The sequence below is a fragment of the Halopseudomonas sp. genome (genome assembly GCF_036961105.1).
Classification (GTDB): Bacteria; Pseudomonadota; Gammaproteobacteria; order Pseudomonadales; family Pseudomonadaceae; genus Halopseudomonas.
Map to the genome: position 1 here is coordinate 1 of NZ_JBALWW010000023.1, position 53,993 is coordinate 53,993.

Here is a 53,993-nt window from a genome sequence, read left to right on the forward strand (position 1 = left end):
AGCATAGCCATGCCAACCTACAACTCTATTCACACCGCCTACGGTCTCCAGGCCATGGCGGCTGCCGAGGCGGCGGGTATTCCGATCAACATCACGCAGATGGCGGTGGGTGACGGCAATGGCAACTTTGTGGATCTCGCCGACACCATGACTACGCTGGTGAATGAGCGGTTTCGAGATCCAATTAACCGCGTGTACCAGGATCCGGAGCGCAATAATAAATACACCGCCGAGCTCGTGATTCCCGCCAGCGTGGGCGGATTCACAATCCGTGAGATGGGTCTCTTCGACGTGAACGGCAACCTGTTCGCCATAGGAAACGTGCCGGCGTCAGTCAAGCCGGCCCAGGGCGAAAGAGCGTTTGCAGATACCATCGTGCGATTCGAGTTTCTCGTCACCAATGCCACTATGGTCACCCTGCAGGTGGACCCGAACGTCGCGGTGGCCACCCAGTCGTGGATCCTCAACAACGTCACCAGATCCACGTTGATACCTGGCGGCACGACAGGTCAGACACTACGCAAGTTATCGAATGCCGACGGCGATACTGAGTGGGCAGATCCGGACCAGGCCAACATCACCGTTGATACGATCGAAGAGAAACAGGAACTCGTCGACGGGCAAACCGTGGTCACCCTGGCGATCTGCACCACGCGTGGGCTGGCGGTGTATGTGGACGGTGAGCGGGTACCCAATGACGAGTGGACCAAGAACGTCAGCGACCCCACCGAGTTCAGCTTCAACACGCCGATCACTGGCACGCACGAGCTGATCTGCGCGCAGAACGAACCAACCGGCAACGCCCCCGCCCCGCTGGAGCGCAGTAAGAACCTGGCAGACGTCGAGAGCAAAGCCACCTCGCGGGATAACCTGGACGTTTTCAGCCGCGCTGAAACCCGGCAGATGTCACCAGCCGGCATGCTCGCTCACTTCGCACGCACCACCGCCCCCACTGGCTGGCTCAAGGCCAATGGTGCAGCAGTTGGTCGGGTGGCCTATGCGGATCTGTTCGCGGCCATCGGCACCACGTTCGGCGCCGGCGACGGATTCAATACTTTCAACCTTCCTGATCTGCGCGGCGAATTCATCCGAGGCTGGGACGACGGCAAGGGCGTGGATGTCGGCCGTGCTCTGGGCAGCTGGCAGAACGGGGCCACCCCACCGATACCTTCGGATGGCTGGGGCGGTGCCGGTGGGGCGCTGGGTACCGCGACCGAAGGCACACTGATAGTTGGGTCCGGCGTGCGGGAACACGCAGAGATCCTGGAGAGCGTCAAGCAGGCCGGCGGTGCTCGGATCATCACCGGCAGCAACCACCCACGCAACCGCGCATTCCTCGCCTGCATCAAATACTGAGGGCCAACCCATGCAAGCCTACCAACTCAACGCCGCCGGCCTGTTCCTGGGTATCACCGAGGCAGACGAGAGCCCGCTCGAACCGGGCGTGTACCACATGCCGGCTGGCTGCATCGCCACACCGCCGCCAGAGACCTGGCCGGATGACAAGTGGCCGCGCTGGAACGGTTCAGCCTGGCAGCTGGTGAACAAACCCACCGCCCCGGTCGAGCCCAGCGCGGTGGAAAAGCTCGCCGCCTTCCTCGAGGCGAATCCAGATGTGGCAGAGCTGGTCGCCCCGCCGGAGCCGGTGTAGCATCGGCAATGCTTAGGTCGAAGTAAGCGCCCCCGTTTCGGCGGGGTTCTTCGCCCTGCCCCGTGTAACGCCCCCCGCACCACCGCCACCCGCTGGCTCCCCTCTCGCACGCGCGTCAACCTCAAGGCTCACAGGTCAACGCACTGCAGGAGCCAACCATGCCAGGCGATTATCATCACGGCGTGCGCGTCGTAGAGATCAACGAGGGCACGCGCCCCATCCGCACTATTAGCACCGCCGTCGTCGGTATGGTTTGCACCGCAGAAGATGCAGACGCAGCCGCCTTTCCACTCAACACCCCCGTGCTGCTCACTGATGTGCTCACCGCCATTGGTAGCGCCGGCACCGAGGGCACGCTCGCCAAGAGCCTGGCCGCCATCGCCGCAAACGCCAGCCCCTTCACCGTCGTTGTGCGCGTAGCCGAAGGCGCAGACGAGGCAGAGACCACCACCAACATCATTGGCACCGTCACCGCTGGCGGGCAGTACACCGGCCTCAAGGCCCTGCTGGCAGCCAAGGCCCAGCTGGGCGTCACCCCGCGCATCATTGGCGTACCAGGGCTGGACACGCTGGCCGTAACCACCGAGCTGGTCAGCATCGCTCAGCAACTGCGCGCCATGGCCTATGCCAGCTGCTGGGATTGCGAAACCAAAGAAGATGCCGTCACCTACCGCGAAAACTTCAGCGCCCGCGAGCTGATGCTCATCTGGCCGGACTTCCTCAGCTGGGACACGGTAGCCAGTGCCACAACCGAGGCCTCTGCCGTGGCCCGAGCCCTCGGCCTGCGCGCCAAGATCGATCAGCAGACCGGCTGGCACAAAACCCTCTCCAACGTGGGCGTCAACGGCGTAACCGGCATCAGCCGCGATGTGTACTGGAATCTGCAAAACCCCGCGACGGATGCGGGCTACCTCAACGCCGCAGACATCACCACGCTGGTGCGCGCTGATGGCTTCCGCTTCTGGGGCTCACGCACCTGCAGCGATGACCCCCTGTTCGCGTTCGAGTCCGCCACCCGCACCGCACAGGTACTGGCCGACACCATCGCCGAGGCGCACATGTGGGCGGTCGACAAGCCCATGCACCCCAGCCTTATCCGCGACATTTTGGAGGGCATCAACGCCAAGTTCCGCGAGATGAAAGCCGGCGGGTACATCATCGACGCCAACGCCTGGTACGACGAGGCCGCCAACAGCGCAACCACACTCAAGAACGGTCAGCTGTTCATCGATTACGACTACACCCCCGTGCCGCCGCTTGAGGATCTCACCCTGCGCCAGCGAATCACCGACCGCTACCTGGCCGACTTCGCCAGCCGCATCAACGCCTGATCACTCGCCCCGGTAGTACCGGGGCCACTGGCTAACACTCACGGAGAACACAGCCATGGCAATGCCGCGCAAACTCAAAAACATGAACGTCTTCAACGATGGCGGAAGCTACCAGGGCATCGCCAAAGCCATGACCCTACCGCCACTCAGCCGCAAAATGGAAGGCTACCGGGGCGGCGGAATGAACGGCCCGGTCAAGGTCGATATGGGCCTCTCAGACGACGGCATTGCAGTCAGCTGGAAGCTCGGCGGCTGGGATCTGCTCGCCATCCGCCAGTGGGGCGCTACCAGTGCCAGCGCTGTCGCCCTGCGCTTTGCTGGTGCCGTACAGCGTGACGACACCGGCGACGTCAGCGCCGTTGAGGTGGTCATGCGTGGCCGGCATGAAGAGATCAACTTTGGTGACAGCGAGCCCGGTGCAGACACCGAGCACGAGATCACCACCACCTGCACGTACTACAAGCTGACCGTAGACGGCGAAGTCCTGGTCGAGATCGACATTCTCAACATGATCGAGATCGTCGACGGCGTAGACATTCTGGCGGAGCAGCGCAAAGCCGTAGGCCTGTAATTGCTCGGCAACTTCACATCCCGGCGCGTATGCCGGGTCCACCAAAAAAGGAACCCACCATGGCAACTGAAGAAAAACCCAAAGCAGCAGCGGCAACGGCCGCACCTGCCGACGACAACACCAACGTCATCGAGCTGGATGCACCCATCAAGCGCGGCACCACCGAGATCACCGAAGTGACCCTGCGCAAGCCGGTCTCCGGCGAGCTGCGCGGCGTAAGCCTGATGGATCTGGCCCAGATGGACGTGCTCGCCCTGCGCAAAGTGCTGCCACGCATCAGCAACCCCAGCCTTACCGACGTAGAGGTCGGCAACCTGGACCCGGCAGATCTGATGCAATGCGGGGTCGCCGTGGCCGGTTTTTTGTTGACCAAGAAAATGAAACAGAACTCCCTCGAAGCGTAGAGGACGCCATGGGCGATATCGCCCTGGTGTATCACTGGGGGCCGAGCGAGATGGACCGCCTCGGCCTGCCAGAGCTGATGGACTGGCGCAACCGCGCAATCAAGCAATGGAACCAGGTGCATGGCGCAAAAGCTGAAACTTGAGGTAGTGCTGCAGGCGCTGGATCGCGCCACCAAGCCCATCCGCGCTGTCACCAAGGGCAGCGTAGGCCTGGGGCGTGAACTCAAGTCCACGCGCGAGCAGCTCAAGCAACTGGAGCGTCAGCAGTCCGACATCAGCGGCTGGCGAGCGCTCAACAACGCCACCAAGCAAACCACCCAGGCCATCAGCGCCAACCGTGACCGGGTGCGCGAGTTGTCGCGCCAAATGGCGCAAACCAGCAACCCCACCAAGGCGCTCACCAACGATTTTCGGCGTGCCGTGCGTGAGGCGCACGCGCTCAAGCAAAAGCACCAGGAGCAACAACGCGAACTGCAAGGTTTGCGCGGCAGGCTTAACAGTGCCGGCATCAGCACCCGCAACCTTGGCGAGCACGAGCGCACCCTGCGCCAACGCATCGACAGCACCAACAACCAGCTGCAAGAGCAAGAGCGCCGGCTCAGAGCAGTCACCGCGCAACAGCGAAGGCTCGCGGCAGCGCGGCAACAGTACCAACGTGCCCAGGGCATGACAGGCGCCATGGCCGGCACCGGCGCGGCAGGCTTGGCCACCGGCAGTGCGATACTGTATTCCGGCGCGCGGTTAATGGCCCCCGGCGTAGAGTTTGACGAGGCTGTCAGCCGCATTCAGGCGTTAGGCCGGCTTGATCGTGGAAGCTCCGAGCTGGCCGCGCTACGAGCGCAAGCGCGGGCGCTGGGTTCTGCAACTCAGTTCAGCGCCACCGAGGCTGCGCAAGGTCAAGGCTTTCTGGCTATGGCCGGTTTTAGTCCACAGGCAATCAAAGACGCCATGCCCGCCATGCTGGATGTTGCCAAAGCCGGCGCCATGGATCTTGCTTCAACCGCAGACGTCGCATCCAACATCCTCACAGGCTTCAACCTGCAAGCACGCGACATGACGCGCGTGGGCGACGTGCTCACCGGCGCGTTCACCCGCTCCAACACATCGCTGGAAATGCTCGGCGAAACCATGAAGTACGCCGCACCCAACGCTGCAGCCTACGGGCAAGACATCGAGATCATGGCCGCAGCCGCAGGCAAACTCGGTGACGCCGGCATTCAGGGCAGCATGGCCGGTACTGCCATGCGCGCCATTCTCAGCAGGCTGGCAGCACCACCCAAGAAAGCTGCAGCAGCGCTTGATCAACTTGGCATCAAGGTCGCAGACGCAGAAGGCAACATGCGCCCCCTGCCCGACCTGCTCAAAGAGATTTACGACCGCACCAAAGCACTCGGAGACACCGAGCGCGGCGGGCTGCTCAAAGCCATTGCCGGCGAAGAGGCAGGCAGTGCTCTCACCGTGCTCACCCAGCAAGCTGGCAGCGGTGGCCTGCAAGCATTGATCGAGCAGCTGCGAAACGTCCAGGGTGAAGCCGCCAGAACAGCGCAGGTAATGGGCGACAATCTCGGCGGCGATATCGCAGCGCTCAAGAGCGTGTGGGCCGACCTTGGTATCCAGATGCAAGACACCGCAAATGGCGACCTTCGCGGCATGGCCCAGGCGCTAGCTAAGATAGTGCTTGGGCTCAAGGAGTGGATGGTCGAAAACCCCGAACTAACCCGCGCAATTATCAAAATTGCCATTGGACTGGGCGCTTTGATCGCCGTGTTCGGCGCGTTAACCATTGCGCTGGCATCTATCCTCGGCCCCTTCGTGATGATCCGCTTTGGCCTGGCCATGTTTGGCATCCGAGCTCTGGCACTGCTGCCCATCCTCAAAGCGGTCGGCACCGCGTTCATGTGGCTGGGCCGGCTGCTGCTGCTCAACCCAATCGGCCTGGCCATCACCCTGCTGGTGACCGCCGGCTGGCTGCTGTACAAAAACTGGGATGGCGTGATCGGTGGGCTCAAAGCGCTCTGGCAGGATCTCACCCGCGCCGCCAAGGCCGTGTGGGGCGAAGTCACCAGCGCCTTTGATGGCGGCTTGGTCGGCGTGGGCAAGCTGATCGTCAACTGGTCGCCGCTAGGCCTGTTCTACAAAGCCTTCGCCGCCGTCATGAGCTGGTTTGGAGTAGACCTCCCCAGTAAATTCACTGATTTCGGCGCCATGCTCATGCAAGGCCTGGTCAACGGCATAAAAAATAGCCTGGGCGCAGTAAAAGGGGCCATCACCGGCGCAGGCGCTGCCACCGTCAACTGGTTTAAAGACAAGCTCGGTATCCGCAGCCCCAGCCGCGTATTCGCCGAGCTCGGCGGTTACACCATGCAAGGGCTTGCCCAAGGCATCAACAAGCAACAGCGCGAGCCCCTGCGCGCCGTCGCCAGCGTCAGCGAGCGCATGGCAGGCGCCACCAGCGGTATCAGCTTCGATTCCCGCCAACCGTTAGCAGCGCGCAGCGCCGCAGCCAGCAGCCCCGCAGGCGGAACCTATGAAATTCATGTACACGCCGCCCCCGGTATGGATCCGCACAGCATCGCCCGCGCCGTCGCCGCAGAGCTCGACCGCCGCGAACGTGAGCGCGCCGCCAGTGCCCGTGGCAGTCTGTATGACCAGGAGTAAACCAAGATGATGATGGCCCTGGGGCTGTACGTATTCAGCCTAAGCACCGCCGCCTACCAGCAACTGCAGCGCCAAACCAACTGGCGTCACCCCAGCAACTCACGCATAGGCGCCCTGCCCGCACGGCAGTTTGTCGGCAAAGGCGAAGACACCATCACCCTCAGCGGCCTCATCATGCCCGAGCTCACCGGCGAGCGCGTGTCGCTCAATGCCCTGCGCCTAATGGCAGACGCCGGCAAAGCCTGGCCCCTGGTAGAAGGCACCGGCCGCATCTATGGGCTCTGGATTATCGAAAGCATCAGCGAGACCAACACCCTGTTTTTTAGAGATGGGGCCCCACGCCGTATCGAGTTCACCCTCACGCTGCAGCGCGCAGACGATAGCCAGATCGAGCTGCTCGGCGACATCCTCAGCACCGTCGGCGACATACTGCGATGATTACCCGCCACCCTGCCCCCGCCTATCGCCTGGTGGTCAACGGGCAAGACATCACCCCCAAAATCAACAACCGGCTCATCAGCCTGGCCCTGACCGACAACCGGGGGCTAGAGGCAGACCAGCTCAGCATCAGCCTCACCGATCACGACGGCCTGCTCAGCATTCCCCCGCGCGGCGCCGAGGTGCAACTCTGGCTCGGCTGGGCCGATACCGCGCTGGTGTTCAAAGGCAGCTACACCGTCGACGAGACCGAACACAGCGGCGCGCCAGACGTGCTCAGCATCCGCGCCCGCAGTGCAGACCTGCGCGCAGGCCTCAGCCGCAAGCGTGAGCGCAGCTGGCACAGCATCACCCTGGCAGACATCATCAACACCATCGCCACGGCCTACAGCCTCACACCGGTGATAGATCTGGTGCTCGGAGCACTCCCGGTACCGCACATAGACCAGGCCGACGAATCAGACGCCAACCTGCTCAGCCGCCTCGCGCAAGATCACGACGCCATCGCCACCGTCAAAGCCGGCCACCTGCTGCTGATGCCCGTAGGCGCGAGCAAAACCGCCAGCGGCATTGTCCTGCCCCACGTCCACTACACCCGCGAAGATGGCGACAGCCACCGCTTCATGCAGGCAGACCGCGACGCCTACACCGGCGTGCGCGCCCACTACTACAACCCCAACAGCGCACAGCGGCAGGAAGCACTCATCGGCACGGATGACAACATCAAAACCCTGCGCCACGTGTACGCAGACCAAGCCAGCGCCCTGCAGGCCGTGCGCAGCGAATGGCAGCGCCTGCAACGCGGCGTGGCCACGCTCAGCTACACCCTCGCCCTTGGCCGGGCCGATCTCATACCCGAAATGACCTACAGCCTCAGCGGCGTCAAACAGCCAATCACAGACGTGGTGTGGCTCTGCAGTCGCGTGATGCACAGCCTGAATGACAGCGGCTACACCGTCGCCCTGGAGCTCGAAAACCAGCTGGCCGAAGATGAAGACCTGGCCGCACTGGTAGATGCGCAATACACCGGCGTAATGGCCTGGTACCGCGCAGAAGATGGCACCCAGAAGAAGGTGACCGAGGGAGATCAAGCCAGCCCCAAACGGCTGACACACCTCTACGCCAGCAAGGCTGGCGCAGAGCGTGCGGTAAAGCGGGAGTTTGAGCAGTTGTCATGAGGCACTGCCAAAAGGCAGTGCCGTTTGCATGCAGCTATTCAGGGGCCCCGAGCAACGCATAAGCGAACCGCAGCAAGTCAGCTTTGCCCTGCTCATCAAGCTGGCGGAAAACGTCCTGTATCTCCTGTTCACGCTCTGTGGTGAGGTTAGTAGCAGGCACACTGCCTGTTTCCTGATATGTCATCCCGTATCTCCTATCAGGGGTCTCGGCACCACCTTGGCACCGACTTCATTCCCTCACCATATATGTACGGTCTTGGTACCCGGTTTTCACAAGCTAGACGAAAAAAAAGTGGCCATGAGCCACCCGATTCCTGAAATTTATAAAGCTAAATAAATTAAATTTATAACCCCTCGGGAACGACCGATTTGATCAGTACTTCTCTATGCCCCAATCAACCAAATTTGCGGTAGCACGCTTTACCCAGCAAATATTGGCAACCAGGCCATCGGCTTCTTCTTTGCTAAACTTTGACCTAATGACGTCGTTCCTCACCATCAAGTTCAGCAGTTCGCGTGCCGCAGGCTCGTCAGCTTCAATGCGCCGAATTTTGTGCCAAATGTACGCAACAAGTTTTTCAGAGGGCGGCCGCGCATCGAGCTCACCAGCCAACTCAAGAAATCGCTTTCGTAAATCATTGTGCTGCCAGGCATGTTGCCCGGTACCCACTACCAGATCGAACGCAGATGCCACGGTAATAATCAGTGCGCTGTAAATGGCCACCGCGTCTGGCACTTGCTCAATGAAGGTAGTGAGCGCTGCTGAACCAAAAACCACTCCCACGAATGAAGTAATACGCTGCCACTTCACAAAGAACGACGCACGGCGCATGTGATACCGCACCGAGCGTTGCAAGTAGAAGCGTAAGTCGTAGATCTCATCGTCGAGAGTGGATTCAGTCATTTTTTTGGCCGTGGCGTGGGTCTACTTTCCATGATTGTAGTGTCTTGGTTGGTATGTGGCCCCCTGTTGGAATCATCGCGCCATACATGTTTCGAGCTCTCGCCTTTATCACGTGAAGGCGATGGGCGGTTTGAATCGTTGGGTTTCTTGTTGTCAGTCATCTAAATACTCCGTTCATCTGGTGCAGCGTGGGGGGATTAGGGTTATTCGCTGGCTTGGCTGAGCTGCTCTTCCATTTCATCGCATGAAGTCGCCGCGCCAGGCAGGCAGGAAACACAACGATTCGCCATGCTCGCAGCGGTGAGCAGGTTCATAGGCAAACCGGGGGTAGCCGCGATCTCGGCGCGCAGTTCTTGCGCCTCGGCTTGAGCCACGCGCATGGCATCACCGCAGGCCTGCACCGCGTGAACATCGTTTGATTGGCGTTGTTCTTCCATGGCCCACCCAGTCGAAACTAGCTCAGAAAGTCGCTCAACCGATCGCTCTTCGCTGATCGCGTGGGCGGGCATGGCAATAAAGGTCAGCGCTAGGACAGCAGCGCCAGTAGTGAAGGTAATGCAGCGTCGAAAATCCATTTCCACTCTCTCTGTCTCATCGAATGATGCTCATCCAAAATCACTGAGCGGCTTTTTTTGTGGCCTCATATCGCGCAGCTGACTCGGCTAAGGCTGTGGTCAACCGCTCTACCGCTGCTTGATCCGCCTCAGGCAAAGCCCGGTAACTGTCAATCACGCCGGATTCTTTAGCCGTCAATGAGGTTTCAGGCGCAGGGGTGCGCTCACCGCAAACCACATAAAGCACATCCACGCCAAGAGAACGGGCAACGTCCAAAATAGACGCTCCTATGTCGCTATTTCCGCCCTCATAGCCAGCCAGTGTGCGCTTGGCGATGCCCAGTTTTTCAGCAAATTCGCCCTGCGTAAGGCCCACCCGCTGCCGCTCTAGTTGTAGCCGGGCACCTACCTGCGCTCTCAAATGATGCAAATATTTTCATCCTATCTATTGACTGATGCAGATTCGTGCATCATTCTTGCGGTGTCATCACATGAAATCACACGAATTTACACTATGCCTAACGCCTACCCTACAGAGCAAGCCCGTCAAGCAGCCCGCGAACGGCTGATTGCCCAGGGTCTCTCATCGAAAGAATGGGCTGAGCTGCACGAGCTGAGCCCGTCCACCGTGTACGCCGTCCTTAATGGGCAGCACAAGTGCTTGCGCGGTGACGCACATCGCGCCGCCGTGCTGCTGGGCATCAAGCCGACCGTAGCTGCACCCTATACCGCCGCCATGGCGCAGGGGTAACAGAACATGACCCGTGAAATTCTTGAAACTCGCCGGCAGGTCATCAGCGCCATCATCCGTGTTTACCCCGGTGGCCGCGAAGGCGCAGCCGGGCTGCTGGGCTTATCGCTCAAACAGTTTGATAACCATGCTTACGAAAACAACGGCCACCGCCCGCTGGATGATTCGCAAATCATTGCCCTTGAAGCTGTGACCAACACCACCTTTCTGGCGGATTACATCTGCCATCAGTACGGCGGCTTTTTCGTGCCCATGCCAGCCACTGAGATGCTCGACAACATCGAGCTACACCAACGCGGCCTGCGCACCTCCAGCAAGCGCGGTTTGGTTGATCAGTACATTGCCAAGGCGTTGGACGATGGAGAGATCAGCAGCAGCGAGAAGCGCGAGATCCTCGCCCTGCACGCCAAGCATCTGTCAGAGCGCCACGGCCAGGTGCTGGCCACCATCACATTGCACAGCAGGGAGAAGCCATGACCGCCCCCAATCATGGCGGCTACCGCTGCCTTTGCCCCGCCTGCGGAGAACCTATGTTCATCCGCAAGAGCGAGAAGCAAACCCCCACGTTTCAGACCATGTACGCCCGCTGCAACAACCTGGTGTGCAATGCCAGTTATGTGGGCTCGCTCACCTGGGATTACACCCTGAGCCCGTCCGGTTTGCCGCAGCCGCAGGTCACGCTGCCGCTCTCGCCCACTAAACAGCGGCTGCAGGCCATGCAGGATATGGCGCCCAGCGCCAACAAAGACCAACTCACATTCCTTGAACAGCTCGACCAGGAGGCCCACGCATGAACGCCATACCGCAGGATTACCAGGACGACATGCAAGCCGCAGCCCTGGCCTACATGCAGCGCCACCAGGCCGAGCACTTGGGTTCAAGCCAGGCACTGATCAACCGCGCGGCGGACCACCTCGAATGCGCGCTCAGCCTCGACCGCGCTCTAGCAGAGAAGCTGGTACTGCGCGCCTATGGCGAGTTGCACAGCGCAGAGCAGCCCTACCGGGTGGATGTAGACAGCACCAGCGCCCACACCGTCGCGCTGGTTGATACCCGCACCGGCCTCACGCATGCGGTACCGGCAGAGCTGATCGCCCGCTATCTGATCGCCACGCCAAAGCGTAAACGGCTTACCGCCGTCAACTGACCCCCCAACACCCCAGCCCTTGCCCGCTTTGCGTGGGTAAGGGGGAGCTGCACCCAGAGCACGGTGAACCACATGCAAAACCACACGCACCAAGCCCAAGCGGTATCAGAACCCAAGCCCCAGCCGCTGCGCTGTGGCGTCACGCTTAGCGAGCACCTGAGCACTCTGCCCGCCCTGCAGCACGCCGCCGGCAACCACCCCATGCTGCACGATTGGTTGCAGCACATGCTTGCCGAGGCCGTAGTGCACAACGATGTGATGCTCAACTGGTACACCTCGCGGGCCGATGGCTATTTGCTGGGTGTGGGTATTGCCGCAAAAAAACGCGTCACCAGCGAGATGCTAGAGCTCGGGCAACTGTGCCGCCGCCTGAAAGCGGGGCCAACGCAGTGAGAGAGATGCCTGCAGAGCTGTACAAAGAGGTCCTTGAAAACCTTGAGCGCGACTATAAATTGGTGCCCATCAAAGGCACCAACTGGCTGCGCAAGGGCGTGTGCCCCAAATGCCACGGCGGAAAATCGAAAGAAACCTCACTGTTTGCGCACGCGCAGGCACCCTGGGTGGTCATGTGCGGCCGGGGCAAGTGCAACGAGCAATTGCACATCAAAGAGATTTACAAAGATCTGTTCGAAGACGTCAGCAGCCGACACCCCGCAACGGCTGAAAACCCCACCGCAAGTGCAGAGGCGTACCTCAGTTTTAACCGCGGCTTTGATCCTCAGCTGATTCGCGGCTGGTACACGCAAGAAAGCCACTTTGACCGCCGCTTGAACGAGGGCAGCGCCACCGTCCGCTTTGATATGCCAGAGGGTGGCTACTGGGAACGCCTGATCGATAAACCCAGCCGCTTTGGCAACATGAAAGCGCGCTTCAAGCCGGGCTGGAGCTACAAGGGAAAATGCTGGGTGCCGCCCTGCGTGGATCTGCTGCAGGTGAAGGAGCTGTGGATCGTTGAGGGCATCTTCGACGCCATCGCCCTGCTGCACCACGGTATTGCGGCCGTCTCGATGATGAGCTCGGCGCCCTTCCCCGATAAGTTCCTGCAGGAGCTGGCCGCACTGCGAATAGGCCAGGTAGATAAAGACGGCAAGACCGGCAAGCTGCCCCGCCTGGTATGGGCACTGGACAACGAGCCATCAGCGCATGCCGGCATCATCAAGTATGTGCCGCGAGCGGCTGAGCTGGGTTATCGCAGCACTGCCGCGCAGATCCCGCAAGCCGGTCGCAAGCTGGACTGGAACGAGCTGCACCAGCTGCGCTGGGCCACCATCGACGATGAAGCCAAGCGCAAAGAGAAGCTCGACAAAGACCTGCGCGAAGCCCGTCACCACGGTGATCTACTCCTGGCAAAGAATGCCAGCGACTACGCCATGCTCATTTACAGCTGGGATGAGCTGCAAGGCTACCCCCGCAAAGAGTTCCCCTTTGTTTTCAGCAACTGCCTGTACTGGTTCAAGCTCGATCTGGAGAAGTACGCCTCTGCCCGTGGCGCACTGAACGACAGCGAGCGCCCAGAAGATCGCTTGCTCAGTGAGGATCAAAAGCGCGACCGCGCCCTGCGGCTCGCCGGCGGTGTGGTCGAGCTGGCCAACTGTGCGTTTCAGGCCCTGTACTACCAGCGCAACTTGGTCACCGATGAAGCCTGGTATTACCTGCGGATCGACTTCCCCCACGATGGCGGTACCGTCAAGGCCACGTTCACCAGCGGCCAGCTGGCAGCAGCTGCAGAGTTCAAAAAGCGCCTGCTGCACGTGGCCACCGGCGCCATGTATACCGGCAGCGGCGGCCAGCTCGATCACCTCATGCGCAAGCAGCTGTACGGCCTCAAAGTAGTCGAGACCATCGATTACATGGGCTACAGCAAAGAGCACAAAGCCTATGTATTTGCCGACGTGGCCGTGCGCAACGGGCAGGTGTATCAGGCCAACGACGAAGACTTCTTCGACATGGGCAACACCCGCCTCAAGACGCTGCAGCGCTCTATCAAGCTGCACATCGAGACGCGCCCCACGCATTACAGCGAGGCCTGGCTAGAGCGCGTATGGCTGTGCTTTGGGGCCAAGGGCCTGATCTCGCTGGCCTTCTGGCTGGGTTCAACACTGGCCGAGCAAATCCGTGGCGTGCACAAGTCATATCCGTTTCTGGAGCTCACCGGTGAGGCCGGCGCGGGTAAGTCCACGCTGATCAACTTGATCTGGAAAATGTTTGGCCGCCCAGATGATGAAGGCAAAGACCCATCAAAAGGCAGCGCGGCCGGTCGCCGCCGTTGGATGGGGCAAGTATCTAACCAGCCCGTGGTACTGCTAGAGGCAGACCGCAACGATCCCAACGCCGCCAGCAATGGCCGCCCGAAAAAGGCCTACGACTGGGACGAGCTAAAACCCCTCTACAACGGCGGCAGCCTGGGCGTCACCGGCGTAAAGACCGCCGGTAACGAAACCTATGAACCGCCCTTTCGCGGCAGCATCGTCATCAGCCAGAACGCCGCTGTAAGCGCGCACGAGGCGATTCTCACCCGGCTGGTAAAAGTGCTACTGCTGCGCCCGGAAGCCACCGCAGCAAGCCGTAAGGCAGCAGCAGAGCTGGAGCAAATGCAGGTAGAGCAGCTCAGCCACTTCATGGTCAAGGTGATGACGCAGGAACAAGCGCTGATGGAGTGCTTCACCAAGGCATTCCGTGGGCATGAAACCGTGTTGCGTGGCGTGAAAGAGATCCGCGTCGAACGCATCATCAAAAACCACGCCCAGCTGATGGCGCTGGTCGACTGCCTGGCATTGGTCTGCCCGCTCACCCAGCAACAGATCAACGACTGCCACGCCGAGTGCATCAGCATGGCCATCGAGCGCCAGTTCGCCATCAGCGCAGACCACCCCGGCGTGGCTCAATTCTGGGATGTGTACGACTACCTCGAATCAGAGCGCGAAGACGGTGTGGTCAACCACCACCGCGACGACGGCCTCATCGCCATTCATATCAACGAGTTTGTGCGCCTGGCCGCAGAACACCGCCAGGAGCTGCCCAGCGCGAGCGACTTGCGCAACTGGTTACCTGATAGCAGCAGCCACAAGTATCTGGGCCAGCGCTCAGTCAATAGCCGGATCCGCGAGCGGCAGAACCAGCACCGCTCAGGCTTCGACAACCTCAAGCCCGTCACCGTCCGGTGCTGGGTATTTGAAAACCCCCATCGGCGCGGCAACGCCGAGACCCACTGAAAGGAGAGCACCATGCAACACGATCACCGCAATCAGAACATAGCCAGCTTGGCCGGCAGCGCACTGCTGATGGCCCTGCTGATCACCCTCGGCTACTACGTCCCCGACGGCCTGATCGCCCTCGCCCACAAGTGATACACGCCCCAGCGCGGCAACGCTGGGGCAACCCAAAGGAGAGCACCATGCAAGCAACCCCAAGCGTCATCCAGCAGCTGGACCAACTGCGCACAGCGCAAGATCTCTACCAAAAAATGCAGGTCATGCAGCACCAGCGCGCCGCCGTGCAGGCATCCGGCCTGCCGGCGCTGCGCCGTCTGGCCAGCACCGCCCAAGGCAACAGCGGCCAAAGCGCCGTGGTCGGCCGCTTCCTGCTGGGCCTGTACAACGGCCCCGCCTATCCCTTCACCCTCACCGAGCTGCGCGCCCTCGACCAGGAGCTGCACAGCGACTGCATGGCCGTGCTGATGATGGACTGGTCACCCGAGCGCGAAGTGCACGAGATGATCCAGGGTGGCCACCACATTTTTCAGAGTTTGATCGCGCGCTGGGGGGATCGGCCATGAACCTGCACTTGATATCCGGCCCGGCCGGTTCCGGCAAAACCACGATGCTGCGCAATCTGATGCGTGAGTCCACCGGAGAGGTCAGGCAAAGCGACCCCGGCCACTGCACGATGGCCGGGCTGGCAAGGCTGGTGCGCCTGAGCTTCACAGATCCAAAGATCAAACTGGTGGTTTTCGATGGCGTGAATTCAGAGCAGCTGTTCGAGCTGACGAGACTGAGCCGGAGCCTTAACGGCCGCAAGGATCTGACCATCGCCGCCGCGCTGTGCTGCTACGTACAGGCGCCTGACTACAAGTTCGAGAACCTGCAAATAACACACCTGCCGGCCCGGCAATCACAGCCAGCCTGAGCAAAAAAAAAGCCCCGGTGAGCGGCAACTCACCAGGGCCAACCACAGAAAGGAGAGCACCATGCAAGCAACTCAACCCAACAGCGGTACCGCCAAGGCTACCACTGACAGCAATATCAAGCGATACCGCGTAGCCGACGACTTCCGCGACTACTCAGTGATGTTCGAGGTCGACCACAACATCCTGACCCCCGAACTCGGCCTGCAGATAAATCAGTTCTGGACCAACCACGAATCCCGCGCAGACGAAGAGGACGACGACCACGTCCGGGCCGTGATTCGGATGGCCGGCGAACTGGTGATTGGCCTGATGCTGGAAAGCGGCTGGGACGTCGACTTCGCAATCAGCCAACTTGACCAGGGCAAGAACTGGTCCGAGAAATTCCGCGACGAGGAAGGCTGGGGCGCAGAAGACGGTAGCCCATACGGCCGCTGCGGGATCCGCGTAATTGCCGCCACTGTAGAGCGCCCGGGCTTCGACTCGCTTTCGCTCGAGGAGCTGCAGGAGGTGCCCAATGCATAAACTCGACCTGAACGAATTCAGCGCCGGCGAACTGCGGCTGATGTACGCCAATGCACAGGAGCAGCTCGAAGCGGTTAAGGGGCTGCTGGCCGAAGAGCCCAAGCCCGTCAATCTGATGATCGGTGGCCGCGCCACCGGCAAAACCACCAAGATGCTGCATGGGCTTCTGCGCGAAAACCTGGCGCACCAGGTGCGGCTGGACGAGATCCGCAAGGCGCTGGGCTGCAGCACCCCAAAGCAAAAAACCACCATCCCACCGCGTACCACACCACCCTTTCCCTTTCCCAAGTACAACGGCCTGACTGTGATGCTCAACGACATTCTGCCGCCGATGACCATGATGGTCGGGCAGGATGTTTACACCATGCTGCATGATGGTTCACAGCAGGAGACTCCCAATGCTTAAGCGCACCTTCAAGCATTTTCACTTCTGCTGCGGCCTGGGCGGCGGCGCCAAGGGCTTCAATGCTTCCAAGCCTATCGTTGGCAATGTTCAGGCTGAATGGCAATGCGTCGGCGGGGTCGACGTCGACCCGGCTGGCCTGCGCGACTTCAAGCGCCTGTCTGGTGTCGAGGGCACGCTGCTGGACCTGTTCAGCCGCGACCAGTACATCCGGTTTCATGGCAAGGAACCGCCGGCTGGCTGGAAGGAAGCATCAGCGGCTGACATCCAGCGAGCTGCCAGCAATCAGGATCCAGACGCCGTATTCATCAGCAGCCCCTGCAAGGGCGCCAGCGGCTTGCTGTCAGAAACCCTGAGCCTTACCCCTAAGTACCAGGCGCTCAACGAGCTGACGCTGCGCTGTGTGTGGCTGATGTGCGAAGCGTGGAAGCACAACCCGGTCAGCCTGATTGTGTTCGAGAACGTGCCCCGCCTGGCCACTCGCGGCCGGCACCTGCTGGATCAGATCGGCCAGGTACTTGCCCATTACGGTTACGCCGTGGCCGAGACTACCCACGACTGCGGTGTGATCGGTGGCCTGGCCCAATCCCGCAAACGCTTTCTGCTGGTGGCCCGTCATATCGAGAAGGTGCCGCCGTTCCTGTATGAGCCGGAAAAGAAGAACCTACGCTCAGTGGGTGACGTGCTGGGCCGCATGCCATTGGCAGGCGACATCGAAGCGGCCGGCCCTATGCACCGCGTCCCAGCGTTGCAGTGGAAAACATGGGTGCGTCTTGCCCTGGTCGAAGCAGGCAAGGACTGGCGCAGCCTGAACAACCTGGCCGTCGAAGATGGCTACCTGAGAGACCTGATCATTGTTCCGGAGTATCGCAGCGGTTATCTAGGCGTGCATGGTTGGAACGAAAGCGCCGGGACTGTCGCCGGACGCAGCTCCCCCACCAATGGCGCTTTCTCCGTTGCGGATCCGCGAGCCCGACCAGGTGCGCCGGAATATCAGCAATACGGCGTCCGTCGCTGGACCGACACTAGCGGTGCAGTTATCGGCGTTAAAAGCCCTGGGCAGGGCACGTTCAGTGTCGCGGATCCACGCGACCCGGGTATCGGGCACGGCAAATACAACGTGGTGAACTGGGACGGCGCGTCTCGGACTGTCATCTCTGGCAGCACCACCGGCCAGGGCGCTTTTGCAGTTCAGGATCCGCGCCATACCGGCAAGGCCAAGCACTCTAACGAGCTGCGCATCGCGCCTTTCGAGAGCCATGCCCAGACGGTCACCAGCGCGCACGGCACCGGCCAATGCGTTGCAGATCCTCGCTACCATAACTGGCACCCGGGCGCGTCAAGCAGAAAGCTGGGTGTAACCCGCTGGGACCAGACCGCAGGCACCGTCACCGGATCGCAACAGGTGGCCAGCGGCGCGTTGTCGATCGCTGACCCGCGCGTGCTCAATCGCGGCAAGGGTGATGCCTACCTGACGGGTGGCCATTACGGCGTGGTGAACTGGGACGGCCAGGCCGGCGCAGTCTCGGCCAGCGCCCGCCAGGACAACGGCCGGTGGTCTGTTGCCGATCCTCGCATGCCTGAACCATCCGAGCGGCTGACCTGCGTGATCGAATCTCTCGACGGTACATGGCACCGCCCATTCACCACCCTGGAGCTGGCCGCGCTGCAATCCCTGGTGGATCCAGAAGAGCAGCTGATACTGGATGGCCTGTCTGACCAGGCTTGGCGCGAACGCATCGGCAACGCGGTACCACCGGCCGCTGCTCAGGCCATTGCTGATGTGATGGGTACCACCCTACTGCTGGCCGAAGCCGGCGAAACCTTCATGCTCAATGCCATGCCGATCTGGGTACAGCAGATCGCGGTAGGCCTGAGCGTGTCGCAACAGGAGGTTGCACTGTGATCACTCAATTCGGCTTGACCGTATTCAGCCTGCTGGCCATCTGGCTCACCCAGGACACGCGCCTGCAGCGCCGCCGCTGGGCCAGCATCTTCGGCCTGGCTAGCCAGCCGTTCTGGTTCTACGCAGCCATCAGCACACAGCAATGGGGCGTCTTCATCCTGTCGCTGCTGTACACCGCCGTGTGGGCCAAGGGCTTTTACACACACTGGATTGCAATACCGGAGGTGAGCTGATGCCTGACCATATCTCATTCCAACCCGGCAACCCCGACTCCAAGCCCGTCAAGCAGCAGCTGCTCGAAGCTGAGGCCCGTTCGTGGATCCGCCGCGGCTACCGCACCCCCGAGCGCGTCGAACAGCTGAAAACGCTACTGAGAGACAAAAAGCGGCCAGAAACCAACATCAACACGCTGGTAGAAGAAATGCGCCGGCAGTGGCTGCGGCGCGCGGAGTGGCTGAGGTAAGAACCATAGCCCTTTGATTCTCGGCCCTTGAGTGGGCCGTTTTTTTGCCAGACAGGTATTCTGGCTGCGATAAATCAGCGTGGGGACGCTAAATGGCAGACGGTGTAGAGGTACGCGGCAACCGCGTGCGCGTGTACTTTCGGTACCAGGGAGAGTTGTGCCGCGAGTCAATCAGCGGCGAAGCAACGCCGGCCAACATTGCCAACGCTCAGCGCCTGGTGGGCACCATCAACTATGAAATTCAGCAAGGCAGCTTCGACTATGCCCGGCACTTTCCCAACTCGCCCAAGGTAAAAACCAGCACCCTTGGCCATTACCTGACTCTGCTGCTCGACATCAAGCGCAACGAGATGTCCGCATCAGGGTACCGGGGCCATGCTTCCAAGGTGAAAAACCACATCCGGCCGCAGTGGGGCGACAGGCAGGCAGAGAGCATCGAGCACATCGAGGTCACCGCCTGGGTACAGCAGATCCTGATGCCCAAGCTGCACAACAAGACGATCCGCGACATCCTCAACATCATGCACCAGACCTACACGCTTTACCGCTCGCGCAACCGGTCTGCGCACGACCCGACCACAGGCATCACGATAAAGCTGCCCGATACCGAAGAGGTGGATCCGTTCACCCGGGAAGAGATCGAGAAGATCCTCACCCCGGACCCGGATCTGCACCAGGAGATCAACCTCGCCCAGTTCATGCTGTGGAGCGGCCCCCGCGTATCTGAGGCCATATCGCTGGCATGGGAAGACGTGATCGATCTGGAAGCCGGCATCATCCGCTTTCGGCGCGGTCAGGTGCGTGGGCATTACAAGGTGACCAAAACGCGCAGATCCAACCGCGAGCTCAAGCTGCTAAAACCAGCCCACGACGCCCTGCTCGCTCAGTGGAAACTGACCGGGCACCTGCCGCCGGTAGAAGTGGCCGTGACCGACAGGGACAACCGCACCGTGCGCAAGCACCGGCTACGCTTTGTGTTCCACAAGACGACCACGCGCGCAGCCTGGACCAGCTCAGACGTGCTGCTAAAGAATTGGTGGGTAGGTCACCTGGAGAAGCACGGCGTGCGGTACCGCAGCCCGAAAAACTGTCGGCACACCTTCGCAAGCCAGATCCTCAGCACCGGGGCAGCGCCGGTGGAATGGATCGCCGAGTACATGGGCCACACCACCACCGCGATGATCCACCGCCACTACGGCACCTGGATCCCAAAGCGCGCCCACGACCAGCTCGACAAAATCGCACAAGCCCTGAATTACTGAGCCCCAGCAACGACAAAAGCCGCCCTAGAGGCGGCTTTTTCGTGCTCGTCATTCCCAAAGTGTTCCCAGCCTGTTCCCTTTTCAGGGTCTTCCGCTTTCGTGAACCAATGAAAACAACAACTTATATGGTGCGGACGGGGAGACTCGAACTCCCACACCTCGCGGCGCCAGAACCTAAATCTGGTGTGTCTACCAATTTCACCACGTCCGCATAACGCTGGAACAAAAATGCCAGACAGAAAGCCTGGCATTTTCGAAGAATAATGGGGTGGACGATGGGGATCGAACCCACGACAACAGGAGTCACAATCCTGTGCTCTACCAACTGAGCTACGCCCACCACTACTCACTTCACTGCAACACTCCACACCTTCGCGCAATGGCGCACCCGGCAGGACTCGAACCTGCGACCATCCGCTTAGAAGGCGGATGCTCTATCCAGCTGAGCTACGGGCGCCTGTTGCACATACTAGATGATGAAGCATCATCGGCATGTCCGACTGACCTTTTGTGACGATCATTCGGGGGAGCCTGGTCGCCTTCCAAACCGGTATCGCTGTGTTTGTGAAGCGGGGCGAATAATACTTAGCGCGCTGTCCCACGTCAACGCCGGAAGCGGTTTTTTTAATCAGAAGAGGAGCTTAACGCGCATCTGCTTTCTTGTCTGCTTATTGCGACACGGCTTCTATCGCATTTGGCTACCTGAATGGTGATCGCCCTTTTGCCTGCAGCCCCCGCCGTGCGACAATGCCGCCAATTTATTCTGCGTCAGGAACCCCATGAACGCCCAGCTCATTGATGGCAAGCAGATTGCTGCCAACCTCCGCAAGGAAATCGCCGCCAAAGTCGCCGACCGTAGAGAGCGCAACCTGCGCCTGCCTGGCCTGGCTGTGATTCTGGTCGGTAGCGATCCGGCCTCTCAGGTCTACGTTTCGCACAAGCGCAAGGATTGCGAAGAAGTCGGCTTTATCTCGCGCTCGCATGACCTGCCTGCCAGCACCCAGCAGGCCGAACTGCTGGAGCTGATCGACACCCTGAACGACGACCCGGAGATAGACGGCATTCTGGTACAGCTACCGCTGCCGGCTCACCTGGAGGCGTCCCAACTGCTGGAGCGCATCCGCCCGGACAAAGACGTCGACGGCTTCCACCCCTATAACATCGGCCGCCTGGCCCAGCGCATGCCGCTGCTGCGTCCCTGCACGCCGATGGGCATCATTCGTCTGCTCAACAGTACCGGTGTTGATCTCTACGGGCTGGACGCTACCGTGGTGGGGGCCTCCAATATCGTCGGCCGCCCCATGGCACTTGAGCTGTTGCTTGCTGGCTGCACCACCACCGTTACCCACCGCTTCACCAAGAGCCTGGAAGACCACGTGCGTCGCTCGGATCTGGTCGTGGTCGCCGCCGGCAAGCCGGGCTTGGTCAAGGGTGAATGGATCAAGCCCGGCGCTATCGTGGTGGATGTAGGCATCAACCGCATGGAAGACGGACGCTTGGTCGGTGATGTCGAGTTTGCAGCCGCGGCAGAGCGCGCCAGCTGGATTACGCCGGTACCCGGCGGTGTAGGCCCGATGACCCGCGCCTGCCTGCTGGAAAACACCCTGCACGCCTGCGCGCACCTGCACGACTAAGCACTACAGTGCCAACCTGAAACGCCCAGCCATCAAGCTGGGCGTTTTGCGTTAAAGGCTACCGATCTTGCCACCGTCAACCGGCAGGTTGATACCGGTGATGTAGGCCGCCGCCGGCGAGGCCAGAAAGCCAACCGCATTGGCGAACTCTTCCGGCTCGGCAAAGCGCTGCGCCGGAATGCTGGCTACCATGCTCTCGGTTACCTGCTCGATGCTTTTGCCGCTGGCCCGCGCGCCGTGCGCAATCAGGCTGTCCAGGCGGGGCGTGCGTGTGAGGCCGGGCAACACGTTGTTGACGGTAATGCCGTCTGCCGCCAGCTCGCCGGCCAGGGTCTTGGCCCAATTGCCCATGGCTGCACGCACGGTATTGGAGACACCCAGATTGGGGATCACCTGTTTGACCGAGGTCGACAGCACATTGAGAATGCGCCCGTAGCCCGCTGCGCGCATACCGGGGAGCAACAACTGCAACAGCACCTGAGCGCTGACCATATGCTGCATGAAGGCATCGGCAAAGTCCTGCGGATCGGCGGCGTGGGCCGGACCCGGCGCCGGGCCGCCGGTATTGTTGACCCATATGTGCAGGTCACCGCCCTGCTCCAGCTCATAACCCACCACTTCGGTGAGGGTAGCGCGATCCTGCGCATCCACAGCGAGAAATCCGTGCTCCTGGCCATGCTCTGCCGGCAAGCGCGAGCAAAGCGCCTGCAGCTTGTCTGCCGAGCGCGCCAACAGCACTACTTCGGCGCCCTGTAGCGCCAGTTGCAGCGCGCAAGCTTCACCCAACCCCTGACTGGCGCCACAAACCAGCGCCCGCTTGCCTGACAAATCCAGATTCATGACGAATTCCCTATCGATGGAGTAAGCGCCAAGACTAGCACGGCGGCGGGGCGTAGCCATATTTGCTCAGTGCTATTTGACGCAGTGAAGGGCTATTCGGGGCGCGCTTCACCGTGCAATAAGCGCTACGCACAAAAATAACCGGCGCAAGATCGCAATATTGCTCACTCAAGCGCAGCAACTCCATTGCCACCGGCCACCAGACTCTTGAACTTTCATCTTTTGGATGGAAGTCATCGTCTCGAAAATAGCTGGGAGCGCATGGGATGGCCGGGGTTCATCCCGGCCGCGGAACCTGACTAGGCACGAGAGGGGGTGATACCCACCGAGGGAATGGCGGCGTGGTTTCTGTGACGGCCGAGCACTGAGTTAACTTAGCGATGGGCGGCTGCGCCGCTGGACGAGATGGAACTCGTCCTTCCCAGGGAGGCAGCTGCTTGGATGCGTTCTTTCGCGCATGCGACCAGTTGGGCGCGGGTTTTCCTGGGATGGCCGGGTTCCATCCCGGCCGCGGAGCCTGACTTGGCGCGAGAGGGGGTGATACCCACCGAGGGAATGGCGGCGTGGTTTCTGTGACGGCCGAGCACTGAGTTAACTCAGCGATGGGCGGCTGCGCCGCTGGACTAGATGAAGCTCGTCCTTCCCAGTAGCAGTGCAGAACACTTATTGGAAAGCGTCGCCCGGCACCCGCACCCAACCCTCCATGAGGATGCGCGCGCTGCGGCTCATTATCGCCTTGGTCACCCCCCATTCGCCGCCGACCTGACGCGCTTCGGCGCCCACCCGCAACGAGCCGGATGGGTGGCCAAAAGTCACGGCTGTGCGCTCACCGCCGCCGGCTGCCAGATTGACCAGCGTACCGGGGATCGCCGCAGCGGTACCAATGGCCACCGCGCAGGTACCCATCATGGCGTGATGCAGCTTGCCCATCGATAATGCACGCACCAGCAGGTCGACATCAGCCGCGTTGATCTGCTTGCCGCTGGATGCCTTGTAGCTCTTGGCTACAGACACAAAGGCGACCTTGGGCGTGTGCTGACGCTTGAGCGCTTCTTCCGGCGTTGTGATCAGCCCCATGCGCAAGGCGCCAGCCACACGAATGGTTTCCAGACGCGCCAACGCCGCCGCATCGCTGTTGATATCCTCACGAAGCTCGGTGCCCTCATAGCCGATGTCTTCGGCGTTGACGAACACCGTGGGGATACCGGCGGTGATCATGGTCGCTTTGAAGGTGCCAATACCCGGCACCTCCAGATCATCGACCAGGTTGCCGGTGGGAAACATGGAGCCGCCCTCCTCGCCATCATCGGAGGGGTCGATAAATTCCAGCACGATTTCGGCGGCCGGAAAGGTGACGCCATCCAGTTCAAAGTCGCCGGTCTCCTGCACCTGGCCGTTGGTGATGGGCACGTGAGCGATAATGGTTTTCTGGATATTGGCCTGCCAGATGCGCACTACGCATACACCATTTTCCGGAATACGCGACTGCTCGACCAGCCCGGCATGGATGGCGAAAGCGCCGGCACCGGTGGAAAGGTTGCCGCAATTGCCGCTCCAGTCGACAAAGGCGCTGTCGATCGAGACCTGGCCGTATAGATAGTCGACATCGTGATCCGGCTGGCTGCTGGCCGACAGGATCACGCATTTGCTGGTGCTTGAGGTGGCGCCGCCCATGCCGTCGGTGTGAGCGCTGTAGGGGTCGGGGCTGCCGATGATGCGCATGAAGAGCTTGTCGCGTGCTTCGCCCGGGACCTGGCAGGAGTCGGGCAGGTCTTGCAGGCGGAAGAAGACGCCCTTGCTGGTGCCGCCGCGCATGTAGGTGGCGGGGATGCGGATCTGGGGGGCGGTGGACATTTGCTTACTCCTGAAACAGGTGGATATCACTTCGAATGCTAGACCAGACGCCACCGAGCGCATGCTGCAGGGCATCTCGCAGGTGGCTGATTATTCATTTCGCCTTTATGGCGAGTTGGGGGAAATGCTTGTCCATTTCCCCCAACACCCCCTAGGACACCCCAACTACGCGGCCCTGCGGGTTCGCTGCGTTGCTCGATCCATCGGGGGCACCTGGAAACTCGCTTCGCTCAAACAGTCCAGGCACCTTAATCCCGATGGCTCTGCGCTACTCGCCCGCGTAGACGGGGACTTGGGGTCCGTGCATAACGTTTGAGCGCTTTGCTCGTTTACCTAGAATCAAACCTGGAATTTAAAAAAGCCCCGGCTTTGCCGGGGCTTTTGTTTACACTGCTTCGGCCATCAGGTCCTTGGCGAATTTTTGCAGGATGCCGCCGCTGGAATAGACCGAGAGTTCTTCGGCGGTATCCAGGCGGCAGAGTACCGGTACGCGGTCGACCTTGCCGTTGTGGTGGTGGATGACCAGGGTCAGCGGGGTGCGCGGTGCCGGGGTGCCTTCGACGTCGAAGATCTCGGTGCCGGTCAGACCCAGGGTCTTGCGCGTGGTACCTTCCTCGAACTGCAGAGGCATAACGCCCATGCCGATCAGGTTGGTGCGGTGAATGCGCTCGAAGCCTTCGGCAACGATCACTTCAACCCCTGCCAACGCCACGCCCTTGGCCGCCCAATCACGGGATGAACCCTGACCGTAATCGGCGCCAGCGATGATGATCAGCGGTTGCTTGCGCTCCATGTAGGTTTCAATGGCTTCCCACATGCGCATCACCTGGCCTTCCGGCTCGACCCGCGCCAGCGAACCCTGCACCGGCTTGCCCAGCTCATCGGTGACCATCTCGTTCCACAGCTTGGGATTGGCCAGGGTGGCGCGCTGCGCGGTGAGGTGATCGCCGCGGTGGGTGGCGTAGGAATTGAAGTCCTCCTCCGGCAGGCCCATCTTGTGCAGGTATTCACCCGCAGCGCTGTCCAGCAGAATGGCGTTGGAGGGCGACAGGTGATCGGTGGTGATGTTGTCCGGCAGGATCGCCAGCGGGCGCATGTTCTTCATGGCGCGCTGCCCGGCCATGTTGCCTTCCCAGTACGGCGGGCGGCGGATGTAGGTGCTCTGCGGGCGCCAATCATACAGCGGCGGCGTCTTGGCCTCGGCATCACGGGTGATATCGAACATGGGAATGTAGACCTCGCGGAACTGCGAGGGCTTGACCGCTAATTTGACGATGGCGTCGATCTCTTCATCCGCCGGCCAGATGTCTTTCAGGGTAATGGGGTTGCCCTGCTGGTCGTGCCCCAGTACGTCCTTTTCGATATCGAAGCGGATGGTGCCGGCAATCGCATAAGCCACCACCAGCGGCGGCGAAGCCAGGAAGGCCTGCTTAGCGTAGGGATGAATGCGACCATCGAAGTTGCGGTTACCCGAGAGCACCGCTGTGGCGTACAGATCGCGCTCTATCACTTCCTTCTGGATTACCGGGTCCAACGCGCCGGACATGCCATTGCAGGTGGTGCAGGCAAAGGCCACCACGTCAAAACCAAGCTGCTGCAGCTCGGGCAGCAGGCCGGACTCTTCCAGATACATCTTCACCGTCTTGGAACCCGGCGCCAGCGAACTCTTCACCCAGGGCTTGCGAATCAGACCCAGGCGATTGGCGTTGCGCGCAAGCAAACCCGCACCAATGATATTGCGCGGGTTGGAGGTGTTGGTGCAGCTGGTGATGGCCGCGATGATCACCGCACCATCGGGCATCAGCCCTTCTTCGCTGTCCCACTGACGGGCGATGCCGCGATTGCCCAACTCGGAAACCGGCAGCAAGGCGTGCGGGTTGGACGGGCCAGCCATGTTGCGGGTAACGGTAGACAGATCAAAGCGCAGCACGCGCTCGTAATCGACCTCGGTCAGGGTGTCTGCCCACAGGCCTGCCTGTTTGGCGTACTGCTCGACCAGCGCGACCTGATCGTCTTCACGGCCAGTCAGCTTGAGATACTCGATGGTCTGCTCGTCGATAAAGAACATGCCCGCCGTGGCGCCGTATTCGGGCGTCATGTTGGCGATGGTCGCCCGATCGCCCAGCGACAGGCTGTTGGCGCCTTCGCCGTAGAATTCCAGGTAGGCTCCCACCACGCGCTCGCGGCGCAAAAACTCGGTCAGCGCCAGCACCAGATCGGTACCGGTGATACCGGGCTTGAGCTTGCCGCTCAGCTCCACGCCGACGATATCGGGCAAGCGCATCATCGACGGGTTACCGAGCATCACGTTCTCGGCTTCCAGCCCGCCCACGCCCACGGAGATCACGCCCAGCGCGTCGACCATGGGGGTGTGGCTGTCGGTGCCGACGCAGGTATCGGGAAAGGCCACGCCGTCACGCACCTGCACCACCGGCGACATCTTCTCCAGGTTGATCTGGTGCATGATGCCGTTGCCCGGCGGGATCACATCAACGTTATCGAACGCCGTCTTGGTCCAGTTGATGAAATGAAAGCGGTCTTCGTTGCGGCGATCTTCCACCGCGCGATTTTTCTCGAAGGCGCCCGGCTCGAAACCGGCGTGCTCCACGGCCAGCGAGTGGTCGACGATCAACTGGGTCGGCACCACCGGGTTGACCTTGCTCGGATCACCACCCTGCTCGGCGATGGTGTCGCGCAGACCGGCCAGATCGACCAAAGCGGTCTGGCCCAGAATGTCGTGACAGACCACGCGCGCCGGGTACCAGGGGAAGTCCAGCGTGCGCTGTCGCTCAATCAGCTGCTTGAGCGAAGCGGTCAGATCGTCCGGCGCGCAGCGGCGCACCAGCTGCTCGGCCAGCACGCGCGAGGTATAGGGCAGTTTGGCCCAGGCGCCCTGCTCGATGGCATCGACCGCTTCGCGCGTATCAAAGTAGTCCAGCGCCGTACCCGGCAGTGGCTTGCGGTATTGGCTGTTCATTACTTGCGATCCTTGAGCGGCACGAATGCCACATCTTCAGGGCCCACATAGTTGGCGCTGGGGCGAATGATCTTGCCGTCGATGCGCTGTTCGATCACATGGCTGGACCAGCCTGCGGTACGCGCGATGACAAACAGCGGCGTGAACATGGCCGTGGGAATGCCCATCATGTGGTAGCTCACGGCGCTGAACCAGTCGAGATTGGGGAACATCTTCTTGGCTTCCCACATCACGCTTTCCAGGCGCTCGGCAATGTCGTACATCTTGGTGTTGCTCTGCTCCGCCGAGAGCTCACGCGCCACATCCTTGATCACCTTGTTGCGCGGATCAGACACGGTGTAAACCGGGTGACCAAAGCCGATGACCACTTCCTTCTTCTCGACGCGGGCGCGGATGTCGGCCTCGGCCTCATCCGGGTTGTCGTAGCGTTTCTGAATCTCGAAGGCCACCTCGTTGGCGCCGCCGTGCTTGGGCCCGCGCAGCGCGCCGATGCCACCGGCGATGCACGAGTGCATATCCGACCCCGTGCCGGCAATCACCCGGCTGGTGAAGGTAGAGGCGTTGAATTCGTGCTCGGCGTAGAGAATCAGGCTGGTGTGCATGGCGCGCACCCAGGAGTCGCGCGGCTTTTCGCCGTGCAGCAGATGCAAAAAGTGACCACCGATGGAGTCATCGTCGGTTTCCACGTCGATGCGCTTGCCGTTGTGGCTGAAGTGGTACCAGTACAGCAGCATGGAACCAAAGGAAGCCATCAACTTGTCGGCAATGTCGCGCGCGCCGGGATGGTCGTGGTCGTCCTTCTCGGGCGACACGCAGCCCAGAACCGATACCCCGGTGCGCATCACGTCCATCGGGTGGGCCGATGGCGGCAGCTGCTCCAGTGACGCCTTGAGCGCTGCGGGCAGACCGCGCAGTGCACGCAACTTGGCCTTGTAGGAGGTCAGCTCTGCGACAGTCGGCAGCTTGCCGTGCACCAGCAGGTGAGCAATCTCTTCAAATTCGCAGGTATTGGCTATATCCAGAATATCGTAGCCGCGGTAGTGCAGGTCGTTGCCGCTGCGGCCCACAGTGCAGAGCGCGGTGTTGCCGGCAGCAGTGCCGCTCAGGGCAACGGATTTTTTCGGCTTGAATGCAGGTGTCGGGTTCTCGGGGGTGGCGCTCATTATCAGGTCTCCTCTCGGATCATTCTTGTCTTGTTGCGCAGACTCCATGGCCTACGCCTGCATAACAACGCCGCGAGAGCGGCGCTGCCAGATGAATTACTTCTTGCCGGCGGCGAAGAGCGCGTCCAGCTTCTGTTCGAAATCGTGGTAGCCAATACGGTCATAGAGTTCGGCGCGCGTCTGCATGCTGTCGACCACGGCTTTCTGATGACCTTCATTGCGGATGCTGGTGTAAACATTTTCCGCTGCCTTATTGGCCGCACGGAAGGCTGAGAGCGGATACAGCTGAATCGCCACGCCAACCGAGGCCAGTTCCTCGCGGGTGAACAGCGGGGTTGCACCAAATTCAGTGATGTTGGCCAGTACCGGCACGCTTAGCTCCTTGACGAAGCGTTCATAGGTCGGCAGGTCATAGGCCGCCTCGGCAAAGATGCCATCGGCACCAGCTTCGACATAAGCCTTGCAACGCTCGATGGCGGCATCCACACCTTCAGCCTGAATGGCGTCGGTACGTGCAATCAGAAAAAAGTCAGGGTCGGTCCGGGCATCCACCGCCGCCTTGATGCGATTGACCATCTCTTCGGTCGAGACAATCTCTTTGCCCGGGCGGTGGCCGCAACGCTTGGCGCCGACCTGATCTTCGATGTGCGCGGCAGCGGCGCCAGCCTTGATCAAGCTCTTGACCGTACGCTCGATATTGAAGGCGCTGGGGCCAAAGCCGGTGTCGATGTCCACCAGTAGCGGCAAGTCGCACACATCGGTAATGCGGCGCACATCAATCAGCACATCTTCCAGGGTGTTGATGCCCAGATCCGGCAAACCCAGCGAACCGGCAGCTACGCCACCGCCAGAGAGGTAGATCGCCTTGAAGCCGGCGCGCTTGGCCAGCAGCGCGTGGTTGGCATTGATCGCACCTATCACCTGCAACGGACTTTCGGCAGCGAGCGCTTCGCGGAAACGTTTACCCGGGGTATTGGACATCAGACTTTCCCTCCTGAGGAAGTGGTGGCCTCGCCCTGCTCCTGCAGGCGACGCTCGATATTGCGGCGTGAGGCACTGATATGGCGGCGCATCAGCATTTCCGCCAACTCGCCATCGCGATCGGCAATGGCTTGAATAAGATTGTGATGTTCGGCAAAGGCCTGTTGCGGCCGTTTTGGCGTGGTCGAGAAACGATAGCGATACATGCGCACCAGATGGTAGAGCTCATCACAGAGCATGTTGCTGAGCGTGCGATTCTTGCTGCCCTGCACGATCAGATAGTGAATATCCAGATCGCCTTCCTGCTGATAGTAGGATTTGTTGGCCTTCAGGCCGCTGTGCTGTTCATGCATGGCCAGCACGTCACGCAATCCCTGTATCTCTTCCTCGGTCATGTTCTGCGCGGCCAGGCGGCAGGCCATTCCTTCAAGCGCCTCGCGTACGTGGTACAGCTCGATCAGCTCTTCGTAGCTGAGCGAGACCACGCGCACGCCGGCATGCGGGATGCGCACCACCAGGCGGCGCCCCTCCAGCCGCCGAATTGCCTCGCGTAGCGGGCCACGGCCGATGCCGAAGGTAGTGGAAAGGTACTGCTCACTGATACGCGTGCCGGGGGCGATGTCGCCCTTGACGATAGCTGCCTGAATCTGGCGAAAGGCGCCGTCAGACAGGGTCTTGGTAGGTTCTTCCAGCTCGATATCGGACAATTGTAGACAATTCCTGATTGAGATTCGGAAAACGCCTGCATTTTGCTCGCCACCGCCGATCATTGTCAACAATGCAGGGTTAAATTCCTGAGCTATGCTACAGATTACCCCGAAGCGCCATGGCTCAAAGGCACCCACAGCAAACGGATTGTCGACAATCTACACAGACCACACTCGCACCCTTTGCTGAACAGAACCTGTACCGAGCCTCTACGAGCCAGCGCGAGGGCATGCTAAGATGCCGCCAGCGTGCCGCGCCTACTGCCAGCTTTTCAGGGCAACGCCGACTTAAAATAGACGTTGAGAAAACTATGCAATCAATAAATCTGCACCTGAAAATCCTGATCGCTGTTCTCGTAAGCCTGGGTGTGCTTATCACCGGATACCAAATCTATTTTCTGGACATCCCGGTCGCCGAAGATGAAACCGACGACATCTGGAGCCTCGACGCCAAGGTCGAGTTCAGAGCCGCACCCGGCACGCCGATCAAGGCGCAGTTTTACATCCCCCCGCTGAATCAGGAATACGTCAGCCTCAACGAAAGCTTCATTTCCAACAACTATGGCGTCAGCGTCAACAGCCAGAACGGCAACCGCCGGGTTACCTGGTCATCACGTCGCGCCAGCGGCACCCAGACACTGTATTACCGCCTGGTACTGACCCAGCGCTACAGCGAGGAGCAGGCAGCTGCAGCGCCACCACCACCCCGCCAGCCGATCCCGCTGGAAGGCCCTGAACAAATCGCCGCCGATGCCCTGATCAATCCTATCCGCCAGCACTCGGCAGACATCGAAACCTTCATCAGCGAAACCATTCGCCGCGTCAACGACATCACCGATGACAACGTCAAGCTGCTGCTCAACGGCGGCACCAGCGCAATGGACAAGGCGCGGGTGATTGACCTGCTGCTGTCCAATGCGCGTATTCCGCTGGAAATGGTCCATACCATTCGCCTGGAAAATACCGAAGCGCAAAGCCCCGAGCTTTGGCTGCGCAGCTACAACGGCGAGCGCTGGTTGTACTTCCACCCCGAGACCGGGCAACAGGGCATGCCGGATAATCGCCTGGTGTGGTGGACCGGTGTGGAACCGCTGCTGGCCGTCGAGGGCGGTCGCCAGACCAACGTAGCCGTCTCTGTGACCAACAGCGAAATGAACGCACTGCGCCTGGCCAAACTGACCACCGAGAACCGCGCCTCGGCGCTGCTCGACTATTCCCTGTACGGCCTGCCGCTGCAGGCACAGCGGGTCTATCAGGTGATGATCATGATCCCCATCGGGGTACTGGTCATTCTCATTTTGCGCAACCTGATCGGCATGCAGACACTGGGCACCTTTACCCCGGTACTGATCGCACTGGCGTTCCGCGAAACGGAGATTGGCTGGGGTATCGCCCTGTTTACCATTATTACCGCGCTGGGCCTGTCACTGCGCTCTTACCTGGAACACCTGAAGCTGCAGATGCTGCCGCGCCTGTCGGTGGTACTGACCTTCGTGGTACTGGTGATTGCCGCCATCAGCCTGTTCAGCCACAAGCTGGGCATGGAAAAGGCGCTCGCGGTCTCGCTGTTCCCGATGGTGATTCTGACCATGACCATTGAACGCCTCTCTATTACCTGGGAGGAGCGCGGCGGCATCCAGTCGCTGAAAACCGCTCTGGGCACGCTGATTGCTGCCACCCTGGCGCATCTGCTGATGACGATTCCGGAGCTGACCTACTTCGTCTTCACCTTCCCTGCCGTGCTGCTGATTCTGGTTGGCTTCATGCTTGCCATGGGTCGCTACCGTGGCTACCGCCTGACCGAACTGATGCGCTTCAAGGCGCTGGCCAAGGGCTGAGGAGTCGACATGTTTTTGTGGAAGACCTGGAAAGCACTGGCCGCCAATGGCGTCATGGGCATCAACCGCCGCAACGCGGACTACGTGCTCAAGTACAACAAGCGCCATTTGTACCCGGTGGTGGATGACAAGATCCTGACCAAGGAACGCGCCATGGCCGCCGGCATTCACGTGCCGGAGATGTACGGCATCATCGAGACCGAAAAGGACTTTGATACCTTCGACAGCATAGTCGCCAATCACCGCGACTTTGTGATCAAGCCGGCGCAGGGCGCCGGTGGTGACGGCATTATCGTGATCGCAGACCGCTTCGAGGGCATGTTCAAGACCGTTTCCGGCAAGATCATCAGCCGCGATGAGATCGGCCACCATATTTCCAGCATTCTGTCGGGGCTCTACTCACTCGGCGGCCACCGTGACCGCGTACTCATCGAGTACCGCGTCAGCCCCGACCAGATATTCAAAAGCATCAGCTACGAAGGCGTGCCGGATATCCGCATCATCTGCCTGATGGGCTACCCGGTAATGGCCATGCTGCGTCTGCCTACCCGTCAGTCCGGCGGCAAGGCCAACCTGCACCAGGGCGCCATCGGCGTGGGTGTAGACCTGGCTACCGGCCTGACGCTCAAGGGCACCTGGCTGAACAAGATCATCAACAAGCACCCGGACACCACCAACCCGGTGGATGGCGTGCAGTTGCCCGACTGGAACGGTTTCATGCATCTGGCCGCCTCCTGCTATGAGCTGTCGGGACTGGGTTATATCGGTGTGGATCTGGTGCTGGACCAGGACCAGGGCCCGCTGATTCTGGAACTCAACGCGCGTCCTGGCCTGAATATCCAGATCGCCAACGATGCGGGGCTGACCGCACGCTGCCACAAGGTGGAACATCACCTGGCCGCGCTGAAGAAAGCTGGCAAGACAGAAACCGCCGAAGAGCGCGTGGCCTTTTCGCAACTGCACTTCGCCTCCCCGCTTAGCCCACAACCCACCGAACCAGAGCCCAGTCCGGAATCGGTGTGAGCTCGGGTCCGCGCGCCCATGCCTGAATATCAGTTAACCGAAGTTGCCTATCATGCTGACCCGCTGCCACGGCTGTACAGCCTGCGCGGGCTTGGCCATGTGGTGCTGCTGGATTCGGCCGACAATCGCAGCCATCTTGGCCGCTACAGTATTCTTGCCGCTGCGCCGAGCGAGATCATCGTCAGCAGCGGCGATGCCGCAGCGGCCTTCGACCAGGTGCGCCATCAAGTGCAGCACCTCGGCCCGGCCACCTGGCCAGCGGGGCAGGCGCTACCCTTTGGCGCCGGCGCCCTGGGCTACCTCAGCTACGATCTGGCCCGCGAGCTGGAAAACCTGCCCAGCCTGGCTACCGACGACATCGGCCTGCCCAGCCTGCATCTCGGTCTCTATCTGTGGAGTCTGGTCAGCGATCATCTGCAGCAGCGCTGCTGGTTGGTGTGCCACCCCAGCCTGCAGGACGCCCAGCGCCAAGCAGTGCTGGACGCGCTGCACCAGACACCATTGCAGCAGCCGGACTTCAGCTTGCTGGCGCCCTTCCTCGCGGAGCAGAGCAAGGCCGAGTACGCCGTCGCCTTTGCGCGCATTCAGCACTATATTCAGGCCGGTGATTGCTACCAGATCAATCTGGCGCAGCGCTTTTCCACATCGTATCAAGGTGACCCGCTTGCAGCTTACCGGTTGCTGCGCAGCGCCAGCCCTACGCCCTTCTCTGCCTACATGGAGACGCCGCACGCCAGCCTGCTGAGCTTGTCGCCAGAGCGCTTTCTGCAGGTGCACAACGGTCAAGTGGAAACCCGTCCCATCAAGGGCACGCGCGCCCGTGGCAAAACACTGGATGAAGATCAGGCGCTGGCCACCGAGTTGCAGCACTGCCTGAAGGATCGCGCGGAAAACCTGATGATCGTCGATCTGCTGCGCAATGACCTGGGCCGCACTTGCGTGCCCGGCAGCATTCGCGTGCCCGAGTTGTTCAGCCTGGAGAGCTACCCCAACGTGCATCACCTGGTCAGCAGTGTAACCGGCACTCTGCGTACGGATTGCGATGCCCTGGAATTGCTGCGCACCGCCTTCCCCGGCGGCTCCATTACCGGCGCACCCAAGATACGCGCCATGGAGATCATCGAAGAACTCGAGCCGGTACGCCGCAGCCTATACTGCGGCGGCGTAGGTTATATCGGCTGTGAGGGCCAGATGGATTTCAATATCGCCATCCGCAGCCTGGTGTGCGCCAACCAGCAGATCTATTGCTGGGGCGGCGGCGGCATAGTGGCAGACTCCGATCTGGACGCTGAGTATCAGGAGACCCTGACCAAGATCGACAATCTGTTACGCGCGCTGCCGATCGCTCGAGCAGACAACCAGTAAGCAGTCCACTCTGACATTCCACCGCGTTGCCCGGGCAGCATAGCGGCGCTGCCCGGGCAATGCACTCAGGCTGACACGCCGGCGCCAAGCGCGGCGGCTTCATCATCATCCAGCTGTTGCGCATCGCTGGCCATGGTGGCTTCCATCTTCTGCCGATCCGCGACAAAGCTGCGCGAGGCGACTATCAGCGCCGCCATGGCCAACAGCAAGGCCACCGGAATCAACAGCATGGCATCATGCAGGCCCTGCGCCTTGAAGGCTTCACTCATCTCGGCTGCGCCTGCGGTCACGCGCGCCGCCTCGGCAAAGTGATCTGACAGCAGACCCACCACCAGCGGCCCCATGCCGCCGCCGAAGAGATAGAGACCGGCAAAGAACAGCGCTACCGCGGTCGCCCGCAAACGCGGCTCGATCACATCCTGAATCGCGGTGTAAACACTGGTGAAGTAGTTGTAGGAGAACAGCCAGCCAAAGGCGAAAACAGCCACAAATACCCCGATGGCAATTTCACCCGCCAGCAGCGCGTAGCCGGTCGCCAGCGCGGAAATCAGCATGCTGATGGCACCAAACCACAAACGACCAGTCGCCCAACGCTGATGCACCTTGTCGGCTACCCAACCGCCCAGCGTGAGCCCGAAGAGCCCGGTCACCCCGACGATTACACCGGTCGCCACGGCAGCCTGCTGCAACGGCATGTCGAAGTAGCGCTGCAGCATGGGCACCATGAAGGTGTTGCACGCGTAGGACGCAAAGTTGTAAGCCAGCCCCGCCATGGTCAGCCACCAGAAGGTGCGTACGGCAAAAATCTTGCGGATCGGATTGGCCACCGGCACCGTGCTGGTCCGCACAGTTTCCGCAGCACCGCGCGCCGGCTCCTTGATGAAAAAGATGAACACCGCCAGCACCAGCCCCGGTACCGCCGCGATATAGAACGGCGCGCGCCAGCTATCGAACGCCTCGACCATGGCCCCCACTGTAAAGAAAGCCAGCAAGAGGCCCAGCGGCAAACCGAGCATGAAGATGCCCATGGCTCGCGCCCGCTTATGCGCCGGGAACAGGTCACCCAGTAGCGAGTTGGCCGCTGGTGCATAGCTCGCTTCGCCAATGCCCACGCCCATGCGAATCAGCAGGAAGCTCCAGAAGTTCCAGGCCGCGCCAGTCATCGCGGTAAAGCCGCTCCAGGCCACCAGCCCCCAGCCCATGATCTTGCGCCGAGAGCCGATATCGGCCATGCGCCCCAACTGAATACCAGCCAGTGCGTACACCACGGTAAACACGGTCCCGCCCAGGCCCAGCTGAAAGTCGCTGAGATCCCACTCCAGGCGCAGTGGCTCGATAATGATGGCTGGAATGGTGCGATCGAAGAAATTGAACATATTCGCGAGAAAAAGCAGGAAAAGAACCCGCCAGGCATTCTTGGCTTGCTGGGACTGCTGCATGGAAGCCCACCTAGTTTGTTGTTGTGACAAAACGCAGTCGATTACCGAGGGCAGAGCCCAGAACGGCGCCTACCGCGCACCCAAAGCCTGGAAGGCAGTCTGGACTATTGCTGCCAACCTCGAAAGCATCTTCCAGCCGAGTGATCCATCGGCTATCAGGTTGATGAATAACAGCAACCGGACAAACCGCACGTTCCCCAGGCAGCCAGTTCTGACAGCCTTGATTGCGGGTACTGCCAACTCGGCTAGGCTTAACGAAAAGGTGCACGGCAGAGTATGGCCCGCCGACCAGGACATCACGTCTGAAAGGAACACAGCATGAACAGCCCAGCAATCACTCGTACCGGCATTCTCGCGGCCCTGGCCGTGAGCGCCCCCCTCAGCGCCGCACAGAACAACGCCGAGCTGGCCAAGTCTCTATCCAACCCGGTAGCAGCGCTGATCAGCGTGCCCTTTCAGTACAACTATGACGAAAACATCGGGCCCGATGACGACGGACACCGCTCCACCCTCAACATCCAGCCGGTGGTACCGATCTCCATCAGCGAAGACTGGAACATGATTTCACGCACCATACTGCCGGTAATCAGTCAGAGCGATGTCGCGCCCGGCGCCGGCAGCCAATCGGGCCTTGGCGACGTAGTGCAAAGTCTGTTCTTCTCACCCAAGGACCCTACCGCCAGCGGCTGGATATGGGGCGTCGGTCCGGCCTTCCTGTTACCCACCGGGTCAAAGGACGAGCTGACCGCAGACAAGTGGGGTGCGGGCCCCACGGGCGTGGTGCTGCGCCAGCAAGGCCCCTGGACCTACGGCGGCCTGTTCAATCACCTGGTAGACGTGGCAGGCGATGACGACCGCAGCGACATCAACAGCACTTTCCTGCAGCCCTTCGTGTCGTACACTACCCCTACAGCGGTAAGCTACACGCTCAACTCCGAAACCACCCTGGACTGGGAAAACGACGACAGCGCCGTGCCCATCAATGCCATCGTCAGCAAGGTCATACCCATCGCCGGCCATCCCTACAGTTTCGGCGGGGGTTTGCGTTACTGGGCCAAAAGCACCGACAACGGGCCGGAAGGCCTGGGTTTGAGACTCCAGGTGACAGCGCTGTTCCCCAAGTAGAGGGCGTCCGCGCCGTCATCTCCACAATGGACCAAAGCCTATGAACTTCAGAGCCCCGATGTTACTGGCAACAGCCCTTTGCCTCTGCGCCACCCAAGCTGCGGCCAGCCTGCGCTGCGACCATGGGCTGGTTTCGGAAGGCGACAACAAGCTCGAAGTGGAGATGAAGTGCGGTGAACCCGTCAATGCCTCCGTCACCCGGCCGGCCACTGACGAGTATGGTAATCCGGTGCAGGGTTCAGCCACGGTCGAACACTGGATGTACGGCCCGCAAAATGGCATGTACCGCTACCTGCGATTCATTGATGGCACCCTGGTCGAGATAGACAGCAAGCGGAACTGAGCGCGCGCTCGTACAGCTAGAAGTCATTGCTGCCGCCAAGTCGGCCTTTCCTGATAAACTGCCGCCGGACATCAGGGCCGAATTGAGTGGCACGCCTTTGCGCGCTGCTTGTCCCGCGCTTACCCATTTCAATAGCGTTGCGACCAACGCCCTTTGCCACCGGGTAGCGAAGGCATCGCAACTCCGGTCTGAACCGTATCCAGCAGGCATAAACAGGCAGTTGAAAATGCAGCAGAACCAAGCCTCTAACCCAGCCACCACGCGCCCAGAGCCCAATCGCCGGTTCTCCATTGCGCCAATGATGGATCGGAAGCACATAAAAAATTAGGTAATAAAAATCATAACAACTCAAAAACTCTGTAGCACTATTGAAGCACCACCACGCTAAAAGGCCCTGCCAAGCCTTGACGGTCACGCCCGTCTTTCGCTCATCATTGAGGCCCAACTGACAGCAACGAGCGCCCAAACCAATGCTGAAAAGAGCCTACAAATCCGGCATAGAGCTTCTCAACGCGCTGAAAAAACAGATGTGCTGGCTAGCTTTTGATGTAGTCCCTTGGCTGCGCCCACTCTACCCACTCATGCTTGGGCTGCTTTGCTCCGGTATCGCGATCAAACTGTTTCCCCATAGCAGCCTCGGAAACGTCCTAATTTCCCTTCAGATCACTGGCGCATTCCTGAGTGCTGGGGCGCTACTGCTCTCAGCACTCGACTCCCGAGTAGCATCACCACTTGTCATCCTCAATAACTGGCTGAAAACGTTCCCTCGCAACCCCTTGCAAAAACGGACCGTCAGTTTTGGCTCAATTCACGGGGAAGCCGCGGCACCTGACGGGGCGGGCTACGCAACAGCAGGGCTAAGCAAAGATGCCTCCCAAACAGAAATCAATGCATGGTTGATCAGTGAACTAGAAGGGCTAATCGCAGTAACAACCAGATCCCAGCTAGAAAACAAGCTGAAATTTCAGGCGCTAGAACAAAGGCTTGATCACCAACAGAACCGGTCAGAAGCTACTGAGAAACAACTGCAGGATGACATTAGAAAAGCCAGCACCACTAATTTCTATCAAATTATTGTAGGGCTGCTTTTGGTTTCCATCGGTTCAATCCTTTCCGCCCTGCTTCTTTGATCTCGGCCGCAGGCCCAAAATGCAAGACTCTGCGGCCAACTCGCATTCAACCTATGAGCGCGCTACCACAACCCAACGACGGCACCGTCACCAGCTGATACACATACGGCCGCGCGCCACCGGGGCCAGTAGGTGACAGGCGCACCCGCTTGTAACCGAGCAACCGCAGGCATCTGCCGACAGAGGTTTGGGTGCCCCGGTCATTGACCAGTTGCAGGGCTTCCATCACTTGCTGCACGCTGAAGCCTTGCGGCCAGTCGTTGGCCACCAGGTGTGCACGGATGCGTTGCTGCAGTTCATAGGCTTTGCGCTGGGGCGCTGGCAGGTCTGGGCCATCCAACCAAGGGCTGGCGTCCAGCTCGGCTGCCAGGTCCACGCCGGTGGTGCGCTCGGCTGCTTGATTGGCGCGGGTGGCGGCCAGCCGGCGCTGCATGCCCATGCTGCTGCCAACGGTGTAGAGCGAGCGGAACACCCGCCCTGCGGCCACCACCTCTTCCGCTTCTACCCGTGGCGCTCTGGGTGCCGGCTCCGGATCGGGCTGCGTGTTTGGCATCACGTACCCGCCGTATTTGCGGATGCTGGGCAGCACCTCAGCGGTGACCCACTTTTTGAAGCGCTTGGCCGAGGCTTTGCGGCTGCGCAGGATCGCAGAGTACAAACCGGACTCGTTGATGATCAGCATATCCTGCTCACCGCCAAGGGTCGGCACATTCTGCCAACCCTTTTCATCATCATCCAAATTACGCGTCATGTCCTTCGCTTCGGCGTACGCCAGTGCGGTTGCAACATCACCAGCTACCCACCACGGGCTCCTCGCTCGGGAGCGTGCCACCTTCGGTGATCTCGTATAACCAGCCTCGGAAGTCAGTGGGCCTGATTCGCAGCCCCGGGGTAACGGTCAGCAAAGGGGTGAACGCTATGCAGTAGTCGTCCGCTGCAAGCGCATACATTCGCCCTCCCAGGGTCCGCACCTCGACAGGCTCACCACCTGCAGACACTGGCCGGAACCCAGCGACCCGCCACTCACCGTCAAGCTGCCGCTCGACGAGCACTACGTCTCTGGCTGCAAGGTGATGGCGGCAGAGATAGACATGCCGATTGTGAGGATGGAGGGCAGCCAAAAAGCCGCTAAAGGAGTGCACGTGCAGGATCTGGCCAAGTACCTGGACGAGCAGCGTGCGAAGGCGGTGATTGAGAATGACAAGTTGCAGGGGAGGTATAGGCTGACTAGGAGGGCGTCGTAAGGACGCCCAACTCGACCCTATTAAGCAGCCGCCTCGGCCACGATAGCTGCAACTCGAGAAATGATCAGCCTACATGAAGCAAGCTGTGCTTCGGCCATCGCCGAGTCAAATCCCTCATCTAAACGGTAGTCCGCAAGACACCTAATCTCGTGCGCTTGCCGCAACATGTAGCCCACAGACTGACGCCGCCGGCAGAGCACATCCTTAGATGCTGGGTTGGCGTAGAATTCCCTCAAGCATTCGTGCGTGCCGCCTACAAACGAAGCCAGAGGCTGGGCAGCGCCTACTGACCCAGCACTATCAACTGCAAAATGATAAGCAGCGTAGTAAGCCCTAGAGGCAGTATTACGGTAGTCCACCTCTCCAGAGCTTGAAGCATGAATTGCTTCAGCAGACGCCAGAAAGTCAGCGTAAGCGATACTCATAAAACCGGCATCCTTGCTTCAAACAGCGCTTACTACATTACCAGTCGACTGTGTTGCTACAGTAAAAATCATCTTGTCCCAGCCCGGGACGCCCGAGTCAGCAAGAACATCAGCAATTAAGCAGTTAGTTTCAGCCACTGTCTGAGGGCTGAGATCCTTCGAAGTAAGACGAAACGAAAAATACTGCTCATCACCAAAATTGCGGAGACTCTGGCTCAGCCAGTGAATCGAGATGCCTTGTTTCTTCAGCAGTTGATCAACGAAACCCTTCGCCGTGCGGAAATCGTCTAAGGACAGTTCCAATTTTTTTAGCGCATCTCTCATCGAAATCGCACCCAAGTAATTGCGAGCCTGCTCCACGTCCACTTCAGGATTCGCGCGCTTAAAGGCTTCAACAACATTGTCAAACTCGGAGAAGTCCACAGCATGAATCATCCCCGAGCAGACATCATCGAACGTTTGAAAGGTGCCCAGATCGCGGCGGAACCCTTCCAGCAGCACCTCTAGACTCTTCAGGTGGTCATCAAGATGGCGAAGAGCATACGCGTAGTTCAAGTAGTAAATAGCGTCACCGCCCGCCAAAGACTTCTCATGACTACCGATAGACAAATCGTAGTCGCCCTTCATTGCGTAAAACATACCCATCAGCATGTGATACGCATAGATGTTGACCCCCTTCACCGACTCAATCTCAAGCTTCAAACGATGCAGTTCGAACTCTGAGGGTCCGCCTCGCTCGGAAAGCTCGTTGATCTTGTCGATAAGGTCAGAGGTTTTCAGTACCGGAGTACCTGACATCAAATTCTCCTAAGGTGGCGTCCTGCCACACAGCAATGATTGACACCAGAAGCCGCAGGATTCCGGCCACCAGCCAAATTCAATTAGTACCGTGCTAAAGCCCTGAGAGTCTCAGCGTAGCGCTGAAGAACAGCGGAAAATGATCTTTGGAACAGCACCGAGTGAGATCCAGAAAGCGGCCTAGCTTTCACATCACACCCATTTGCTCGCGGGGTGATTTTGACCCTTGGCACGCCAGAAACATGGCTACGCATACTGATCACCCTCACCTAGCATTCCATTACTACTTCAGAGTGCTGCCTCGCTCAAAAATTCCCATTCATTCTGCGTGGGCATTTTTTCACATACGGCAACACCATTTTAAAATGGATGACGATACTGTCAACGTCAAGCACTACAGTCAAGCTATTGACTCCATAGGCTACGATAATCCGACACACGGAGCGCTCCAAGCTACGTGCGGTACGAAGAAGCGACCGCAAAAAACTACTCCTCTACTACTGCGGTACGCCACGCGCACTGCAGCAGCCTATCGCCTCGCCTTCTCAGGTGCGTATATCGGCGCAGCGAGTTCCAGTCTCGATGCCCAGACACATTGGCCACCCGCGGAATATCCCAATCCATCTCAAATAGTCGGCTCACACCATCATGCCGCAGATCGTGAAAACGCAGACCCTCGATCTCCAGGAACTTACACGCTCTGGTGAATGAGGCAGAGATGGAGCTGGAGTTGTAAGGGAAAATTTCGTCAGCCAGCCGCGGCATGCTCTGCACAATGGCCCATGCTTCATCGGGCAGGTGGCACCACACATCGTTGCCCAGCTTCTGGCCCGGGTTCTTCATATCGCGTACCAGTACACGCTGGCCAGCCTCGTCCAGGTCGGCCCAGCGAATGCGGGTGATTTCGTCTTGCCGGCGCGTGGAGAACAGCGCGAAGGCTATGACCCTTTGGCATGGGGATAGATGAGGGCCGACGCTGTTGCATCTCGGAGAAGTGCGTCATGAGCAGGTCCAGCTTTTCAAGGCTCGGCCGGCGGTCGCGCTCTTTGCTGCGTGACGCCATACCCATTTTGCGCAGGACCTTACGGGCATCAGCCATGGCGTGATGATCCACCTCAAAGCCCCAGGCAGGCCGCGCTACAGACATCACCGCGCCAAGATGGGAAAGGTCATTGCCAATGGTCTGCGGCTGCACCGCACCACCCTGCTCGCTACGGCGCCAGTGCGCATACTCGACCAGGCGCTGACTGGTGAGGTCGGTGTCGGCCAGGTCGCCCAGCCAGGTATCGGCAATCGCCTTCAATGTTGCACGCTTGGTTTTGCCAAGCGGCCTCACCCGCTCAAACTCTTCCAGGTAGCGCAAGATCATCTCTCGCACCGTCACACCAGCGCGCACAGCCTTATCGAGTGCACCCGGCTGAGCCAGCTCCCCTTCTCGCTTTTTCAGCCAGGCGCCGGCGGCCTGCTTGCGCTCAAAGGTTTGGCTTTCCTGATAAACTACACCTCCCTTGCGCTTGATCCATATCGGCGTAGTGAAGCTACTAGCATTCTCTTTCTTTCGTGCCGTTATCGTGTCCATGGTGGTGCTACATTTCCTGCGGGCGGTGCTACGTTGTAGCGCTATCCCTTCCAGAAACAAGCGAAACGGCGGTAATGAGCTAAAAACAGGCAGTACCATATGCAGCAGAAACAGCAGACCAGCCCAAAAAACACGCGCCCAGAGCCCAATCGCCGGTTCTCCATTGCGCCGATGATGGATTGGACCGACCGCCATTACCGCTTCTTCGCCAGGCTGATCACCCGCCGCGCGCTGCTGTATACCGAGATGGTCACTACCGGCGCGGTGCTGCATGGCGATCATGCGCGCTTTCTGGGTTACAGCCCAGAGGAGCAGCCATTGGCGCTGCAATTGGGTGGCAGCAACGCGGCGGAGCTGGCGCAATGCGCCGCACTGGCAGAAACAGCTGGCTTTGCCGAGGTGAACCTGAATGTGGGCTGCCCCAGCGACCGGGTGCAAAACAACCTGATCGGTGCTTGCCTGATGGCGCATCCCGAGCTGGTTGCCGATGGTGTAAAAGCGATGCGCGATGCCTGCGCCATCCCGGTGACGGTCAAACACCGTATCGGCATCAACGGCCGCGACAGCTATGCGCAGCTATGCGATTTTGTCGGCCAGGTGCACCAGGCCGGCTGCACCACCTTTGCCGTCCACGCGCGCATCGCCATTCTAGAAGGTCTGTCTCCCAAGGAGAACCGCGATATCCCGCCGCTCAAATACGAGGTAGTGCATCAGCTCAAGCGCGACTTCCCACAGCTGGAAATACTGCTCAATGGCGGGCTTACCGATCTGGACGCGATGCAACAGCATGTGCAGCAGCTGGATGGCGTGATGGTAGGCCGCGAGGCTTATCACAACCCCTACTTCATGGCGGACGTGGATCGGCGCTTCTACGCCGACGAAACCCCCGTATTGTCGCGCCTGGAGGTAATGGCGCAGATGCGACCCTATATTGCCCGGCACATCGAGCAGGGCGGCGTGATGCACCACGTCACCCGCCACATGCTCGGCCTGTTTCAGGGTTTGCCGGGCGCGCGGCACTTCCGCCGCCAATTGAGCACGGCCATTCACCAGACCGATCAACCCTTGGCACTCTACGATCAGTTGCTGCAGGACATGGAGCAACGCCTGCAAGGCCGCGATTGCGAGCGTCAACCCGCTTGAGGTAAGGTCAGGGCATACTGTTGAAGCCGATGGAATGCCATGATTTCAAAACTGGAAAGCCTCAAGCAACACACGCTGATTGTCGCCGACACCGGCGATATCGACGCTATTCGCACCCTGCAACCGGTCGACGCCACTACCAATCCTTCATTGCTGTTGAAGGCTGCCGAGCAGCAGAGTTACAGCGCGCTGCTCGATCAGGTCATTCGTGAGGCCGCCAACAGCGCCGATCCGGTGAGCGAGGCCTGCGACCGCTTTGCGGTGGCGGTGGGCAGCGAAATCGTCAAGCTGATCCCCGGACGCATTTCTACCGAGGTGGACGCGCGCCTGTCCTTTGATCGCCCCGCCACCCTGAAAAAAGCGGTAGAGCTGATTGAACGCTACGAGCGCCTGGGCATTACCCGTGACCGGGTGCTGATCAAGATCGCATCTACCTGGGAAGGCATACAGGCAGCCGCAGAACTTGAGCGCGAAGGAATCCAGTGCAATCTCACGCTACTGTTCTCCTTCGCGCAGGCCAAAGCCTGCGCCGACGCCGGAGTGTTTCTTATCTCGCCATTCGTGGGTCGTATCTATGACTGGTACAAAAACCGTGAGGGGCGTGATTTCAGCGGGCTGGACGATCCGGGCGTGCAATCGGTGGCGCGCATCTATCGCTACTACAAGAAGCACCTGTACAACACCGTGGTAATGGGCGCGAGCTTCCGCAACATGGGGCAGATCGAGGCGTTGGCCGGCTGTGACCGCCTGACTATCAGCCCGGCTCTATTGCAGGAGCTGAAAGCTGAAGAGGGGCAGCTGTTAGCCTCCTCCCTGCTCAGCAAGGGCGAAACAGACGAGCGTGAAGTACTCGATGAGGCGCTCTTCCGTTGGCAGCACAACGAAGACGCCATGGCCACGGAAAAGTTGGCAGAGGGCATTCGCGCCTTCGCTGCAGATCAGATCAAGCTGGAAAAACTGATTGTGGCGCGCGCTGAATCAGCGGTCTGATTCCAGCGCGCTGACGAGGTCACGGAAGGCCTCGCGGTTGCTGTCGTTGAGCTGCATCAGAATGTGATGCGCCTCCAGCACCTTTTTCTTGACCTTGTCTTCGGACAACATCTGTCCCGGCAAATCCTGCAGCTCGGCGCAGGTTGGGGTCGATTCCGAGACGATATTGAACACCTGATCAAACCCCATGCTCTGCAACAGACGGTTCATGTCGTCATTGTTGGAGACCAGTGTGGGCAGAAAGCCAACCTTCTGCTTGGACAGGATCGAGAGCTTGGCCAACAGGCCAAGCGAGGTACTGTCGATGCCTTCGGTTTCAGTCAGATCAATCACGATCGACTCAAAACTCAGCACACTGAAGATTTTTTCAATATAGGCATCCAGTGCCGCACAGAGCGTCAGCCTGACGTCACCAATGAACTTGAGTACAAAGGTGCCCTGCGATTCCGCAAACTGGATCTTGCCAGTGGTCATCATTCTGCGTTCCTGCCTAACACCAAAACGGAAATGTCATCAGGCATGGTCTTGTTGGGATCAAGCCCCAGACCTGCCAGTAAACCGCGCAGTTCGCCGTGTGATTCGGCAAACAGCTGCGGCAAACGTGCTTCTTTCTCTTTCAGGGTAGTCCCTGCCAGGCAATCCAGCACCCCATCAGAGCACAACGCCAGGCTGAACTGCTTCGGCAGCTCCATCACCTCGTTCTGATACTCCGCATCCTCGAACAGCCCAACCGGCCGACCTTTGCCCTGCAGATAGTGCGCCTCACCATTGGCAAACATGACGGGCAACGGCAAATGGCCGCCGATGCTGTAGGTCAAGGTCTGGCGTTGCTCGTCAATCACTCCGCCCAGCATGGTGACGTGCTTGCCCAGCTTGCAACTGATCAGGCTGCGGTTGATATGGCCCAGCACATCCGACGGCTTGAACTCGATGCGCCCGCCGCCCTCTACCTTGCGCTGCTCATACATCAACCGCGTGGTCATGAACTTGAGCAACACGGTAACAAAGGCGGACGAGGAACCGTGTCCGGACACATCAGCCAGATAGAAAGCCAACTGGCTCTCGGACACGCGAAAATAATCGACAAAATCGCCGGACAGATAGAGCGAGGGAATCAGCCGATGCTCAAAGCGATACTCGCCGCTGTTCCAGGGGCTGGCCGGCAGCATGTTGAGCTGCACCTGGTGACCGGCAGCCTGGTCATCACGCAGTTCCTTGAGATGGTTTTCGAGCTCGCGGTTGGCACGTTCCAGACGCTCGCGAATGCGTTGATTCTCGATGCGCAGACGCGAACGGTCGAGCGAGCGCTGCACGGCGTGCTCCAGCACCACGAGGTCATCCAGGGGTTTGAGCAGATAGTCGCTGGCACCCAGCCGGAGTGCTTCGACCACGTCAGTCATCACGCCGTCATCGGACACCACGATCACCGGAATTTCCGCAGCGGCCTCGATAATCTCGCGCACCAGCTCAAAGCCACGGCGGTTGCCCAGATGCAGATCGCAGAGCACCAGCCCCGGACGCTGCGCGGTGAGCATCTCGAGACCATCGCTGGCAGCGTTGGCCTGCAAGACATCATATCCACCACGTTCCAATTGGGCTGAAATGCGTTGCCGAGCGAAATCGTCATCGTCAATCACCAGCAATGTCGTGCCTGGAAGCTGCATAGATTCCCTACGTCATTGTCATGGAGCGCGGCTGGAACCATGACCACAGGGTGGAATACCGCACCGGGAAAAGACCCGATGTTTTCAAGGGCCAAACAGTACTCCCATCCGCAGCGGCAAGCAACCGTTACCCGCAGCCCCCATGGGTGCTTGTCTCGGGGCACGCGCGGCACTAGGATGTGGAAAAAAGAACAAACGATATTCTGTTTCGCCCAAGCCGGAGTAGACCATGTCCTTTCATGACCAGCAGTACAGCGAAAAGCGTGACTTCATGCGAATGAAGATGGAGACCACAGCAACGCTGAGGGTCATCGCCGACAATCAGACCCATTCGGTCCAGTGTCAGGATTTATCCAACCAGGGTGCTCAGGTGCAGTGCCCGCAACGCGTAGCGCCTGGCGAGGCGGTGGAACTTTCGATCCCGTCGCCTACCCCCGGCATGCAGGGGCTGCAGGCGAAAGGCGAGGTGGTACGTTGCCAGGCGAGCGATGAAGGTGGTTGTCTGATCGGCATTCAATTCGAAAGCCTGGATTGATCTCCATCGCTAACCAGCGGGCCGCCAATCAAAACGGCGACCCCGGCGCTTAGAACTCGTCCGGCACGTTGCCGTCTTTCACCTTGTACTCGCGATTCTGCAGGTAGGCATTGCGTATAAAGGTATAGCGATCGCCGCGAATCAGACGTTCGCGCTCAAACAGGCTGGCGCGAAAGTTGACCAGCTCCAGGGCAAACCAGGAGTTGCGCACGCGAATATCGTTGATGTAACCGGTGTAGGTGTAATTCAGGAAGTTTTCCGGAAACTTGGAGCTGAAGTCCCGCAGCGTGCTGGGGCCAAAAAACGGCATCACCAGATAAGGACCGCTCTCCACCCCCCAGGCGCCCAGCGTCTGCCCCAGATCTTCATCATTGCGCTGCAGCCCCATTCGGGTAGCCACATCCACCGTCCCCAGGCCGCCCAACAGGCTGTTGAACAGGAAGCGCGACATGTCCACCCCGGCATCGCGGAACTTGCCCTGCAGGGTGTTGTTGACGAAATTCATGGGTTCGCCAAGGTTGTCGAAGAAGTTGCTCACCCCATCGTTCACAAACTGCGGGGTAGCCCAGTCGTAGACCTTGGCAACGGGCTTGAGCGTGTAGCGGTCGATGGTGTCGTTGACGCTGAAGGTAAAGCGGTTGAGCTTCTCCCAGGGATCCGGATTGCTGTATCCACCGTCATAATCATCGTAAGACTCGTATGAATCCTCGGCAAAAACAGGTGTAATACCGGTGAGCGTCACAACTGACAGCAACACCGCACCAGCACCGAGCCTGAAAAATTTCATCAGCAACGTCTCCGTTCTCTTATCATGATCGGCTGCGCCTGATGTCGCCAGCCGGGCGTGCCAGTGTAATGCAAAATACCCGTCCAAATCAGCGATTTTACTATGACCGAAAGCAACAAGCCCCTTCTCTACCGCTGCGAACTGCCCGTGCGCTATGGCGATATGGACAGCAACCAGCACGTCAACAACACCCGCTATTACCAGTATCTGGAAGAAGCGCGCATCCTCTGGCTCGACGGTTTGGGTGCGCATCGTCGCCAGGTAGGCCAGGGATTGGTCCTGCTCAGTTGCACGCATTATTTCCTGCGCCCGGTGGTGCATCCCGCCACCGTTATCGTCGAACTCGTAGCCGGCGATGTGGGCCGTACCAGCCTGACGCTGGAACACCGCATGTATGTAAAGGATCAGCCCGAGCTGGTGGGCTACGGCGACGTGAAGATGGTATGGATCGATGTGGCTACTCAGCGCCCCATTCCCGTGCCCGACAGCGTGCGCATCGCCATGGGCAAGGAGCCGCTGGCGTCGACCTGAAACATTTTGTCATCAAGACGCAATAAAACTGTCAGAAGATAACGGGTCATAGTGCCGCTGCGCGTCCTTTTCAGGCTGCCAGCGGCATCCTTTTGGCGTTGCCAGACAAGGACATGGCCCATGCCTCACCCGCAAATTGAAGCGGTTATATTCGACCTAGCCGGCACCCTGCTACCTTGCGACGCGCAAGGTGAGACGCCGTTGCTCCCCGAGGCCAGCGAGCTTCTGCAACAACTAAGTGCAACGCAACAGCAGATCGGCCTCTTTGCACAATGGCCGTTGCCGCTGCCAGATGCCCTCACTACCTACCCCTGCGTACTGCCGAGCGATACCCGGCGCGGGGCACCAGCGCCAGACCTACCCACATTGGCAGCCTTGAATCTGGGCAGCTCGAGCTTGCGCAATTGCGTAGTGGTCAGCGGTTCATCCAGCGGGGTCACCGCTGGCCTGAATGCCGGCATGTGGACCATCGGCACCGCCCTCAGCGGAAGCCTTGACCAGGCCGCGCTGGCGGACTGGGCAGCATTGCCGCCAACGCAACAGGACCAGTTACGCATGCGCGCCACCATGACGCTGTTGGACGCTGGCGCACACTACGTGGTCGATGCGGTAGACCAACTGGCGCATTGTCTGCAGGACATTGCCCAGCGCCTGCAAAAGGGTGAGCACGCATAATTCGGGCGGACGGCCGCGCGCTCAGGGGTTATAGTGGGGAAAACCGAAACAGGAGTAAGCCATGCCCACACAGCGCCTTAAAGCCCAACTGGAATCGTTGCAAGATACGCTCAACGACCCGAATGCCGAGCTCACCGCAGAAGAGCGCGAAGCTCTGCAGAACATGGCCAACAACATCTACGCGCGCCTGCTCATCCAGGAAAGCGACGCAGACGCCGAGGAAGATCCCACCCTGGTCGATGGCGTGAACCTCATGGCCGAGCGTTTTGCCGAACGCCACCCAACCCTGGCCGGTACGCTGCGCAGCGTGATGCAGTCACTCTCGGACATGGGTATCTGATCTTCACCGGGGCCCCGACCGAACGCCCACCCGCGCCGCGATGCGGCGCATTCTAGCGGCGCGGCCAGTACGGCCGGGGTCTATACCGGCCAAGGCCTAACCGGACGCTCAGCATTCCCACGCCCGTCACTTTTCAATCCGCATACGGCAGGATTGAGTTTGGCGCTAGCGCTGGACCACGCCCAATCAGACGCAACCTTGCATAACCCCGCCTTCACCGGGTTCTCATGTATGTAACTTACTGCCGCATGAAAATGCGCTTCGTCGCGTATATACCGGTCCCAATAGCCGTGCATCCAGAAGCCGTTTTGCGGCATGTCCAGCTTCAACTCAGCTGCATGCTGAAACGCCCAGCGGGCCGACCAGGACTTCCATGCTTGTACAATACGGGGCAGCGAAGCTTGCGGTTCGATCAGGATGTGCACGTGGTTTGGCATGATGCACCAGGCCAGGAGACGGTAGCGCCTGTCGTGATAGTGGTTGAAAGCCTGGCACAGTGTAGCGGCCATTTCTGGTCGAGCGAGCAAACAGCAGCCGTAACCTTGATCCAGATAGCTTTCTATTCTTGCGCGCATCGCAATGGTTCTTGCGCTGCGCGGTAGCTCCTGCAATTCATGCTCAAAAGCAGCAAGGACCTGGGCGGGCAAACTATCAGCCAACCTGAAACTGACGAACTGTAAGGTGCCCGCAGTATCAAAATGTGGCAGACGCCTCGCCACATACCAGCCCCGATGCTCTTCATCATGATCCATGCCAGCGCTCCTTGCTTGCCAAGCGCTCAGACTAACAAACGGCTGAGACCGTGGAACTGCAGAAAAAGCCAGGTGTGAGGTGGTTGGGATTTTGCTGGGAGATCTAACGATTGAAGTCAGATCAGATGCCCCAGGCCGGGATGGAACCCGGCCATCCCAGGCAAACCAACCCTCCAGCAAACCACCACAACAATCTGCGCGCGACCCGGCGCGATTCCTGGGACGGCCGAGTTCCATCTCGGCCAGCGGGCTGACAGCCACCGCCTGGCTTACCGACAGAACCCGATATCCGCGACAAACAGGGCGCCCCATCGAACTGCCGGTTATTCCCCAACACGCACAGAGCAATGATAAACTCGCGGTCTTTGCCCCCAGCACCAAGGACACCACCATGTGCGGAATCGTCGGCGCCACCGCCCAGCGCGATATCACCCCCATCCTGCTTGAAGGCTTGCGCCGTCTCGAATACCGCGGCTACGACTCGGCCGGCGTGGCGGTGCTGAACAGCAGCAATCAGATGCAACGCGTGCGCGCTGTCGGCAAAGTGGTCGAACTGGAAAAGGCGCTGCAAAGCAGCCCAGCCAAAGGCCATCTGGGTATCGCCCACACCCGCTGGGCAACCCATGGCAAGCCGGCCGAGCACAATGCGCATCCGCATGTATCCGGCGGACTGGCCGTGGTGCACAACGGCATCATCGAGAACCACTCGCCGCTGCGCAAAAAACTGCTTGAGCTGGGCTTTGTCTTCACCTCGGAAACCGACACCGAAGTGGTCGCCCACCTGCTGGCCCATCACTACAGCCAGAGCCAGGACATGCTCACCGCGTTCCGCGAGACTCTGGCCGAGATCCATGGTGCCTACGCCCTGGCGGTCATTCACGAATCCGAACCCGACACCCTCTACTGCTCGCGCATGGGCAGCCCGCTGGTGATTGGCGAGGGCAGCGGAGAACGCTACGTCGCCTCTGATCCGCTGGCGCTGCTGCAGGTCACCGACCGCTTCCGTTATCTGGAAGAAGGCGACTACGCGCGCATCAGCCTGCAGCGCTGCGAGATCTGGAACCGCGAACAACAAGCGGTCGAGCGCGCCGTCAGCCGTTACGAGCACGCTGCCCACAGCCTGGACAAGGGCGAGTACCGCCACTTCATGCTCAAGGAAATATTCGAGCAACCCCAGGCCATCCGCGACACCATCGCCGGCACCCTGGGCGATGATCACGTGCTCACTGCCATCCTCGGCCCCGATGCCGAAACCCGCTTGCACGACATCGCCAATGTACACATCGTCGCCTGCGGCACCAGCTATCATGCTGGTCTGGTCGCGCGCTACTGGATCGAAGCCCAGGCGGGCATCCCCTGCCAGGTGGAGGTGGCCAGCGAGTACCGTTACCGCACCGTGGTGGTGCCGGCCAACACCCTGCTGATCACCATCTCGCAGTCCGGCGAAACCGCCGATACCCTGGCCGCCCTGCGCTACGCCAAGACCCAGGGTTACCTGGCCAGCCTGGCTATCTGCAACGTCGCCGGCAGCTCGCTGGTGCGCGAAGCCGACTGGCGCCTGCTGACCCATGCCGGCCCCGAAATTGGCGTTGCATCCACCAAGGCCTTTACCACCCAATTGGTCGCCCTGCTGTGGCTGGCCACGGCGCTGTCGCAGGCACGCGGCAGGCTGGAGTCGGTCGCCAGCAACGTCAACGCCCTGCGCAGTCTGCCCACCATCATCGAGCAGGTGCTGACCCTTGAGCCGGCCATCACCGAGCTGGCCCAGCGCTTTGCCAACAAGCACCACGCCCTCTTCCTCGGCCGCGGCACGCACTACCCCATCGCCATGGAAGGCGCGCTCAAGCTCAAGGAAATCTCCTACATCCACGCCGAGGCTTACGCCGCCGGCGAGCTCAAGCACGGGCCACTGGCTTTGGTAGATGACGACATGCCCGTAGTCAGCGTGGCGCCCAGCGACAGCTTGCTGGAAAAGCTCAAGTCCAACCTGGAGGAAGTGCGCGCGCGTGGCGGCCAGTTGATCAACTTTGCCTGCGAAACCATCGAACCCACCGCAGACAGCAGCATCGAGACCATTCGTCTGCCGTGGGTGGAAGATTGCATTTCACCCATCGTCTACACCCTGCCGCTGCAGCTGCTGAGCTACCATGTAGCCCTGGTCAAAGGCACAGACGTAGATAAGCCGCGCAACCTGGCCAAGTCGGTCACTGTGGAGTAAGGGTTAGCGCCGCTGACCCGCGTCAGCGGCTCGCACCATGGCCAGCAGCAACGCCAGTTGAATCAGGCCTAAGTGCAGGCACACACAGCAGACAACGAAACACCTCATGGCAACAGGACTCATGACAACAGACAGAAGCATTCTGGTCACCGGCGGCGCCGGCTATATCGGCTCCCACACCTGTATCAAACTGCTGGAGGCCGGTTACCAGGTGATAGTGCTGGACAACTTCAGCAACAGCTCACCCGAAGCGCTTCGCCGCGTGGAGAGCATCGCTGGGCGCCCTGCCACACTGATGCAGGGCGACGTCAACGATGCCGCCCTGCTGGCCCGTCTGTTCGCCGAGCATCGCATTGACGCGGTCATTCACTTCGCCGGTCTCAAGGCCGTGGGCGAATCGGTGGCTCAGCCGCTGCGCTACTACCACAACAATGTCACCGGCACCCTGGCGCTGTGTCAGGCCATGCAACAGGCTGGCGTGAGCAATCTGGTGTTCAGCTCATCCGCCACGGTGTACGGCGATCCGGCGTCGCTGCCGATACGTGAAGACTTCGCCACCAGCGCCACCAACCCCTACGGCCGCTCCAAGCTGATCATCGAAGAAATACTGCGCGACCTGCACCAGAGCGCACCGCAGTGGAATATCGCCCTGTTGCGCTACTTCAACCCCGTAGGCGCACATCCCAGCGGCCTGATCGGCGAAGACCCTGCCGGCATACCCAACAACCTGCTGCCCTACATCGCGCAGGTCGCGGTAGGCCGGCGCGAACACCTGAGCGTGTTTGGCGGCGACTATCCCACCAAGGACGGCACCGGCGTGCGCGACTACATCCACGTGCAGGATCTGGCTGCGGGCCACGTCAAGGCACTGGAGTGGCTCGAGCGGGAGGATGGCATCAAAGCCTTTAATCTGGGTACCGGCGTTGGCTATTCCGTGCTGGACATGCTCAAAGCCTTTGAACAGGCCTGCGGCAAGCCCCTGCCTTATCAGGTGGTAGAGCGCCGCCCAGGCGATGTGGCCAGTTGCTACGCAGATCCCTCGCTGGCCCGCGAGGAGTTGGGCTGGACTGCCGAGTTGGGGCTGGAAAGCATGTGTGCCGATGCCTGGCGCTGGCAGCGCGAGAATCCCCAGGGATACCAGTAAAAACTGCACCTTGAGCACAGCACCCAGAGCTTCTCTGCAAGTGCCCTAGCACCTCGGCATCGTCTTCAGCGCCGAGTTCCATCCCGGCCTGCGCGCAGCCGTCAGCCCCAAGCTCGACCGACACGAAAAGCGGCTGCTTCGCAGCAGGCCGAGATGGAACTCGGCCATCCCAGGCAAGCCCAAACCCACTAACCCAACCAACAAAGCCAACCAGCAACCTGCAAGCCATCTGCCCACACCGCGGTTCCCCCTGGGACGGCCGGTTTCCATCCCGGCCAACACGCTGCCAGCCAACCCCCCGGGTCGAGATGCAACTCCGCCATCCCAGGCAAGCCAAAACCCGCTAACCCAACCAACAAAGCCAACCAGCAACTGCAAGCCATCTGCCCACACCGCGGTTCTCCCTGGGACGGCCGTATATGGTCTCCTCCCTCATTGCAAGGCCTCCAGCTTTTGATAACAAGAGCAGGTTGTCTGTCG

At 60.1% G+C, this 53,993-nt stretch carries 57 protein-coding genes, 3 tRNA genes and 1 pseudogene; 40 read left to right on the forward strand and 21 right to left on the reverse strand.

Annotated features, from left to right (window positions below):
- The 9 genes from V7756_RS16450 to V7756_RS16490 form a co-directional block, all read left to right on the forward strand.
- Positions 1 to 1,356, forward strand: a 1,356-nt coding sequence (locus tag V7756_RS16450) for a phage tail-collar fiber domain-containing protein (protein WP_335611282.1), incomplete at its 5' end; no start/stop codon positions are given.
- A 10-nt stretch (positions 1,357 to 1,366) separates the two neighbouring features.
- Entirely contained in the window at positions 1,367 to 1,651 is a 285-nt protein-coding gene (locus V7756_RS16455) for a phage tail protein (protein WP_335611283.1), read from the forward strand.
- A gap of 158 nt (positions 1,652 to 1,809) precedes the next feature.
- Positions 1,810 to 2,982, forward strand: coding sequence for a phage tail sheath protein (locus tag V7756_RS16460; RefSeq protein WP_335611284.1), 1,173 nt, complete (start codon positions 1,810 to 1,812; stop codon positions 2,980 to 2,982).
- A gap of 55 nt (positions 2,983 to 3,037) precedes the next feature.
- Positions 3,038 to 3,553, forward strand: coding sequence for a phage major tail tube protein (locus tag V7756_RS16465; protein ID WP_335611285.1), 516 nt, complete (start codon positions 3,038 to 3,040; stop codon positions 3,551 to 3,553).
- A 59-nt stretch (positions 3,554 to 3,612) separates the two neighbouring features.
- Positions 3,613 to 3,957 (forward strand): phage tail assembly protein, encoded by a 345-nt coding sequence (locus tag V7756_RS16470; protein ID WP_335611286.1) that lies wholly within the window; start codon positions 3,613 to 3,615, stop codon positions 3,955 to 3,957.
- 8 nt (positions 3,958 to 3,965) lie between these two features.
- Complete coding sequence (locus tag V7756_RS16475) at positions 3,966 to 4,100, forward strand: GpE family phage tail protein (protein WP_065335926.1); 135 nt, start codon at positions 3,966 to 3,968, stop codon at positions 4,098 to 4,100.
- Positions 4,078 to 6,615, forward strand: coding sequence for a phage tail tape measure protein (locus V7756_RS16480; RefSeq protein WP_335611287.1), 2,538 nt, complete (start codon positions 4,078 to 4,080; stop codon positions 6,613 to 6,615). The genes V7756_RS16475 and V7756_RS16480 overlap by 23 nt, the downstream gene beginning before the upstream one ends.
- 6 nt (positions 6,616 to 6,621) lie before the next feature.
- The gene (locus V7756_RS16485; RefSeq protein ID WP_335611288.1) at positions 6,622 to 7,053 is read left to right on the forward strand and encodes a phage tail protein; all 432 of its coding nucleotides are present in this window, start codon (positions 6,622 to 6,624) and stop codon (positions 7,051 to 7,053) included.
- On the forward strand, positions 7,050 to 8,231 hold the full coding sequence (locus V7756_RS16490) for a phage late control D family protein (protein ID WP_335611289.1): 1,182 nt from the start codon (positions 7,050 to 7,052) through the stop codon (positions 8,229 to 8,231). Before V7756_RS16485 ends, V7756_RS16490 begins: the two co-directional genes overlap by 4 nt.
- 373 nt (positions 8,232 to 8,604) lie before the next feature.
- Here V7756_RS16490 and V7756_RS16495 read toward each other — a convergent pair whose 3' ends face one another.
- The 3 genes from V7756_RS16495 to V7756_RS16505 form a co-directional block, all read right to left on the reverse strand.
- Positions 8,605 to 9,135, reverse strand: a complete 531-nt coding sequence (locus V7756_RS16495) for a hypothetical protein (RefSeq protein WP_335611290.1) — start codon at positions 9,133 to 9,135, stop codon at positions 8,605 to 8,607.
- A gap of 203 nt (positions 9,136 to 9,338) precedes the next feature.
- A complete protein-coding gene (locus V7756_RS16500; protein WP_335611291.1) occupies positions 9,339 to 9,710 on the reverse strand; it encodes a hypothetical protein in 372 nt (123 codons plus the stop codon).
- 40 nt (positions 9,711 to 9,750) lie between these two features.
- The gene (locus tag V7756_RS16505; RefSeq protein ID WP_335611292.1) at positions 9,751 to 10,119 is read right to left on the reverse strand and encodes a helix-turn-helix domain-containing protein; all 369 of its coding nucleotides are present in this window, start codon (positions 10,117 to 10,119) and stop codon (positions 9,751 to 9,753) included.
- Positions 10,120 to 10,203: 84 nt separating this feature from the next.
- Between V7756_RS16505 and V7756_RS16510 the strand changes: the two genes are divergently transcribed.
- The 15 genes from V7756_RS16510 to V7756_RS16580 all read left to right on the forward strand — a co-directional run bounded on the left by V7756_RS16510 (position 10,204) and on the right by V7756_RS16580 (position 20,269).
- Positions 10,204 to 10,440, forward strand: a complete 237-nt coding sequence (locus tag V7756_RS16510; RefSeq protein WP_335611293.1) for a DNA-binding protein — start codon at positions 10,204 to 10,206, stop codon at positions 10,438 to 10,440.
- Positions 10,441 to 10,446: 6 nt separating this feature from the next.
- Positions 10,447 to 10,917 (forward strand): YmfL family putative regulatory protein, encoded by a 471-nt coding sequence (locus V7756_RS16515; RefSeq protein ID WP_335611294.1) that lies wholly within the window; start codon positions 10,447 to 10,449, stop codon positions 10,915 to 10,917.
- On the forward strand, positions 10,914 to 11,234 hold the full coding sequence (locus tag V7756_RS16520; RefSeq protein WP_335611295.1) for an ogr/Delta-like zinc finger family protein: 321 nt from the start codon (positions 10,914 to 10,916) through the stop codon (positions 11,232 to 11,234). The genes V7756_RS16515 and V7756_RS16520 overlap by 4 nt, the downstream gene beginning before the upstream one ends.
- On the forward strand, positions 11,231 to 11,587 hold the full coding sequence (locus V7756_RS16525; protein WP_335611296.1) for a hypothetical protein: 357 nt from the start codon (positions 11,231 to 11,233) through the stop codon (positions 11,585 to 11,587). The genes V7756_RS16520 and V7756_RS16525 overlap by 4 nt, the downstream gene beginning before the upstream one ends.
- Before the next feature lie 72 nt (positions 11,588 to 11,659).
- Entirely contained in the window at positions 11,660 to 11,980 is a 321-nt protein-coding gene (locus tag V7756_RS16530; protein ID WP_335611297.1) for a hypothetical protein, read from the forward strand.
- 5 nt (positions 11,981 to 11,985) lie between these two features.
- The gene (locus V7756_RS16535) at positions 11,986 to 14,799 is read left to right on the forward strand and encodes a toprim domain-containing protein (RefSeq protein ID WP_335611298.1); all 2,814 of its coding nucleotides are present in this window, start codon (positions 11,986 to 11,988) and stop codon (positions 14,797 to 14,799) included.
- 12 nt (positions 14,800 to 14,811) lie between these two features.
- On the forward strand, positions 14,812 to 14,934 hold the full coding sequence (locus tag V7756_RS16540; protein WP_335611299.1) for a hypothetical protein: 123 nt from the start codon (positions 14,812 to 14,814) through the stop codon (positions 14,932 to 14,934).
- Positions 14,935 to 14,981: 47 nt separating this feature from the next.
- On the forward strand, positions 14,982 to 15,362 hold the full coding sequence (locus V7756_RS16545; RefSeq protein WP_335611300.1) for a DUF7673 family protein: 381 nt from the start codon (positions 14,982 to 14,984) through the stop codon (positions 15,360 to 15,362).
- Complete coding sequence (locus V7756_RS16550) at positions 15,359 to 15,712, forward strand: hypothetical protein (protein ID WP_335611301.1); 354 nt, start codon at positions 15,359 to 15,361, stop codon at positions 15,710 to 15,712. The genes V7756_RS16545 and V7756_RS16550 overlap by 4 nt, the downstream gene beginning before the upstream one ends.
- Positions 15,713 to 15,773: 61 nt before the next feature.
- Complete coding sequence (locus V7756_RS16555; RefSeq protein ID WP_335611302.1) at positions 15,774 to 16,235, forward strand: DUF2528 family protein; 462 nt, start codon at positions 15,774 to 15,776, stop codon at positions 16,233 to 16,235.
- Positions 16,228 to 16,641, forward strand: a complete 414-nt coding sequence (locus tag V7756_RS16560; protein ID WP_335611303.1) for a hypothetical protein — start codon at positions 16,228 to 16,230, stop codon at positions 16,639 to 16,641. The genes V7756_RS16555 and V7756_RS16560 overlap by 8 nt, the downstream gene beginning before the upstream one ends.
- Positions 16,634 to 18,544, forward strand: a complete 1,911-nt coding sequence (locus tag V7756_RS16565; RefSeq protein ID WP_335611304.1) for a DNA cytosine methyltransferase — start codon at positions 16,634 to 16,636, stop codon at positions 18,542 to 18,544. Before V7756_RS16560 ends, V7756_RS16565 begins: the two co-directional genes overlap by 8 nt.
- Positions 18,541 to 18,777 (forward strand): hypothetical protein, encoded by a 237-nt coding sequence (locus V7756_RS16570; protein WP_335611305.1) that lies wholly within the window; start codon positions 18,541 to 18,543, stop codon positions 18,775 to 18,777. Before V7756_RS16565 ends, V7756_RS16570 begins: the two co-directional genes overlap by 4 nt.
- Positions 18,777 to 19,007: a hypothetical protein gene (locus V7756_RS16575; RefSeq protein ID WP_335611306.1), complete on the forward strand. Its 231-nt coding sequence runs from the start codon at positions 18,777 to 18,779 to the stop codon at positions 19,005 to 19,007. The genes V7756_RS16570 and V7756_RS16575 overlap by 1 nt, the downstream gene beginning before the upstream one ends.
- 92 nt (positions 19,008 to 19,099) lie before the next feature.
- Positions 19,100 to 20,269, forward strand: a complete 1,170-nt coding sequence (locus tag V7756_RS16580) for an Arm DNA-binding domain-containing protein (protein ID WP_335611307.1) — start codon at positions 19,100 to 19,102, stop codon at positions 20,267 to 20,269.
- 126 nt (positions 20,270 to 20,395) lie between these two features.
- On the opposite strand, the gene V7756_RS16585 is transcribed toward V7756_RS16580, so the two are convergent.
- From V7756_RS16585 to V7756_RS16595, 3 genes are all read right to left on the reverse strand, one after another.
- Positions 20,396 to 20,480 (reverse strand) — tRNA-Leu (locus V7756_RS16585).
- 53 nt (positions 20,481 to 20,533) lie between these two features.
- Positions 20,534 to 20,609: transfer RNA gene (locus V7756_RS16590), tRNA-His, on the reverse strand.
- A gap of 40 nt (positions 20,610 to 20,649) precedes the next feature.
- Positions 20,650 to 20,726, reverse strand: a tRNA-Arg gene (locus V7756_RS16595).
- Between the two features lie 322 nt (positions 20,727 to 21,048).
- Here V7756_RS16595 and folD point away from each other — a divergent pair.
- Positions 21,049 to 21,903: a bifunctional methylenetetrahydrofolate dehydrogenase/methenyltetrahydrofolate cyclohydrolase FolD gene (folD, locus tag V7756_RS16600; protein WP_335611308.1), complete on the forward strand. Its 855-nt coding sequence runs from the start codon at positions 21,049 to 21,051 to the stop codon at positions 21,901 to 21,903.
- Between the two features lie 51 nt (positions 21,904 to 21,954).
- Here folD and V7756_RS16605 read toward each other — a convergent pair whose 3' ends face one another.
- The 6 genes from V7756_RS16605 to V7756_RS16630 form a co-directional block, all read right to left on the reverse strand.
- Entirely contained in the window at positions 21,955 to 22,743 is a 789-nt protein-coding gene (locus tag V7756_RS16605; protein WP_335611309.1) for an SDR family oxidoreductase, read from the reverse strand.
- A gap of 663 nt (positions 22,744 to 23,406) precedes the next feature.
- Positions 23,407 to 24,597 (reverse strand): 2-methylaconitate cis-trans isomerase PrpF, encoded by a 1,191-nt coding sequence (gene prpF, locus V7756_RS16610; protein ID WP_335611310.1) that lies wholly within the window; start codon positions 24,595 to 24,597, stop codon positions 23,407 to 23,409.
- Positions 24,598 to 24,982: 385 nt separating this feature from the next.
- Positions 24,983 to 27,574, reverse strand: a complete 2,592-nt coding sequence (gene acnD / locus V7756_RS16615) for a Fe/S-dependent 2-methylisocitrate dehydratase AcnD (RefSeq protein WP_335611311.1) — start codon at positions 27,572 to 27,574, stop codon at positions 24,983 to 24,985.
- Positions 27,574 to 28,737 carry a bifunctional 2-methylcitrate synthase/citrate synthase gene (gene prpC / locus V7756_RS16620; RefSeq protein ID WP_335611312.1) on the reverse strand — a complete coding sequence of 388 codons (1,164 nt, stop codon included), beginning with the start codon at positions 28,735 to 28,737 and terminating at the stop codon, positions 27,574 to 27,576. Before prpC ends, acnD begins: the two co-directional genes overlap by 1 nt.
- A 96-nt stretch (positions 28,738 to 28,833) precedes the next feature.
- Positions 28,834 to 29,718: a methylisocitrate lyase gene (gene prpB / locus V7756_RS16625; RefSeq protein WP_335611313.1), complete on the reverse strand. Its 885-nt coding sequence runs from the start codon at positions 29,716 to 29,718 to the stop codon at positions 28,834 to 28,836.
- Positions 29,718 to 30,425, reverse strand: a complete 708-nt coding sequence (locus V7756_RS16630; protein ID WP_335611314.1) for a GntR family transcriptional regulator — start codon at positions 30,423 to 30,425, stop codon at positions 29,718 to 29,720. Before V7756_RS16630 ends, prpB begins: the two co-directional genes overlap by 1 nt.
- A 311-nt stretch (positions 30,426 to 30,736) precedes the next feature.
- On the opposite strand from V7756_RS16630, the gene rloB reads away from it, so the two are divergent.
- From rloB to pabB, 3 genes are read left to right on the forward strand one after another with little or no spacing between them, the layout of a single operon-like run.
- Complete coding sequence (gene rloB, locus V7756_RS16635; RefSeq protein WP_335611315.1) at positions 30,737 to 32,263, forward strand: osmotic stress tolerance membrane protein RloB; 1,527 nt, start codon at positions 30,737 to 30,739, stop codon at positions 32,261 to 32,263.
- 9 nt (positions 32,264 to 32,272) lie between these two features.
- Positions 32,273 to 33,286, forward strand: coding sequence for an alpha-L-glutamate ligase-like protein (locus tag V7756_RS16640; RefSeq protein WP_335611316.1), 1,014 nt, complete (start codon positions 32,273 to 32,275; stop codon positions 33,284 to 33,286).
- A gap of 18 nt (positions 33,287 to 33,304) precedes the next feature.
- Positions 33,305 to 34,651, forward strand: coding sequence for an aminodeoxychorismate synthase component I (pabB, locus tag V7756_RS16645; protein ID WP_335611317.1), 1,347 nt, complete (start codon positions 33,305 to 33,307; stop codon positions 34,649 to 34,651).
- A gap of 65 nt (positions 34,652 to 34,716) precedes the next feature.
- Here the strand turns inward: pabB and V7756_RS16650 are convergent, their stop codons facing one another.
- Positions 34,717 to 36,090, reverse strand: coding sequence for a spinster family MFS transporter (locus V7756_RS16650; RefSeq protein ID WP_335611318.1), 1,374 nt, complete (start codon positions 36,088 to 36,090; stop codon positions 34,717 to 34,719).
- A gap of 318 nt (positions 36,091 to 36,408) precedes the next feature.
- Here V7756_RS16650 and V7756_RS16655 point away from each other — a divergent pair, with 318 nt between their 5' ends.
- The 3 genes from V7756_RS16655 to V7756_RS16665 all read left to right on the forward strand — a co-directional run bounded on the left by V7756_RS16655 (position 36,409) and on the right by V7756_RS16665 (position 38,688).
- Positions 36,409 to 37,215 (forward strand): transporter, encoded by an 807-nt coding sequence (locus V7756_RS16655; RefSeq protein ID WP_335611319.1) that lies wholly within the window; start codon positions 36,409 to 36,411, stop codon positions 37,213 to 37,215.
- 40 nt (positions 37,216 to 37,255) lie between these two features.
- Complete coding sequence (locus V7756_RS16660; protein WP_335611320.1) at positions 37,256 to 37,558, forward strand: DUF2845 domain-containing protein; 303 nt, start codon at positions 37,256 to 37,258, stop codon at positions 37,556 to 37,558.
- Positions 37,559 to 38,028: 470 nt separating this feature from the next.
- Positions 38,029 to 38,688 (forward strand): hypothetical protein, encoded by a 660-nt coding sequence (locus tag V7756_RS16665; protein WP_335611321.1) that lies wholly within the window; start codon positions 38,029 to 38,031, stop codon positions 38,686 to 38,688.
- A gap of 46 nt (positions 38,689 to 38,734) precedes the next feature.
- Here V7756_RS16665 and V7756_RS16670 read toward each other — a convergent pair whose 3' ends face one another.
- The gene (locus tag V7756_RS16670; RefSeq protein ID WP_335611322.1) at positions 38,735 to 39,520 is read right to left on the reverse strand and encodes a BRO-N domain-containing protein; all 786 of its coding nucleotides are present in this window, start codon (positions 39,518 to 39,520) and stop codon (positions 38,735 to 38,737) included.
- A gap of 241 nt (positions 39,521 to 39,761) precedes the next feature.
- On the opposite strand from V7756_RS16670, the gene V7756_RS16675 reads away from it, so the two are divergent.
- Positions 39,762 to 39,932, forward strand: coding sequence for a pyocin activator PrtN family protein (locus tag V7756_RS16675; protein ID WP_442909020.1), 171 nt, complete (start codon positions 39,762 to 39,764; stop codon positions 39,930 to 39,932).
- Positions 39,933 to 39,952: 20 nt separating this feature from the next.
- Here V7756_RS16675 and V7756_RS16680 read toward each other — a convergent pair whose 3' ends face one another.
- The 3 genes and pseudogenes from V7756_RS16680 to V7756_RS16690 all read right to left on the reverse strand — a co-directional run bounded on the left by V7756_RS16680 (position 39,953) and on the right by V7756_RS16690 (position 42,734).
- A complete protein-coding gene (locus V7756_RS16680) occupies positions 39,953 to 40,357 on the reverse strand; it encodes a hypothetical protein (RefSeq protein ID WP_335611323.1) in 405 nt (134 codons plus the stop codon).
- Positions 40,358 to 40,375: 18 nt separating this feature from the next.
- Complete coding sequence (locus V7756_RS16685; RefSeq protein ID WP_335611324.1) at positions 40,376 to 41,155, reverse strand: tetratricopeptide repeat protein; 780 nt, start codon at positions 41,153 to 41,155, stop codon at positions 40,376 to 40,378.
- 486 nt (positions 41,156 to 41,641) lie between these two features.
- Positions 41,642 to 42,734: pseudogene (locus V7756_RS16690) on the reverse strand (tyrosine-type recombinase/integrase).
- A 99-nt stretch (positions 42,735 to 42,833) separates the two neighbouring features.
- Here V7756_RS16690 and dusA point away from each other — a divergent pair.
- Positions 42,834 to 43,877: a tRNA dihydrouridine(20/20a) synthase DusA gene (dusA, locus tag V7756_RS16695; RefSeq protein WP_335611325.1), complete on the forward strand. Its 1,044-nt coding sequence runs from the start codon at positions 42,834 to 42,836 to the stop codon at positions 43,875 to 43,877.
- A 39-nt stretch (positions 43,878 to 43,916) separates the two neighbouring features.
- Entirely contained in the window at positions 43,917 to 44,867 is a 951-nt protein-coding gene (gene tal, locus V7756_RS16700) for a transaldolase (RefSeq protein ID WP_335611326.1), read from the forward strand.
- Here tal and rssC read toward each other — a convergent pair.
- Entirely contained in the window at positions 44,856 to 45,341 is a 486-nt protein-coding gene (rssC, locus tag V7756_RS16705) for an anti-sigma factor antagonist RssC (RefSeq protein ID WP_335611336.1), read from the reverse strand. The genes tal and rssC overlap by 12 nt on opposite strands.
- The gene (locus V7756_RS16710) at positions 45,341 to 46,531 is read right to left on the reverse strand and encodes a PP2C family protein-serine/threonine phosphatase (RefSeq protein WP_335611327.1); all 1,191 of its coding nucleotides are present in this window, start codon (positions 46,529 to 46,531) and stop codon (positions 45,341 to 45,343) included. Before V7756_RS16710 ends, rssC begins: the two co-directional genes overlap by 1 nt.
- A gap of 229 nt (positions 46,532 to 46,760) precedes the next feature.
- Here V7756_RS16710 and V7756_RS16715 point away from each other — a divergent pair, with 229 nt between their 5' ends.
- Positions 46,761 to 47,066, forward strand: a complete 306-nt coding sequence (locus V7756_RS16715; RefSeq protein WP_335611328.1) for a PilZ domain-containing protein — start codon at positions 46,761 to 46,763, stop codon at positions 47,064 to 47,066.
- A gap of 49 nt (positions 47,067 to 47,115) precedes the next feature.
- Here the strand turns inward: V7756_RS16715 and V7756_RS16720 are convergent, their stop codons facing one another.
- Positions 47,116 to 47,853 carry an MlaA family lipoprotein gene (locus V7756_RS16720; RefSeq protein ID WP_335611329.1) on the reverse strand — a complete coding sequence of 246 codons (738 nt, stop codon included), beginning with the start codon at positions 47,851 to 47,853 and terminating at the stop codon, positions 47,116 to 47,118.
- 102 nt (positions 47,854 to 47,955) lie between these two features.
- Between V7756_RS16720 and V7756_RS16725 the strand changes: the two genes are divergently transcribed.
- From V7756_RS16725 to V7756_RS16735, 3 genes are all read left to right on the forward strand, one after another.
- Positions 47,956 to 48,384 (forward strand): acyl-CoA thioesterase, encoded by a 429-nt coding sequence (locus V7756_RS16725; protein WP_335611330.1) that lies wholly within the window; start codon positions 47,956 to 47,958, stop codon positions 48,382 to 48,384.
- Between the two features lie 120 nt (positions 48,385 to 48,504).
- Positions 48,505 to 49,059: a hypothetical protein gene (locus tag V7756_RS16730; protein WP_335611331.1), complete on the forward strand. Its 555-nt coding sequence runs from the start codon at positions 48,505 to 48,507 to the stop codon at positions 49,057 to 49,059.
- A gap of 61 nt (positions 49,060 to 49,120) precedes the next feature.
- Positions 49,121 to 49,399: a DUF4404 family protein gene (locus V7756_RS16735; protein WP_335611332.1), complete on the forward strand. Its 279-nt coding sequence runs from the start codon at positions 49,121 to 49,123 to the stop codon at positions 49,397 to 49,399.
- An 80-nt stretch (positions 49,400 to 49,479) separates the two neighbouring features.
- Here the strand turns inward: V7756_RS16735 and V7756_RS16740 are convergent, their stop codons facing one another.
- Complete coding sequence (locus tag V7756_RS16740) at positions 49,480 to 50,151, reverse strand: REP-associated tyrosine transposase (protein WP_335611333.1); 672 nt, start codon at positions 50,149 to 50,151, stop codon at positions 49,480 to 49,482.
- Positions 50,152 to 50,542: 391 nt separating this feature from the next.
- Here V7756_RS16740 and glmS point away from each other — a divergent pair, with 391 nt between their 5' ends.
- Entirely contained in the window at positions 50,543 to 52,369 is a 1,827-nt protein-coding gene (gene glmS, locus V7756_RS16745) for a glutamine--fructose-6-phosphate transaminase (isomerizing) (RefSeq protein ID WP_335611334.1), read from the forward strand.
- Positions 52,370 to 52,490: 121 nt separating this feature from the next.
- Positions 52,491 to 53,513 (forward strand): UDP-glucose 4-epimerase GalE, encoded by a 1,023-nt coding sequence (galE, locus tag V7756_RS16750; protein WP_335611335.1) that lies wholly within the window; start codon positions 52,491 to 52,493, stop codon positions 53,511 to 53,513.
- Positions 53,514 to 53,993 lie beyond the last annotated feature (480 nt).

Excerpts from the sequence above, each read along its gene's own strand:
- V7756_RS16455 (WP_335611283.1), top strand. The coding sequence starts at position 1,367 with ATGCAAGCCTACCAACTCAACGCCGCCGGCCTGTTCCTGGGTATCACC.
- V7756_RS16460 (WP_335611284.1), top strand. The coding sequence starts at position 1,810 with ATGCCAGGCGATTATCATCACGGCGTGCGCGTCGTAGAGATCAACGAG.
- V7756_RS16465 (WP_335611285.1), top strand. The coding sequence starts at position 3,038 with ATGGCAATGCCGCGCAAACTCAAAAACATGAACGTCTTCAACGATGGC.
- V7756_RS16470 (WP_335611286.1), top strand. The coding sequence starts at position 3,613 with ATGGCAACTGAAGAAAAACCCAAAGCAGCAGCGGCAACGGCCGCACCT.
- V7756_RS16475 (WP_065335926.1), top strand. The coding sequence starts at position 3,966 with ATGGGCGATATCGCCCTGGTGTATCACTGGGGGCCGAGCGAGATGGAC.
- V7756_RS16480 (WP_335611287.1), top strand. The coding sequence starts at position 4,078 with ATGGCGCAAAAGCTGAAACTTGAGGTAGTGCTGCAGGCGCTGGATCGC.
- V7756_RS16485 (WP_335611288.1), top strand. The coding sequence starts at position 6,622 with ATGATGATGGCCCTGGGGCTGTACGTATTCAGCCTAAGCACCGCCGCC.
- V7756_RS16490 (WP_335611289.1), top strand. The coding sequence starts at position 7,050 with ATGATTACCCGCCACCCTGCCCCCGCCTATCGCCTGGTGGTCAACGGG.
- V7756_RS16495 (WP_335611290.1), bottom strand. The coding sequence starts at position 9,135 with ATGACTGAATCCACTCTCGACGATGAGATCTACGACTTACGCTTCTAC.
- V7756_RS16500 (WP_335611291.1), bottom strand. The coding sequence starts at position 9,710 with ATGGATTTTCGACGCTGCATTACCTTCACTACTGGCGCTGCTGTCCTA.
- V7756_RS16510 (WP_335611293.1), top strand. The coding sequence starts at position 10,204 with ATGCCTAACGCCTACCCTACAGAGCAAGCCCGTCAAGCAGCCCGCGAA.
- V7756_RS16515 (WP_335611294.1), top strand. The coding sequence starts at position 10,447 with ATGACCCGTGAAATTCTTGAAACTCGCCGGCAGGTCATCAGCGCCATC.
- V7756_RS16520 (WP_335611295.1), top strand. The coding sequence starts at position 10,914 with ATGACCGCCCCCAATCATGGCGGCTACCGCTGCCTTTGCCCCGCCTGC.
- V7756_RS16525 (WP_335611296.1), top strand. The coding sequence starts at position 11,231 with ATGAACGCCATACCGCAGGATTACCAGGACGACATGCAAGCCGCAGCC.
- V7756_RS16530 (WP_335611297.1), top strand. The coding sequence starts at position 11,660 with ATGCAAAACCACACGCACCAAGCCCAAGCGGTATCAGAACCCAAGCCC.
- V7756_RS16535 (WP_335611298.1), top strand. The coding sequence starts at position 11,986 with ATGCCTGCAGAGCTGTACAAAGAGGTCCTTGAAAACCTTGAGCGCGAC.
- V7756_RS16540 (WP_335611299.1), top strand. The coding sequence starts at position 14,812 with ATGCAACACGATCACCGCAATCAGAACATAGCCAGCTTGGCCGGCAGC.
- V7756_RS16545 (WP_335611300.1), top strand. The coding sequence starts at position 14,982 with ATGCAAGCAACCCCAAGCGTCATCCAGCAGCTGGACCAACTGCGCACA.
- V7756_RS16550 (WP_335611301.1), top strand. The coding sequence starts at position 15,359 with ATGAACCTGCACTTGATATCCGGCCCGGCCGGTTCCGGCAAAACCACG.
- V7756_RS16555 (WP_335611302.1), top strand. The coding sequence starts at position 15,774 with ATGCAAGCAACTCAACCCAACAGCGGTACCGCCAAGGCTACCACTGAC.
- V7756_RS16560 (WP_335611303.1), top strand. The coding sequence starts at position 16,228 with ATGCATAAACTCGACCTGAACGAATTCAGCGCCGGCGAACTGCGGCTG.
- V7756_RS16565 (WP_335611304.1), top strand. The coding sequence starts at position 16,634 with ATGCTTAAGCGCACCTTCAAGCATTTTCACTTCTGCTGCGGCCTGGGC.
- V7756_RS16575 (WP_335611306.1), top strand. The coding sequence starts at position 18,777 with ATGCCTGACCATATCTCATTCCAACCCGGCAACCCCGACTCCAAGCCC.
- V7756_RS16580 (WP_335611307.1), top strand. The coding sequence starts at position 19,100 with ATGGCAGACGGTGTAGAGGTACGCGGCAACCGCGTGCGCGTGTACTTT.
- folD (WP_335611308.1), top strand. The coding sequence starts at position 21,049 with ATGAACGCCCAGCTCATTGATGGCAAGCAGATTGCTGCCAACCTCCGC.
- V7756_RS16605 (WP_335611309.1), bottom strand. The coding sequence starts at position 22,743 with ATGAATCTGGATTTGTCAGGCAAGCGGGCGCTGGTTTGTGGCGCCAGT.
- prpF (WP_335611310.1), bottom strand. The coding sequence starts at position 24,597 with ATGTCCACCGCCCCCCAGATCCGCATCCCCGCCACCTACATGCGCGGC.
- acnD (WP_335611311.1), bottom strand. The coding sequence starts at position 27,574 with ATGAACAGCCAATACCGCAAGCCACTGCCGGGTACGGCGCTGGACTAC.
- prpC (WP_335611312.1), bottom strand. The coding sequence starts at position 28,737 with ATGAGCGCCACCCCCGAGAACCCGACACCTGCATTCAAGCCGAAAAAA.
- prpB (WP_335611313.1), bottom strand. The coding sequence starts at position 29,718 with ATGTCCAATACCCCGGGTAAACGTTTCCGCGAAGCGCTCGCTGCCGAA.
- rloB (WP_335611315.1), top strand. The coding sequence starts at position 30,737 with ATGCAATCAATAAATCTGCACCTGAAAATCCTGATCGCTGTTCTCGTA.
- V7756_RS16640 (WP_335611316.1), top strand. The coding sequence starts at position 32,273 with ATGTTTTTGTGGAAGACCTGGAAAGCACTGGCCGCCAATGGCGTCATG.
- pabB (WP_335611317.1), top strand. The coding sequence starts at position 33,305 with ATGCCTGAATATCAGTTAACCGAAGTTGCCTATCATGCTGACCCGCTG.
- V7756_RS16650 (WP_335611318.1), bottom strand. The coding sequence starts at position 36,090 with ATGCAGCAGTCCCAGCAAGCCAAGAATGCCTGGCGGGTTCTTTTCCTG.
- V7756_RS16655 (WP_335611319.1), top strand. The coding sequence starts at position 36,409 with ATGAACAGCCCAGCAATCACTCGTACCGGCATTCTCGCGGCCCTGGCC.
- V7756_RS16660 (WP_335611320.1), top strand. The coding sequence starts at position 37,256 with ATGAACTTCAGAGCCCCGATGTTACTGGCAACAGCCCTTTGCCTCTGC.
- V7756_RS16665 (WP_335611321.1), top strand. The coding sequence starts at position 38,029 with ATGCTGAAAAGAGCCTACAAATCCGGCATAGAGCTTCTCAACGCGCTG.
- V7756_RS16675 (WP_442909020.1), top strand. The coding sequence starts at position 39,762 with ATGGCGGCAGAGATAGACATGCCGATTGTGAGGATGGAGGGCAGCCAA.
- V7756_RS16680 (WP_335611323.1), bottom strand. The coding sequence starts at position 40,357 with ATGAGTATCGCTTACGCTGACTTTCTGGCGTCTGCTGAAGCAATTCAT.
- V7756_RS16685 (WP_335611324.1), bottom strand. The coding sequence starts at position 41,155 with ATGTCAGGTACTCCGGTACTGAAAACCTCTGACCTTATCGACAAGATC.
- dusA (WP_335611325.1), top strand. The coding sequence starts at position 42,834 with ATGCAGCAGAAACAGCAGACCAGCCCAAAAAACACGCGCCCAGAGCCC.
- tal (WP_335611326.1), top strand. The coding sequence starts at position 43,917 with ATGATTTCAAAACTGGAAAGCCTCAAGCAACACACGCTGATTGTCGCC.
- rssC (WP_335611336.1), bottom strand. The coding sequence starts at position 45,341 with ATGACCACTGGCAAGATCCAGTTTGCGGAATCGCAGGGCACCTTTGTA.
- V7756_RS16710 (WP_335611327.1), bottom strand. The coding sequence starts at position 46,531 with ATGCAGCTTCCAGGCACGACATTGCTGGTGATTGACGATGACGATTTC.
- V7756_RS16715 (WP_335611328.1), top strand. The coding sequence starts at position 46,761 with ATGTCCTTTCATGACCAGCAGTACAGCGAAAAGCGTGACTTCATGCGA.
- V7756_RS16720 (WP_335611329.1), bottom strand. The coding sequence starts at position 47,853 with ATGAAATTTTTCAGGCTCGGTGCTGGTGCGGTGTTGCTGTCAGTTGTG.
- V7756_RS16725 (WP_335611330.1), top strand. The coding sequence starts at position 47,956 with ATGACCGAAAGCAACAAGCCCCTTCTCTACCGCTGCGAACTGCCCGTG.
- V7756_RS16730 (WP_335611331.1), top strand. The coding sequence starts at position 48,505 with ATGCCTCACCCGCAAATTGAAGCGGTTATATTCGACCTAGCCGGCACC.
- V7756_RS16735 (WP_335611332.1), top strand. The coding sequence starts at position 49,121 with ATGCCCACACAGCGCCTTAAAGCCCAACTGGAATCGTTGCAAGATACG.
- V7756_RS16740 (WP_335611333.1), bottom strand. The coding sequence starts at position 50,151 with ATGGATCATGATGAAGAGCATCGGGGCTGGTATGTGGCGAGGCGTCTG.
- glmS (WP_335611334.1), top strand. The coding sequence starts at position 50,543 with ATGTGCGGAATCGTCGGCGCCACCGCCCAGCGCGATATCACCCCCATC.
- galE (WP_335611335.1), top strand. The coding sequence starts at position 52,491 with ATGACAACAGACAGAAGCATTCTGGTCACCGGCGGCGCCGGCTATATC.